General features: G+C 69.1%; 57 protein-coding genes and 7 pseudogenes (2 of these 64 running past the window's edge). 40 read left to right on the top strand and 24 right to left on the bottom strand.

Annotation, left to right across the window (positions count from 1 at the left end; all coding sequences use genetic code 11):
* Positions 1–195, top strand: partial view of an FAD-dependent monooxygenase gene (locus tag C4J65_RS34625; protein ID WP_115746016.1) — the 3' portion only. 948 nt of this gene lie to the left of the window's left edge; the window shows 195 of its 1,143 coding nt (coding positions 949–1,143); the start codon falls outside the window, past its left edge; its stop codon occupies positions 193–195.
* A gap of 93 nt (positions 196–288) precedes the next feature.
* Positions 289–518: pseudogene (locus tag C4J65_RS34630) on the top strand (Atu4866 domain-containing protein).
* Positions 519–551: 33 nt separating this feature from the next.
* Here the strand turns inward: C4J65_RS34630 and C4J65_RS34635 are convergent.
* The gene (locus C4J65_RS34635; RefSeq protein WP_115746017.1) at positions 552–1,202 is read right to left on the bottom strand and encodes an MBL fold metallo-hydrolase; all 651 of its coding nucleotides are present in this window, start codon (positions 1,200–1,202) and stop codon (positions 552–554) included.
* Positions 1,203–1,281: 79 nt separating this feature from the next.
* Here C4J65_RS34635 and C4J65_RS34640 point away from each other — a divergent pair, with 79 nt between their 5' ends.
* The 3 genes from C4J65_RS34640 to C4J65_RS37140 all read left to right on the top strand — a co-directional run bounded on the left by C4J65_RS34640 (position 1,282) and on the right by C4J65_RS37140 (position 2,892).
* Positions 1,282–1,749 (top strand): MarR family transcriptional regulator, encoded by a 468-nt coding sequence (locus tag C4J65_RS34640; RefSeq protein ID WP_115746018.1) that lies wholly within the window; start codon positions 1,282–1,284, stop codon positions 1,747–1,749.
* Between the two features lie 35 nt (positions 1,750–1,784).
* Positions 1,785–2,660 (top strand): glycosyltransferase, encoded by an 876-nt coding sequence (locus tag C4J65_RS34645; RefSeq protein ID WP_115746019.1) that lies wholly within the window; start codon positions 1,785–1,787, stop codon positions 2,658–2,660.
* A gap of 103 nt (positions 2,661–2,763) precedes the next feature.
* A complete protein-coding gene (locus C4J65_RS37140) occupies positions 2,764–2,892 on the top strand; it encodes a hypothetical protein (protein WP_275898180.1) in 129 nt (42 codons plus the stop codon).
* A gap of 94 nt (positions 2,893–2,986) precedes the next feature.
* Here the strand turns inward: C4J65_RS37140 and C4J65_RS34655 are convergent, their stop codons facing one another.
* Positions 2,987–3,571, bottom strand: a complete 585-nt coding sequence (locus C4J65_RS34655; protein WP_115746780.1) for a YrhB domain-containing protein — start codon at positions 3,569–3,571, stop codon at positions 2,987–2,989.
* A gap of 107 nt (positions 3,572–3,678) precedes the next feature.
* On the opposite strand from C4J65_RS34655, the gene C4J65_RS34660 reads away from it, so the two are divergent.
* The gene (locus tag C4J65_RS34660) at positions 3,679–5,175 is read left to right on the top strand and encodes a sensor histidine kinase (RefSeq protein WP_240330582.1); all 1,497 of its coding nucleotides are present in this window, start codon (positions 3,679–3,681) and stop codon (positions 5,173–5,175) included.
* Positions 5,176–5,182: 7 nt separating this feature from the next.
* Positions 5,183–5,863: a response regulator transcription factor gene (locus tag C4J65_RS34665; RefSeq protein ID WP_115746021.1), complete on the top strand. Its 681-nt coding sequence runs from the start codon at positions 5,183–5,185 to the stop codon at positions 5,861–5,863.
* Between the two features lie 33 nt (positions 5,864–5,896).
* Here C4J65_RS34665 and C4J65_RS34670 read toward each other — a convergent pair.
* Positions 5,897–6,544: pseudogene (locus C4J65_RS34670) on the bottom strand (phosphatase PAP2 family protein); the annotation flags it as partial.
* A gap of 96 nt (positions 6,545–6,640) precedes the next feature.
* The gene (locus C4J65_RS34675; RefSeq protein WP_115746022.1) at positions 6,641–7,303 is read right to left on the bottom strand and encodes a maleylpyruvate isomerase family mycothiol-dependent enzyme; all 663 of its coding nucleotides are present in this window, start codon (positions 7,301–7,303) and stop codon (positions 6,641–6,643) included.
* A 155-nt stretch (positions 7,304–7,458) separates the two neighbouring features.
* On the opposite strand from C4J65_RS34675, the gene C4J65_RS34680 reads away from it, so the two are divergent.
* The 3 genes from C4J65_RS34680 to C4J65_RS34690 all read left to right on the top strand — a co-directional run bounded on the left by C4J65_RS34680 (position 7,459) and on the right by C4J65_RS34690 (position 9,680).
* Complete coding sequence (locus C4J65_RS34680; RefSeq protein WP_162833494.1) at positions 7,459–7,998, top strand: GNAT family N-acetyltransferase; 540 nt, start codon at positions 7,459–7,461, stop codon at positions 7,996–7,998.
* 67 nt (positions 7,999–8,065) lie between these two features.
* A complete protein-coding gene (locus tag C4J65_RS34685) occupies positions 8,066–8,869 on the top strand; it encodes an SAM-dependent methyltransferase (protein WP_115746024.1) in 804 nt (267 codons plus the stop codon).
* A gap of 355 nt (positions 8,870–9,224) precedes the next feature.
* Positions 9,225–9,680, top strand: coding sequence for an SRPBCC family protein (locus tag C4J65_RS34690; RefSeq protein ID WP_115746781.1), 456 nt, complete (start codon positions 9,225–9,227; stop codon positions 9,678–9,680).
* Positions 9,681–9,799: 119 nt separating this feature from the next.
* On the opposite strand, the gene C4J65_RS34695 is transcribed toward C4J65_RS34690, so the two are convergent.
* The 4 genes and pseudogenes from C4J65_RS34695 to C4J65_RS34710 form a co-directional block, all read right to left on the bottom strand.
* Entirely contained in the window at positions 9,800–10,240 is a 441-nt protein-coding gene (locus C4J65_RS34695; RefSeq protein ID WP_115746025.1) for a VOC family protein, read from the bottom strand.
* A gap of 191 nt (positions 10,241–10,431) precedes the next feature.
* The gene (locus C4J65_RS34700; RefSeq protein WP_240330583.1) at positions 10,432–10,848 is read right to left on the bottom strand and encodes a hypothetical protein; all 417 of its coding nucleotides are present in this window, start codon (positions 10,846–10,848) and stop codon (positions 10,432–10,434) included.
* A 52-nt stretch (positions 10,849–10,900) separates the two neighbouring features.
* A pseudogene (locus C4J65_RS36940) lies at positions 10,901–11,263 on the bottom strand (hypothetical protein); the annotation flags it as partial.
* Positions 11,264–11,437: 174 nt separating this feature from the next.
* Positions 11,438–12,094 (bottom strand): TetR/AcrR family transcriptional regulator, encoded by a 657-nt coding sequence (locus C4J65_RS34710; protein ID WP_162833495.1) that lies wholly within the window; start codon positions 12,092–12,094, stop codon positions 11,438–11,440.
* 133 nt (positions 12,095–12,227) lie between these two features.
* Here C4J65_RS34710 and C4J65_RS34715 point away from each other — a divergent pair, with 133 nt between their 5' ends.
* From C4J65_RS34715 to C4J65_RS34725, 3 genes and pseudogenes are all read left to right on the top strand, one after another.
* Positions 12,228–13,238 (top strand): hypothetical protein, encoded by a 1,011-nt coding sequence (locus C4J65_RS34715; protein ID WP_115746028.1) that lies wholly within the window; start codon positions 12,228–12,230, stop codon positions 13,236–13,238.
* A gap of 91 nt (positions 13,239–13,329) precedes the next feature.
* Positions 13,330–13,851 carry a GNAT family N-acetyltransferase gene (locus tag C4J65_RS34720; protein ID WP_115746029.1) on the top strand — a complete coding sequence of 174 codons (522 nt, stop codon included), beginning with the start codon at positions 13,330–13,332 and terminating at the stop codon, positions 13,849–13,851.
* Between the two features lie 63 nt (positions 13,852–13,914).
* Positions 13,915–14,067: pseudogene (locus C4J65_RS34725) on the top strand (recombinase family protein); the annotation flags it as partial.
* A gap of 147 nt (positions 14,068–14,214) precedes the next feature.
* Here C4J65_RS34725 and C4J65_RS34730 read toward each other — a convergent pair.
* From C4J65_RS34730 to C4J65_RS36945, 4 genes and pseudogenes are all read right to left on the bottom strand, one after another.
* A complete protein-coding gene (locus C4J65_RS34730; protein WP_240330584.1) occupies positions 14,215–15,129 on the bottom strand; it encodes an NADP-dependent oxidoreductase in 915 nt (304 codons plus the stop codon).
* On the bottom strand, positions 15,126–15,587 hold the full coding sequence (locus tag C4J65_RS34735) for a cupin domain-containing protein (protein WP_024494953.1): 462 nt from the start codon (positions 15,585–15,587) through the stop codon (positions 15,126–15,128). Before C4J65_RS34735 ends, C4J65_RS34730 begins: the two co-directional genes overlap by 4 nt.
* Positions 15,588–15,598: 11 nt before the next feature.
* Positions 15,599–16,552, bottom strand: a complete 954-nt coding sequence (locus C4J65_RS34740) for a helix-turn-helix domain-containing protein (RefSeq protein ID WP_115746031.1) — start codon at positions 16,550–16,552, stop codon at positions 15,599–15,601.
* Positions 16,553–16,729: 177 nt separating this feature from the next.
* A pseudogene (locus C4J65_RS36945) lies at positions 16,730–16,932 on the bottom strand (putative RNA methyltransferase); the annotation flags it as partial.
* A gap of 25 nt (positions 16,933–16,957) precedes the next feature.
* Here C4J65_RS36945 and C4J65_RS34750 point away from each other — a divergent pair.
* Positions 16,958–17,251 (top strand): annotated as a pseudogene (locus C4J65_RS34750) (hypothetical protein); the annotation flags it as partial.
* A 188-nt stretch (positions 17,252–17,439) separates the two neighbouring features.
* On the top strand, positions 17,440–18,045 hold the full coding sequence (locus C4J65_RS34755) for a DinB family protein (RefSeq protein ID WP_115746032.1): 606 nt from the start codon (positions 17,440–17,442) through the stop codon (positions 18,043–18,045).
* A 241-nt stretch (positions 18,046–18,286) separates the two neighbouring features.
* On the opposite strand, the pseudogene C4J65_RS34760 reads toward C4J65_RS34755, so the two are convergent.
* From C4J65_RS34760 to C4J65_RS34770, 3 genes and pseudogenes are all read right to left on the bottom strand, one after another.
* Positions 18,287–20,061: pseudogene (locus C4J65_RS34760) on the bottom strand (biotin carboxylase N-terminal domain-containing protein).
* Between the two features lie 63 nt (positions 20,062–20,124).
* On the bottom strand, positions 20,125–20,334 hold the full coding sequence (locus C4J65_RS34765; protein WP_115746033.1) for an acyl-CoA carboxylase subunit epsilon: 210 nt from the start codon (positions 20,332–20,334) through the stop codon (positions 20,125–20,127).
* A gap of 9 nt (positions 20,335–20,343) precedes the next feature.
* Positions 20,344–21,921 (bottom strand): acyl-CoA carboxylase subunit beta, encoded by a 1,578-nt coding sequence (locus C4J65_RS34770; RefSeq protein ID WP_240330586.1) that lies wholly within the window; start codon positions 21,919–21,921, stop codon positions 20,344–20,346.
* A 138-nt stretch (positions 21,922–22,059) separates the two neighbouring features.
* On the opposite strand from C4J65_RS34770, the gene C4J65_RS34775 reads away from it, so the two are divergent.
* Positions 22,060–22,764: a TetR/AcrR family transcriptional regulator gene (locus tag C4J65_RS34775; RefSeq protein ID WP_115746782.1), complete on the top strand. Its 705-nt coding sequence runs from the start codon at positions 22,060–22,062 to the stop codon at positions 22,762–22,764.
* Between the two features lie 23 nt (positions 22,765–22,787).
* Here the strand turns inward: C4J65_RS34775 and C4J65_RS34780 are convergent, their stop codons facing one another.
* Entirely contained in the window at positions 22,788–23,696 is a 909-nt protein-coding gene (locus C4J65_RS34780) for a LysR family transcriptional regulator (RefSeq protein WP_115746035.1), read from the bottom strand.
* 299 nt (positions 23,697–23,995) lie between these two features.
* Here C4J65_RS34780 and C4J65_RS34785 point away from each other — a divergent pair, with 299 nt between their 5' ends.
* From C4J65_RS34785 to pntB, 6 genes are all read left to right on the top strand, one after another.
* The gene (locus tag C4J65_RS34785) at positions 23,996–24,625 is read left to right on the top strand and encodes an NAD(P)-binding domain-containing protein (RefSeq protein WP_115746036.1); all 630 of its coding nucleotides are present in this window, start codon (positions 23,996–23,998) and stop codon (positions 24,623–24,625) included.
* Positions 24,626–24,721: 96 nt separating this feature from the next.
* Positions 24,722–25,660: an SDR family oxidoreductase gene (locus tag C4J65_RS34790; protein WP_115746037.1), complete on the top strand. Its 939-nt coding sequence runs from the start codon at positions 24,722–24,724 to the stop codon at positions 25,658–25,660.
* Positions 25,661–25,705: 45 nt separating this feature from the next.
* The gene (locus tag C4J65_RS34795; protein WP_115746038.1) at positions 25,706–26,131 is read left to right on the top strand and encodes a hypothetical protein; all 426 of its coding nucleotides are present in this window, start codon (positions 25,706–25,708) and stop codon (positions 26,129–26,131) included.
* Between the two features lie 427 nt (positions 26,132–26,558).
* Positions 26,559–27,293, top strand: a complete 735-nt coding sequence (locus C4J65_RS34800; protein ID WP_115746039.1) for an SDR family oxidoreductase — start codon at positions 26,559–26,561, stop codon at positions 27,291–27,293.
* Positions 27,294–27,472: 179 nt separating this feature from the next.
* Positions 27,473–29,008 (top strand): Re/Si-specific NAD(P)(+) transhydrogenase subunit alpha, encoded by a 1,536-nt coding sequence (locus tag C4J65_RS34805; RefSeq protein WP_115746040.1) that lies wholly within the window; start codon positions 27,473–27,475, stop codon positions 29,006–29,008.
* A gap of 1 nt (position 29,009) precedes the next feature.
* Positions 29,010–30,491: a Re/Si-specific NAD(P)(+) transhydrogenase subunit beta gene (pntB, locus tag C4J65_RS34810; protein WP_115746041.1), complete on the top strand. Its 1,482-nt coding sequence runs from the start codon at positions 29,010–29,012 to the stop codon at positions 30,489–30,491.
* A 190-nt stretch (positions 30,492–30,681) separates the two neighbouring features.
* On the opposite strand, the gene C4J65_RS34815 is transcribed toward pntB, so the two are convergent.
* On the bottom strand, positions 30,682–31,251 hold the full coding sequence (locus C4J65_RS34815; protein ID WP_115746042.1) for a VOC family protein: 570 nt from the start codon (positions 31,249–31,251) through the stop codon (positions 30,682–30,684).
* Between the two features lie 424 nt (positions 31,252–31,675).
* Here C4J65_RS34815 and C4J65_RS34820 point away from each other — a divergent pair, with 424 nt between their 5' ends.
* The 9 genes from C4J65_RS34820 to C4J65_RS34860 all read left to right on the top strand — a co-directional run bounded on the left by C4J65_RS34820 (position 31,676) and on the right by C4J65_RS34860 (position 39,915).
* Positions 31,676–33,004 carry an alpha/beta hydrolase gene (locus tag C4J65_RS34820; protein WP_115746043.1) on the top strand — a complete coding sequence of 443 codons (1,329 nt, stop codon included), beginning with the start codon at positions 31,676–31,678 and terminating at the stop codon, positions 33,002–33,004.
* A 226-nt stretch (positions 33,005–33,230) separates the two neighbouring features.
* Positions 33,231–33,515, top strand: a complete 285-nt coding sequence (locus tag C4J65_RS37265) for a hypothetical protein (RefSeq protein ID WP_162833496.1) — start codon at positions 33,231–33,233, stop codon at positions 33,513–33,515.
* Positions 33,516–33,819: 304 nt separating this feature from the next.
* A complete protein-coding gene (locus C4J65_RS34830; RefSeq protein WP_115746044.1) occupies positions 33,820–34,554 on the top strand; it encodes an SDR family oxidoreductase in 735 nt (244 codons plus the stop codon).
* Positions 34,555–34,721: 167 nt separating this feature from the next.
* Positions 34,722–35,117 (top strand): nuclear transport factor 2 family protein, encoded by a 396-nt coding sequence (locus tag C4J65_RS34835; protein WP_115746045.1) that lies wholly within the window; start codon positions 34,722–34,724, stop codon positions 35,115–35,117.
* Positions 35,118–35,167: 50 nt separating this feature from the next.
* Positions 35,168–35,593, top strand: coding sequence for a hypothetical protein (locus C4J65_RS34840; RefSeq protein ID WP_115746046.1), 426 nt, complete (start codon positions 35,168–35,170; stop codon positions 35,591–35,593).
* A 167-nt stretch (positions 35,594–35,760) separates the two neighbouring features.
* Complete coding sequence (locus C4J65_RS34845; RefSeq protein WP_115746047.1) at positions 35,761–36,660, top strand: SMP-30/gluconolactonase/LRE family protein; 900 nt, start codon at positions 35,761–35,763, stop codon at positions 36,658–36,660.
* A gap of 53 nt (positions 36,661–36,713) precedes the next feature.
* On the top strand, positions 36,714–37,487 hold the full coding sequence (locus C4J65_RS34850) for an SDR family NAD(P)-dependent oxidoreductase (RefSeq protein WP_115746048.1): 774 nt from the start codon (positions 36,714–36,716) through the stop codon (positions 37,485–37,487).
* A gap of 110 nt (positions 37,488–37,597) precedes the next feature.
* Positions 37,598–38,233, top strand: coding sequence for an NAD(P)-binding domain-containing protein (locus C4J65_RS34855; RefSeq protein WP_115746049.1), 636 nt, complete (start codon positions 37,598–37,600; stop codon positions 38,231–38,233).
* 548 nt (positions 38,234–38,781) lie between these two features.
* Positions 38,782–39,915 (top strand): epoxide hydrolase family protein, encoded by a 1,134-nt coding sequence (locus tag C4J65_RS34860; protein ID WP_205351115.1) that lies wholly within the window; start codon positions 38,782–38,784, stop codon positions 39,913–39,915.
* An 84-nt stretch (positions 39,916–39,999) separates the two neighbouring features.
* On the opposite strand, the gene C4J65_RS34865 is transcribed toward C4J65_RS34860, so the two are convergent.
* On the bottom strand, positions 40,000–41,802 hold the full coding sequence (locus C4J65_RS34865; protein WP_115746050.1) for a thiamine pyrophosphate-binding protein: 1,803 nt from the start codon (positions 41,800–41,802) through the stop codon (positions 40,000–40,002).
* A gap of 61 nt (positions 41,803–41,863) precedes the next feature.
* On the opposite strand from C4J65_RS34865, the gene C4J65_RS34870 reads away from it, so the two are divergent.
* Positions 41,864–42,649, top strand: a complete 786-nt coding sequence (locus C4J65_RS34870) for an IclR family transcriptional regulator (RefSeq protein WP_115746051.1) — start codon at positions 41,864–41,866, stop codon at positions 42,647–42,649.
* 26 nt (positions 42,650–42,675) lie between these two features.
* Here the strand turns inward: C4J65_RS34870 and C4J65_RS34875 are convergent, their stop codons facing one another.
* Positions 42,676–43,704, bottom strand: coding sequence for an alcohol dehydrogenase catalytic domain-containing protein (locus C4J65_RS34875; RefSeq protein WP_115746052.1), 1,029 nt, complete (start codon positions 43,702–43,704; stop codon positions 42,676–42,678).
* Positions 43,705–43,838: 134 nt separating this feature from the next.
* Here C4J65_RS34875 and C4J65_RS34880 point away from each other — a divergent pair, with 134 nt between their 5' ends.
* Positions 43,839–44,390 carry a cupin domain-containing protein gene (locus C4J65_RS34880; RefSeq protein WP_115746053.1) on the top strand — a complete coding sequence of 184 codons (552 nt, stop codon included), beginning with the start codon at positions 43,839–43,841 and terminating at the stop codon, positions 44,388–44,390.
* 10 nt (positions 44,391–44,400) lie between these two features.
* Entirely contained in the window at positions 44,401–44,799 is a 399-nt protein-coding gene (locus C4J65_RS34885) for a YciI family protein (RefSeq protein ID WP_115746054.1), read from the top strand.
* Between the two features lie 66 nt (positions 44,800–44,865).
* Here C4J65_RS34885 and C4J65_RS34890 read toward each other — a convergent pair whose 3' ends face one another.
* The 5 genes from C4J65_RS34890 to C4J65_RS34910 all read right to left on the bottom strand — a co-directional run bounded on the left by C4J65_RS34890 (position 44,866) and on the right by C4J65_RS34910 (position 49,828).
* Entirely contained in the window at positions 44,866–45,528 is a 663-nt protein-coding gene (locus tag C4J65_RS34890; RefSeq protein ID WP_115746055.1) for a TetR/AcrR family transcriptional regulator, read from the bottom strand.
* Between the two features lie 72 nt (positions 45,529–45,600).
* On the bottom strand, positions 45,601–46,188 hold the full coding sequence (gene leuD, locus C4J65_RS34895; protein ID WP_115746056.1) for a 3-isopropylmalate dehydratase small subunit: 588 nt from the start codon (positions 46,186–46,188) through the stop codon (positions 45,601–45,603).
* Between the two features lie 6 nt (positions 46,189–46,194).
* A complete protein-coding gene (gene leuC / locus C4J65_RS34900) occupies positions 46,195–47,613 on the bottom strand; it encodes a 3-isopropylmalate dehydratase large subunit (RefSeq protein WP_240330587.1) in 1,419 nt (472 codons plus the stop codon).
* A 254-nt stretch (positions 47,614–47,867) separates the two neighbouring features.
* On the bottom strand, positions 47,868–48,908 hold the full coding sequence (locus C4J65_RS34905; protein ID WP_115746058.1) for a 3-isopropylmalate dehydrogenase: 1,041 nt from the start codon (positions 48,906–48,908) through the stop codon (positions 47,868–47,870).
* A 143-nt stretch (positions 48,909–49,051) separates the two neighbouring features.
* Positions 49,052–49,828, bottom strand: a complete 777-nt coding sequence (locus tag C4J65_RS34910; protein WP_115746059.1) for an IclR family transcriptional regulator — start codon at positions 49,826–49,828, stop codon at positions 49,052–49,054.
* Between the two features lie 39 nt (positions 49,829–49,867).
* Between C4J65_RS34910 and C4J65_RS34915 the strand changes: the two genes are divergently transcribed.
* From C4J65_RS34915 to C4J65_RS34940, 6 genes are all read left to right on the top strand, one after another.
* Positions 49,868–50,782 (top strand): acetaldehyde dehydrogenase (acetylating), encoded by a 915-nt coding sequence (locus C4J65_RS34915; protein ID WP_115746060.1) that lies wholly within the window; start codon positions 49,868–49,870, stop codon positions 50,780–50,782.
* Complete coding sequence (gene dmpG / locus C4J65_RS34920; RefSeq protein WP_115746061.1) at positions 50,782–51,840, top strand: 4-hydroxy-2-oxovalerate aldolase; 1,059 nt, start codon at positions 50,782–50,784, stop codon at positions 51,838–51,840. Before C4J65_RS34915 ends, dmpG begins: the two co-directional genes overlap by 1 nt.
* 3 nt (positions 51,841–51,843) lie before the next feature.
* On the top strand, positions 51,844–52,668 hold the full coding sequence (locus tag C4J65_RS34925; protein WP_115746062.1) for a 2-keto-4-pentenoate hydratase: 825 nt from the start codon (positions 51,844–51,846) through the stop codon (positions 52,666–52,668).
* Positions 52,661–53,302 (top strand): 4-oxalocrotonate decarboxylase, encoded by a 642-nt coding sequence (locus C4J65_RS34930; RefSeq protein ID WP_115746063.1) that lies wholly within the window; start codon positions 52,661–52,663, stop codon positions 53,300–53,302. Before C4J65_RS34925 ends, C4J65_RS34930 begins: the two co-directional genes overlap by 8 nt.
* A gap of 12 nt (positions 53,303–53,314) precedes the next feature.
* Positions 53,315–53,974: an NAD(P)-binding domain-containing protein gene (locus C4J65_RS34935; protein ID WP_115746784.1), complete on the top strand. Its 660-nt coding sequence runs from the start codon at positions 53,315–53,317 to the stop codon at positions 53,972–53,974.
* Positions 53,975–54,119: 145 nt separating this feature from the next.
* Positions 54,120–55,250, top strand: partial view of a SpoIIE family protein phosphatase gene (locus tag C4J65_RS34940; RefSeq protein ID WP_240330669.1) — the beginning only. The gene runs 1,236 nt beyond the window's last position; only the first 1,131 of its 2,367 coding nucleotides appear in the window; it begins with the start codon at positions 54,120–54,122; its stop codon lies beyond the right edge, outside the window.

The raw sequence follows: 55,250 nt of genomic DNA on the forward strand, positions 1-55,250 counted from the left end.
GGTGCCGAACTCGCCCTGGCCCTCGCCGCTCACCCCGGCGACACCGAGGCCGCGCTCACGGAGTACGAGGAAGCCCTCTTTCCCCGCAGCGAGGCGTCCGCCATCGAGTCCGCCGACAGCCTGGACACCATGTTCGGCACCGACGGCCTGGAGCGGATGATCGCGTTCTTCGGCTCCGGCCGACCAGGAGCCTGAGCCGGGGTGCAGTAGTCGGCGTTGACCCCGGCGAGGACGGCGACAGCGGACGCGCGGGAGCTGCGAAACCGTGGGAGCGCCGACGTCGTCGGCATGTGGGTGACCGCGGAGGGCCACATCCGTCAGCAACTGCTGCCGGACGGGCGCTACGACGAGGCCCGGGGGATCGGCGCAGCGCGTACACCGGCCGCTACACGGTGACCGGCGACCACCTCGACCACGTCGACGACACCGGCTTCACCGCCACCGGCGACCTGCGGGACGGCGTGCTCCACCACGAGCACCTCGTGCTGTACCGCGAGGAGAAGTCCTCGACGTCGTAGTCGTCGGCACGTCGTGACCGGCGCCGCCGGACCTCAACCGATCCGGACACTCGCGCCCGGGGCCAGCCGGTGGTAGAGCGCCGGGACCCCGGGGCCCCGCTCACCGAGGAAGCCCCCGACCATTGCGGTGCCGACGTCGTTGAGGGCGCCGTCATGGACGGCGTAGGCATCGTGGGGAGCGACCTCGCGCACGTAGTCGATCAGGTCGCCGACCGTGGACCAGGGAGCGTGCACGGGCAGCAGCAGCGTGCCGACCGGGGTGCCGGGGACGGTCAGGGCGTCGCCGGGGTGGAACACGGACTCGTCCACCAGGAATCCGATGTTGGACATGCGCGGGACGTCCGGGTGGATGACCGCGTGCCAGGTTCCGTGCACCGTGAGGTCGAAGCCCGCGGCGCCGAAGGCGTCCCCGTCGCCGGTGGTGACGACCTGCGTGCCGAGACCGTCCAGTCGTTTCGCGACGGAGGAGTTGGTCCAGATGCGCAGGCCCGGACGCGCCGCGGCCGCCCGGCGCAGCGCCTCCTCCGAAAAGTGGTCGAAGTGCTCGTGCGTCACGAGCACCGCGTCGGCGCCGTCCAAGGCCTCGGGGGCGGTCAGGCCGCCCGGATCGATGACCAGGCGGCGCCCGTCCTTCTCGAGCCGCACACACGCATGACCGAACTTGGTGAGCTCCACGACCGCCATGTCCTTCCTCCTGCACCGACAACCATTTGTACAATCTTACTGTACAATAAAGTGTGAGACCTCCGGCTAGGATGGCTCCATGGACGAAGACGCGCTGGCCGAGGAGCTGCGGCGGTCGATCGGTGAGCTGGTCCGGGCGGTGAGAGCCGTGGACACCATGCCCGCCGGCGAAGCCGCCATCCTCGGATTCCTCGACCGTGACGGCCCCCTGACCACGGCCGACCTCGCCCGACTGCGTGGCGTCACCCACCAGTCGGCCGCCAAGTCGGTCAAGGACCTCGCCGTCGCCGGCCTGGTCCGCAGCGAGCCGCACCCCGACGACGGACGCAAGCTCCTGCTGCGCCTCACCGACGCCGGCCTCTCCCGCCTCCGGCGAGAGCGCACCCTCCGCGCGGGCGCCCTCGGCGCCGCCATCCGGGAGACCTTCGACCCCGACGAAAGACGGCGGCTGAGCGAGTCGGTAGCCCTGCTGTCCCGTCTCACGGCCCGCCTCACCGGCCTCGGAGGCGACGCCCGTACCGCGCGAAGCGGAGGAGCGAGCCGATAGGCTGCGGCCTTCGAGAAGCCGATCGGAGTTCACCTGTGAGTCGCACTCGTCTGGGGATCGCGATCCTGACCATGGGCAATCGCCCCGCCGAATTGCAGGCGTTGTTGGCCTCGGTGGCCGGTCAGACATGGCCGGCAGCCCGCATCGTGGTGGTCGGCAACGGCTGTGCGCTGCCGGAGCTGCCCCCGGGCGTGGACGGAGTGGAGTCGGAGGAGAACCTGGGGGTCTCCGGCGGCCGCAATGTGGCCATCGAGCACCTGCGGGCGTGCGGAGACGTGGATGTCGTGGTCGATCTGGACGACGACGGGCTGCTCGTGGACAGCGGCGTGTTCGCCAGGCTCGCCTCGATGTACGAGGCCGATGAGCGGCTGGGGATCGTGTCGTTCCGGATCGCCGACGAGCACGGCCGCACACAGCGCCGGCACGTACCGCGGCTGCGGTCGAAGAACCCGATGCGCGGTGGTCGGGTGACCACGTTCCTGGGCGGCGGGCACGCGCTGTCGATGCGGATGCTGGACCGGATCGGCGGCTGGCCGGACGCGTTCTTCTTCACGCACGAGGAGACCGACCTGGCATGGCGGGCCCTGGACGACGGGTGGCGGGTGGTGTACGAGCCGTCGCTGCTGCTCCAGCACCCCTGGACGTCACCGGCCCGGCACGCCGTCTACTACCGGATGACGGCCCGCAACCGGGTGTGGCTGGCCAAACGGCGCCTGCCCGCACCCCTGGTCCCGGTCTACCTCGGGGTGTGGACCGCGCTGACGCTGGTGCGGACCCGCTCGTGGAGCGGGTTGCGGGCCTGGGCGGGCGGTTTCGCCGAAGGGGTGCGCGCGTCGGGCGGCGCGCGTCGACCGATGCGGTGGGCGACCGTGGCACGGATGACGCGACTTGGCCGACCACCGGTCATCTAGCGGTGCGTCGGGGGGCAGTCGGCAGGAGAGACGCGGTCCGTGGCGCAACCGCACGTGACAAACCGGGCGACGTCGGCGCTCACCCCCGGGATACTGGTCGCCCATGGATGAGGTCGAAGTCGTCGTCGCCCATTCCGTTGCGAAGCCTGCCGGCGGTTCGCTGGCTGATCGAGCACGGCTTCGACCGTTCGCGCCGGGCTGTGAGGTCGACGTGCTGAGAGCCCGGATGTGAGCCCCCGGCACCGATCAGGCCCCCGTCGCCGAGATCCTGTCGGCGGTCCGAGCACGTCAGCCCCCCCCAGCACCGCGGGCGACGGGCGCTCCCGTCAGGCCTCGGGTCCGTGACCGGCCCTGGTCTCCGCCCCGTTGAGAATCGTCTTCACCGCGAGCACCGGGTCCACAGGCACCACGAGCGCCTTGTCGGCGACGGCCACGAGGCGCGCGGGTGCTTCACCCTCCAGCAACGCGCTCACGTACTCGATGGCCTCCGCAGGCGAGAGCGCGGGCAGTCTCCGGCGGAGCGTCCGCGCCGCTCGCAAACGTCCCCGGGCCGAGGCGACTTCGCCGAGCACATCGTGCAGATCGTCCACCGCGGTACGCACGGGAAGCCCACGTATACGGCCCCGATAGTCGTCCTGCCACGCCCCGGTCACCGCGGACACGACGCCGACCTGGTGCAGCCCCCCGTCGACACGGTCGACCAGGTACGGCCCGTTGCCCACCAGCATGAACTCCGGGTCCCCGGTGCGCACGAACTCCTCGGACGTCCAGTACACGATCCACACCAGTTCATGTTCCTCGACGTCCACCACGGCCATGCGTAGTGCCTCCGCGCCCGAGGCGTGCCGCCGTTGACGGTCGCGCTCCAGCTCTTCCTCGACGGTCCGGACCGCCGCTGCTCTCTCGATCACACCCAGCAGCATCCCCCGTGCGCCCAGGACCGGCCGGCCCCGTGGGGCAGACCAATGGGACTTTCGACAGTGGTCGGCCGCCGCACGAGGTCCGTACCGTCGCCTGCGTGGACAGCACACTGACCGACAGCGGGACGGCAACGGCGCCCGAGAACGCGCTTCTGCGGCGGGTACGTGATTGCGGGACCCTTCTCACCGCGGCCACCGCCGTGGCCGCCGGCCTGAGCGTGACGAACCCGTGGTGGGCGGTCCCGACCGCCGTCACCGCGTTCCTCGCGGGACGGCGGCCCGGGCGGACGGCTCCGACGGCGCTCGCCCTGGTCGCGGTTCTCGCGGCCGGTGTGACGGCCCTCTCCGTCGTTCCCGCCTGGCTCCCGCTGGCCGGCCGGTTCGTGGCCGTGGTGGTCGCCGCCATGATGCTGCCCTGGTTCGCGGGCCGGTTCTGGTGCCAGTACCGCCAACTCGTCCGGGCCGGGTGGGAGCGTGCCGCTCAACTGCAACGCGAACAGCAACTGATCGCCGACCAGGCGAGGTTGCGGGAGCGGACGCGCATCGCGCAGGACATGCACGACGTGATCGGCCACGACCTCAGCCTGATCGCCCTGTCGGCCGGCGCGCTCAAACTCGCGCCGGACCTCGCGGAACACCACCAGAGGGCGGCGGCCGACATCCGCGCCAGGGCCGCGGCCGCGGTGGAACGCCTCGGCGAGGTGATCGGCGTCCTCCGGGAGGAGACCGGCACGAGGGCGATCGAGCCCGACGACCCCGGCCTCATGCGGTTGACGTCCGAGGCGTCCGAGGCCGGCCTCCCGGTGGAGCTGCGCGTCGACGGCGAGGCGGACGAACTGCCGCCCGTGGTGGCGCGGGCGGCACACCGGGTGGTGCAGGAGGCCCTGACCAACGTGGCCAAACACGCGTCGGGCGCGAGGACGACCGTTCACGTGACGCATACGGCAACCCGGACGGACGTTGTCGTGGAGAACGGCCCACCGCCCTCCGCCGACCCCCTACGGACCCGGCCCGGCATCGGAGGGCGCGGCCTGATCGGCCTCCGGGAACGTGTACGGCTGACCGGCGGCTCGTTCGACCACGGACCCCGTGACGGAGGCTACGCCGTCGTCGCGCGCATCCCGCACCATCCCTCGCCGCCCCTGTTCCCGCCCGCGCCCGCGCCCGCGCCCGCGCCCCCGCCTTCGCCGCGCGCGCTCCCGGCCTCCCGCGACGACGCCCTGCCGCGGGAACACCGGCGTGCCCGGCGCAGGGCCGGCCGGACCCTGGTCGCCGCGGCCATGGTGCCCCTGGTGACGGCAGCGCTGCTGAGCGGGGTGCTCATGGTCTGGGAGACCCGGTCGGCGGCACGGTCGGTGCTGGACCCGCGTGACTACGCCCGCCTGCACGTGGGGCAAGATCGTTCCGAGGTGCGGCGCCTCCTGCCGGAACGGCAGACCGACTACCGGCCGCCGACCGACGAGCCGACGGGAGAGGGCACGACGTGCGAGTACTACGCGATGACGGCCGACCGGTTCGACGACCGGTCCGGCGACGCCTACCGGCTCTGCTTCCGGAACGACACCCTGGTCTCCCTGGGGACGGTCGCCCCGTGAGCGCGCGATGATCCGGGTGCTGATCGCCGACGACGAGCCGATGATCCGTGCCGGGGTACGCGCCGTCCTCGCCACCGCCACGGACATCGACGTCGTCGCCGAGGCCGCCGACGGCCACGACGCCGTGGAACTGGTGCGACGGCATCGTCCCGCGGTGGCCGTACTCGACATCCGCATGCCGGGCCTCAACGGCATCGACGCCGCCGCGGAGATCCGCACCGTCGTGCCGGGCACCGGCGTCATCATGCTCACGACCTTCGGTGAGGACGACTACATCCTCCAGGCCCTGGGCGGGGGTGCGGCCGGTTTCCTGATCAAGTCGGGCGAGCCCGAGGAACTGATCACCGGAGTCCGTGCGGTGGCCGGGGGCGCCGCCTACCTGTCACCGCGGGTCGCGGCCCGGGTCGTCGCGCACCTCGCCGCCACGGGCGCCGGCACCCTGGCCGGTCGGCGTTCCGCTGCCCGTGACCGGATCGCCGCCCTCACCGCCCGGGAACGAGACGTACTGGCCCTTCTCGGCGGCGGTCTGTCCAACGGTCAGATCGCCCGGCGGCTGCATGTGGTGGAGGGAACGGTCAAGGCCCACGTGAGTTCCCTCCTGGCGAGGCTGAGCGTAGACAACCGGGCCGCCGCCGCGGTCGTCGCCCACGAGGCCGGGATCATCGCGCCGCAGCCTCCCCACTCGTGAGGCCGCACCTTGGGCCGCGGGCCAGAACACGAGGAGCACCGCCGCCACGACGGCGCCGCCGAGCGTCGCACCGGCGAGCACGTCGTGCGGGTAGTGCACCCCCACCAGCACGCGCAGCAGCGCGGCAGCCACGGCCAAGGGCAAGGTGACCACGGCGAGCCGGGGCCGCAGGACGGCGAGACCGACGGCCAGCCCGGCGGCCAGGGTGGCGTGGTTGCTCGGGAACGACCAGTCCCCGGGGTCCGGGCACTCCGCGACCGCCGCGGCCCCCGCACCGAGCACACGGCAGGGACGCTCCTCGTCCACCACGAGTTTCAGCGCTTCACTGGCCGCGTAGGCCGCGACGGTGCCGAGGCCGATCAGCACGGCCCCGGCGACCCCGCGCACGTCCTTGCTGCGCACTGCCGTCCACCCCGCCCACAGCAGCAGCACTCCGAGGACCACGAGCGTGCCCTCGGTGACCGCCTCCAGAGCGGACCCCGCCCACGACGGCGCGTCCGCCAACGCTTCCGCAACCGACCGGTACGCCGACGCCGAAGCCCCGCCGGTGACCTCGACGGGACCGGCCCGGCCCAGCCCGCCCGGCGACAGCCACGCGATCACTCCTGCTCCCGTACCCAGGACGGCCGACGCACCGAGCAGCCGGCCGGCCAGGGCCCTCTTCCGCGGTTCTCGTTTCATGAGCCGAAACGTAGAAGCGCGCACACCTGGACACCCGGGCCGAACGACAACCCCGGGCCTTGACGATCGTCGGGGTTGACAGCACGTGTCCCCGGGTCAGAGACCCATACGGCTCCGGAGGAGTTCCACGCCGTCGCCTTCGAGATCGTCGCAGTAGGCCGCGCGCCCAGTCATGGCCATGACCAGTGCCAGGGTGCGACCGGACACGAGAGGTCCGGAACCGGTCGCGAACGGGCCGTCGTCCGCTACGAGTCGCAGGCCACCGATGCGTCCCCTGGCAACGACGACGAGGTCCGAGCCCCGGTAGTACTCGGCCGCCGCCGTGACGACAGCGATCGGGTGGTCGCGGCGGATGCCCAGCGGGCGCCGGATGTCTTCTCCGTGCACGATGGTCTCGCCCAGCATGGCGATGGCGGGAAGCGGAGGCTTGGTCGTGCTCGGGACGACGCGCCGGAAACGTTCCAGGGTCTCGCCCGGGGTCGCGCCGAGCTGCTCGGCCAGCCGCATGGCCACCTGCTTGTCGAAGTCGAAGCGACAGCGGATCACCCCGGCCAGCCAGCGCACGGAGTTGAGGCTCGCTCCCGCCGTGAGGTGTGCCAGCACCTCACGCGCCGACAGGCCGGCGCAGAGCGACGGCGTTGCCCACTGGCCGTCCGTCAGGTCGGTGAGATCGGCCGCCAGCGCCGCTCGCTCGGTGCGGATCGAGGGCCAGACCCCGGTCTCGCGACCGGGGTCCGCTGTCAGTGCCGGATCGGTCATGTGGCCTCGACTCCTGTCCAGGGTGGTCATTTGCATGCCCCCGGCCCGAACGGGCGGCGTCCGGCAGAGGCGTTCCGAAGGAGACTCCCGCTCCCGGGGAAAATCATCGCCCGTGAGCGATGTCCGGTGTCTGCCGGGCTTGTTAGCCTGCGCCCATGTCAGACCTGGGACCCGTCGCGTGGCCGCCCGTACCGATCAGAACCGCGAGACTCGTGCTCCGGGAGCCCGGGGCCGGGGACCGTGCGGCGTTCGTCGAGCTGCTGGCGTCGCCCGAGGTGCACACCTACCTCGGCGGGCCCCGCCCCCGTGCCGAACTGGAGCGTGAGCTGCCCGGGACACCCGAGCGGTGGCCCGGGAGTTTCGTCGTCGACCTCGACGGGGAGATGATCGGCCAGATCCTGCTCAGGCGAACACGGGAGCACTGCTGCCCGGTCGCGGTGGGGAAGGTCGATCTGGGCTACCTGTTCCTGCCGCGGGCGTGGGGACTCGGGTACGCGGCCGAGGCGTGCGCGGCGGCACTCGACTGGTTCGACGGCGTTCTTCCGGGCGAGCCGGTGGTGCTCAACACGCAGACCGCCAACACCGGCTCGATGCGCCTGGCGGCGAAGCTGGGGTTCACCGAGGTGGAGCGGTTCCGGGCGTGGGACGCCGAGCAGTGGCTGGGCCTGCGGCCCCCGCCCACGCCGTCCGTCTGAGCCGCGCGGCGCCGGGGAAGTTCCGTACTTCGCTCCCGGCCGTGCAGCCTTGTGTGAAGCTTTGCCTATGACTGATCCGCGTGACGAAGTCAGGGCGCGACTGCAGACCGACCGGCCGCACTCCGCCCGGGTCTGGAACTACCTGCTGGGAGGCAAGGACAACTATCCCGTCGACAGCGAGGCCGGCGACGTCATCCTGACGACGTTTCCGGAGTTCGCCGCCGTCGCCCGCCTGCAACGGCGGTTCCTGGCACGCGCGGTACGCTTCCTGGCCGGCGAGGTCGGCATCCGCCAGTTCCTCGACATCGGCACCGGACTGCCCACCGCGGACAACACGCACGAGCTGGCCCAGCGCATCGCGCCCGAGAGCCGCATCGTGTACGTGGACAACGACCCCCTCGTCCTCACACATGCCCAGGCACTCCTCACCAGCAGCCCGGAGGGCGCCTGCGCCTACGTCGACGCCGATGTCAAGGACCCGGAGCGGATCCTGACCGCGGCCGCCAGAACCCTGGATCTCAGCCGCCCGGTCGCGCTGACCACCCTCGGGATCATGGGACAGATCTCCGACGCCGAGCGTCCCGCGGAGCTGCTGGACACGCTGATGGCGGCGCTGCCCCCGGGCAGCTATCTGGCTCTGAGTGACGGCACCGACAACAACGAGGCGCTCAACAGGGCGGTCGAGGCCTACAACGCGCAGTCGGCCAACACCTACCACCTGCGCTCCCCGCAGGAGATCGCCTCCTTCTTCACCGGACTGGACCTGGTGGACCCGGGAGTCGTCGCCACGGCTTCCTGGCGCCCGGACGCAGGCCGTCCCGAAGAGCCCACGGCCGACGTGTCCGTCTGCGGGGTAGCGGTCAAGAACTGACGAGGTCGAACGCCTGAGCCGCATGCCGGGATCGGTGATCGGCCCCGAGCGGGGGAGGCTCGCCGCGGACCGGCGGCGGGGCCTCGCCCAGCGGTTCTCCCGGATCTCGAACTCCATCGCACCCCCTGAGCTGGGGTATTGCGACGACCACTAGAACTTACGGCCCCGCGGGGGCTGCCTCGCCCGGACGGCCCCATGCCTCGGCGCGTTCCCCTGGGCCGTCGAAGCACCGGGCTAGTGTCGACGGGCACGCCGCAGACCGCGGACCATTCTGTTCTCCTGTCCCACTCCACCCCGCCCCACCCCGCCCCGCACGGCCCCGTCGTCGCCGTCGTCCCGAGGGAGCGTGTTCAGCTTGGCCCGGAACCGTCGTCTGATCCTGAGTACTCCGGCCGAGGTCTGGAGCCTGCTGTCCGACGGACACCGCTACGGGGAATGGGTGACCGGCACCCAGCGGGTCCTCGCCGCGGACGCGCACTGGCCCCAGGTGGGCGCCCGGCTGCGCGTCCGGGTCGGAGCCGGCCCGCTGGTCCTCGACGACACCTGCGTCGTCCGTATCTGCGAACCCGAGCGCCGCCTGGAACTGGAGGCGAAGGCCGAACCGTTCGGCGCGGCCCGCATCGCCATGAAGCTGGTGCCCTGGGGCGACGCCACGCTCTTCGTGCTCGACTGGCACGCCTTGCGGGGCCCCGGCATCCGGATGCACGGACTGCCCGTGGACTACCTCGTCGAGGTCCGCAACGGCATGATGCTGACCAAGCTGGCCCGGATCGCGGTCCGGGAGCACGACCGCACGCTTCAGCCGGGCTGAGGGCAGAGCGGCTCGACCCGGTCCTCCAGAAGGCGTGCGGTTCTGACAGAAGGCGTGCCGTTCTGACCTCGCCGAGGTCCATCGGCCTGCCTCGCCTCGCGCGCCATCCCGCAGCGCTCTCAGCCCAGTTGTTCGGCCAGCCCGACGATGATGCCGTCCGGTCCGCGGAGGTAGCACAGCAGGTAGCTGTCGCCGAACCGGGCGATCTCGCCGACGAGTTCGGCGCCGTGAGGGCGCAGGCGGGCGATGGTGTCCTCAAGATCGTCGACGGCGAACATGACACGGTGAGTGCCGAGGATGTTGTGTGGCCGGTTGCGCGGCCCGGCGCTGATCACCGCGGGGTTGTGGTACTTCGCCAGCTCGAGTCGGCTGTGACCGTCCGGCGTCCGGACCATCGCGATGTCGCAGCGGACCCCGTCGAGTCCGGTGCACTGGTCGGCGAACGGGCCCTCGATCTCCGCTCTGCCCTCCAGCTCCATACCGAGTTCCACGAAGAACGCGACGGCGGCATCCAGGTCCTCGACGACGATGCCGACGTTGTCCATCCGCTGAATCCCCATGCTGGTCTCCTTCTGCCTCGAGCGGCCGGAAATGGCCGCCCATGTGCCTGGGACGGAGCCGACGGCACGATCTCGACATCGCGACGGCGGCACCACTTGTCCCCGGGCCGCGACAATAGGACATGGGGCAGGACAATCGGGCCGATGAGGGCCCCTGACCCGGCATGGGTCTTTGGTGTCGTGCGCCGGGGTCACATGTAGATCGTGGACAGGTAGATCTCGTCCACTCCGGTGATCCCCTTGATCCCGTCCGTGCCGGCCGAGGGGTCGACGTCGAACTCGATGTGGTTGTCGCCCCAGCCGGCCGTCGCGACGGTCGAGATCTTGACACCGGAGGCCGTCTTCCAGCCGATGTCCCACATCACGAGGACGGCGCCGAACGCGGTGCAGTGGAGGTCGCCGTAGGCCCGGGCGGAGCCGTCCTCGTTGACGCACACGGTGATCGTTCCGTAGCCCTTGCTCACCTCCTTGGTCTCGGTGACGCAGCCCGGCGTCGCCGACGCGGTGGCGGCCGGCGCGGTGACGGCCGAGGCGGCGGGTGCGGCGGCGACGGACGCGCTGCCGAGGAGAACTGCGGAGAGCAGGGCAGGGGCGAGCTTCTTCTTCACGGGATGCCTTCCACCGAACATGACAGGGTCACCGTGAAGCTAGCCGCAGTCGTTATCGTCGGAATATCCGGACCTTTCGGACCGGACTCCGTGTCGCCGCGCGGGCTTCGGTGAGGGCTCGCTGCCTGAGGTTGCCGCCGAACAACCGCATCATGGCGGCGGCCAAGACGTCATTCCTGCCGATGGTCCGTCCATCCGATGGCCCGTCCGCCCCCGCCGCGGGTGGCCACGGCCCCGGGGGAATCCTTGTGCAAGGGGGCGGGGGCCGGTTCGCCCGACATCACTCGGCCGACCGTACCGAAACGTTTGACCCGCCCTCGCGGACGACCGTGGCCGCGTCCCGGGCGAGGTCCGTCAGGAACACGCTCGCGATTCCGTCCAGGTCGCGGACCATCGCCGGGACGGCCGACGTTCCGGGCGTACATCGGAAGAAGCGCGCCCTGCCGGCGAAGTTGTCAGAGGCTCACACTTCACCAGCGGACCCGCTCTCTGCCCCGTCCTCCGCCGAAGCGGCACCCGGTGAAGCGCGCCGCTACCTGGTCCCGTCAACGGCTTCGGCACGTCGCCGATGCCCGGACCTGCCTCGGTGTCACGGTCGCGTGCCTTGCTCCGCGGCGTCGAACGCGGGCGCGAGCGGGGCCAGTGTCGTGCGGAGCTGGTCGGGCAGCGAACCGGAGGGCACGACCAGTCCTCCGGCGGCGAAACGCCCGGCGGACGACGCGATTCCGGCAGGCCGCAGCCAGGCCTCCAGCGCGATGCGCACCGCCGCGGTCACGCTTGCCGCGAGGACGCGGGCCGTGTGGGTTTCGGTGTCTCCCAGGCGTTCGGCGATCACCGCTGCGAGAGGAAGCTCGATGCCGGCGGTGCTGTCGAGGAACGCGTGGCGCAGCGCGGTCCAGGTGGTGATCAGCAGCAGCGCCCGGTGGTCGCGCTCGCCGGTGTTCGTGTACTGCTCGACCACCGCCTCGGTGACCGCGTCGACCAGGCGAACTCCTGCGGACCGGGCCGCGACCGCCGCCGCGATGCGCGCCTCCCGGTCCGCGGTCACCGCGGAGACGATCGCCTGCTCGCGGCTGGCGAAGTAGTTGTTGTAGGTGCGGGGCGAGACCCCGGCCGCCTCGGCGATGTCCTCGACCCGTACCTGGTCCGGTCCGCGCTCCACGGCCAGGCGGAGAGCTGCTTCGCGCAGCGCCTCGCGCGTGGCCTGCTTCTTCCGCTCCCGCAACCCTGGTGGTGGTGTCGTCACCGGGTCAGCGTCCCACGCGTGACTGCGTGCACGCAAACTTGCGTACCCGTAAATTTGCGTACACGCATGTTTTCTGTCAGCCTCGACCCGCCGGGGCGACAGAGAGGACAGCGGCAGCATGCGAGCAAGAGGAATGACCTACGACACCGGATTCGTCGTGCACGGCCGGACATCCCGCGAGCACTTCGACCCCGCGGTGGTCCGGCGCGAGCTCGCCATCATCCGCGACGACCTGAACTGCAACGCGGTCCAGATCATCGGCGGCGACCCGGACCGCCTGGAGCTGGCCGCCGGTGCCGCCGCCGAGCTCGGCCTGGAGATCTGGTTCTCGCCCTACCCGCTGGAACTGGATCCTGAGCCGATCCTCACGCTCTTCCGTGACTGCGCGGAGCGAGCCGAACGGCTCCGGCAGCGGGGAGCCACCGTCGTGTTCGTCGCGGGGGTCGAGCTGAGCGTGATGAACCGCGGGTTCCTGTCCGGGGACAGCCCCGAGGAGCGGGTCGGGCTGCTGATGCGCCGACCCGAGCGGCGGGCCGAAGCGATGCGCGAACTCGGCGTGCGCATCAACGCGTTCCTCCGCGAGGCCGCGGCCACGGTCCGCGAGCGCTTCCAGGGCAGGCTCACCTACGCATCCATCCAGTTCGAGCAGATCGACTGGGCCCCGTTCGACATGGTGACGTACGAACTGATCCGTTCCGCCGAAGTCGCCGACCGTTTCCGAGACGCGGTGCGCACCCTGGCCCAAGGTCCGAAGCCGCTCGCCATCACCGGGTTCGGCACCGCGGCCTACCGCGGTGCGGGAGACCGTGGCGGGCGGGTGCTGGAAGTGGTTGAGCACGATCCGGAGACCAGGGTCCCGGTACGGCTGAACGGCGTGTACGAGCGGGACGAGGCCGGCCAGGCCGCATACCTGAGCGAACTGCTGGAGATCTTCGAGACCGAGGGCGTGGACAGCGCGTTCGTGTTCCTGTTCGCCCTGCCCGGCTACCCGCACCGTCCGGACGGTGACCCAAGGGACGACTTGGACCGGGCCGGCCTGGGCATCGTGAAACTCCTCGAAGGGCACCGGGGACAGACCTACCCCGACATGGAATGGGAACCCAAGGCCGCCTTCACTGCCGTGGCGCAGCGGTATCGGCGGTGACGGGCCCCGCGTACGGCAGCGAGCACGGCCGACGCTGTGCGCACGGCGTCAAGCCGGAAGAAATCCGTTGTCGCACCGTCGCCGAAGTCGCATGCTTCGGGGTGTGACCACTGCAGACGACTTCCCCTGTACCACCGTCACCACGCGTGTGACCGTACGCGATTTGCTGCCCGAGGACGTGCCGGCGTGCACGTGGTCCGGCTCGGTCACCCACCTGCGCCACGTAGAGCGAGAGCTGACACGCGCTGCGGCGGGAGAGGTGGACTACCTGGCCGTCTGCACCCCCGTAGACCTGCCGGTGGCGATCGGCGGCATCGACTATCAGGTCTCCAAGGGAGCCGGAACCTTGTGGCAGCTCGCCGTCCTGCCGGCGCTGCAGTCCTGCGGTTTGGGAACGCTGCTCGTCCGCGCTGCCGAAGAACGAATCCGGTACCGCGGGCTCCGTAGGGCCGAACTCGCTGTGGAGGAGGACAACCCCCGGGCCCGAGCCCTGTACGAGCGCCTGGGCTACGTCGCGTACGGCCGCGAACCGGACGCTTGGGACGAGGAAGGACCCGACGGATCGATCCGTCGCCATGAGACCATGTGCACCCTCATGGGAAAGAGCCTCTGAGGGCTTTGGAGGAGATGTCCGCGAAGGAGCCCCCGCCTCCAAAGCCCAGGGACGGCCCTCGACTACCTGCGCGAGAGCGACACCCTCGTCGTCCCGTCGCTGGACCGGCTCGGCCGCTCCATCCAGGACCTCATCGCGATCGTGTCCGGCCTGCGCAAGCGTGGCGTCGGCTTCACCTCGCTGCACGAGGCGCTCGACACGACCACGCCTGGCGGACCTGGTCGCGGCCCAGGTCGCCGCGCACGCACCGGTCCTATCGAAGTGGCGAGTCAGCGCCCTGGGCGACAACGCGGTGGCGGACGGCTGCATGGCCGTCGGCTACGACCGCCTCACCACCTCAGCCTTGGACTGGCTCGGCCCAGCTCAGGTTCCGGCCATGGTGATGACCAGTTTGCCGCCCTTCGGGCGCTGCTCGCGCTCCAGCTCCGTCAGGGCCTGAATCGCCTCGGCCAACGGGACCGTACGGGCGATGGGTAGGCGCAGGGTCCGGGCCACCTCCTCCAGGTCGGAGGTGACCAGCCGACCCATCATCGCCCGGAACGGTCCGGGCAGGGCGCTCCTGATCATTTTGGCCGGGGTCGGGACGATGTCGACGATGGTTCCGCGGGGCTTCAGCAGCGTTCGGGCCGCGGCGAAGGGTAGCATGCCGGGCGTGTCGAAGACGAGATCGAACCGTCCCGCGAGGGCGGCCGGGTCGAAGCCGAAACCCACGACCGGTTCGACGCCGAGCTCGCGGGCCCCGTCAGCCGCGGTGTCGCGGCAGCTGCCGGCAACCGAGGCTCCCCGCGCCTGGGCAAACTGGACGGCGGCCCGGCCCACCCCGCCCAGGCACCCGTTGACGAAGACCGCTTGCCCAGGCCGGACCTCCGCGGTGGCCTGGTAGGCGGTCACGCCCACGGTCGGCAGCGCGGCGGCCCGCTCGTACGAAAGGTCCACCGGTTTGAACACGACCGCCTTCTCTGGGGCCGTCACCATCTCGGCGAACGCCCCCGCCTGCCGGAACCGAGCCACGCCGAGTACCGCGTCGCTGGCCTTCAGGCGGGTGACGCCGGCGCCGACCGCCTCGACGACTCCGGCGAAGTCGTGCCCCATCGCCCGGGGAAAGGAGCGACCGGTCATCAGCTTCATCTCGCCGTTGCGCATCTTCCAGTCCAGCGCGTTGGAAGCCGCCGCCCGGACGCGGACGAGAACCTCATCCGGACCCGGTCGTGGTGGCTCGAAATCTGCCAGCCGCATCACCTCTGGGCCGCCGTAGCGGTCGTACTGAAGGCGCTTCACGAGGCGTATTCGTTCGAGATCTCGGTGGCGTAGTTCTTCCAGAGCGGTTGCATGGTCTCGGCGTTGACTGGCTGCCCGGAATCGATCATGGCCTTGAAGTCGCGGAAGTACTGCACGTACAGGTCCGGCGTGAACGTGTTCAGCATGACTGCGTTCTCGTCGCCGACGTTGGCGAACGTGTGCGGCGCCCCGGTCGGCACGATGACCCAGGTGCCCGGCCCGGCGTCGTATTGGTCCTCGCCGACGGTGAACCGGAACGTTCCCGCCAGCACGTAGAAGCCCTCGTCGTGCTGGGCGTGGCGGTGCTGCAACGGGCTCGGGGTGCCCGGTGGAATAGTGACCTCGGCGAACCCCAGCCGGTGGTCGGTGTGCTCGCCGTTCTCCAGGATCCGGATCTGCTGCGCCCCGCTGCCGAGGATCTCGCCCTCACCGGGGCGGACGATGTTTACCTTCGCCACGACTTTCCTGTCTATTGCCGGCCTTGGTGACCACCATCCTGTTCCGGGCCGGCTGTGCGCGTCTTGGTCGCCCGTGCACGGTTACTGGTTACCAGTGCACGGGCGTTGTAGCCGTACGTCGTCTTGAAGAGCTTGCTGAAATGGGCGGGATCGGAGAATCCCCACCGGGCGGCCACGGCGGTGACCGTACGTCCGCTTCCGGTCAGCTCAGCCCGGCAACGCTCAAGGCGGCGACGGCGGATCAGGGCCGCGACGGTAAGCGGCTGATCCTCGAACAGCTTGTGCAGCCGGCGTACGGAAATGTGGTGGGCGGCGGCGATGCTGGGCGGGGACAGATCGGGATCAGTCAGCCGGGCCTCGATGTAGCCGGAGATCCGGTCCCGCAGCCGCTCGTCCGGGGCCGGTTGTCCGTCGCCCAACCGGGCCTCCAGCGCGACCGCGATCAGCTCGACGACGGCCGCCGCCGACCTCAGCGCCTCCGCCTCGCGGAACTCGGTCGCCGACCGCGCCGACTCCCGAGCCAGCACGGAGACGAGAGCGCCCGGGCCGTGACTGCCGTCGATGCGTACGCCGATGAGCCGGTCGATCTGCGCGGGCCGGATCCGAAGCTCCCGGCGCGGAACCAGGATGGTGACGTGCGCCGCGGCGGTGCTCTCGAACCGGATCGTACGCGTGGGATCGAGCAGCACCAGGTCGGCCGGCCCGAGTTCGGCGTCGCCGCGCCCCTGCTTGATCCGCGTCTGGCCCCGGGTCATAACCTTGATCGCCAGGTTCTCGCCGTCGGAGGCGGCACGCTCCCGCCCGATGCAGGAGCTCTCGGGAGTGGCGAGGGAGACCAGCCGCAGCGGCCCGAGGTCACGGGTGGCGATCCGGCCCTGGAAGCCGGCCCCGGCCAGCTTGTTGACCAGCGGCGGAAACCCGCTGGCGGCCAGCTCGTCCTGGAACGTCTCAAGGTTGCCGATCACCGGTCAACGATAACGCCGACACTCCGGTGGGGCACGGTGTTCGGCTGGGGTTACAGCGGCGCAGGCCCGCGTCTGTTCTCCCCCGGGCCTGATGTGATGGGTGAATGCCTCGGCCGGTGAGTACGCAGAGTTGATGACTGGCTCCCAGGCCGCCGTCGCACTGTCCTGCGTGTCTCGGCGGATGGGCGCGTACCTGCCGGTGGGCAGGAACCGGTCGCGCGCCCGAACCATGGCCGCGTCGTCTCCGCTGATGGCGCGGGTGCCGGTCAGGAGGCTGACATAGCCATGGCGGGCGATATCGAAGGTGTGGCCCGCGCCGGGCAGCGCAGTGCGCCATGGCCGAAGTGGACGCGGTCGCGGCACGTCGGGCAGCGCAGCAGGCCGAGGAAGTGGGCGAGGGCAGGCGGCCTGCAACGGCCCTTCCTGGCCGCCCTGCCACAGGGCGGCCAGGGCCAGGCCTTCGGTCTGCTCGGCTCCGGCAGCATGACGCTGCAGGGCGTCGGGCCGGTCTGCTTCGGCTCGGTGGTCGCAGGCCTCGGAACGGGCGGCGCGATGGCCCTGGCGGGCGGTGCGGCCGTGCTTACCGCCGGCTGGATGCACACCTGGCATCCGCACACCTTCCCGGTCCCCGGTCTCCACTGCTCGACGGGATCGGAGGACGGCACCGAACAGCATGCCTGTTGTTCTCCTGCGCAATAACGCGCGGAGAGCAGTTGGGCTCGGCATCCCGTCCCTGCGCGTGACGAGGGGCGGCCCCCGCTGACGGGCGGAGGGTGCCGGACGCAAGCCGGGCCCGGTCTCCGACCGCGCGGCCCGTCACCGGTCGGGTCGGCGGACCACGTACGGAATCTTGAGAATACGAACAGACCATGGAAGGTTCATGCCGCATGATCGACGAATTCGCGAAGGACAACCTGCACGGGAGACTGCGGCGGGACCGCGAGGCGCTGCTGTGGAAACTCGACGGCCTGTCCGAGTACGACGTCCGCAGACCCTTGACGGTGACCGGGACCAACCTCCTCGGCCTGGTCAAACACGTGGCGACCGTCGAGGCCAGGTACTTCGGCGAGGTCTTCGACCGCCCGTCCCCGGAATCGCTGTCCCGGTGGCAGGACTCCGACGGCAGCGATCAGTGGGCGTCCGCGGACGAGACCCGCGAACAGATCATCCGGTTCTACCGGCGCACGTGGGAACACTCGGACGCGACGATCAACGCGCTTCCCCTCGATGCCCCCGGCCACGTGCCGTGGTGGCCGGAGTCTCATTCCCACACGAACCTGTTCGCCGTCCTGGTCCACGTCCTCGGCGAGTCCATCCGGCACACCGGGCACGCCGACATCCTGCGCGAGGGCCTCGACGGCCGGACCGGGCTGCGCGCCGAACACGAGCAGCGGACCGACGAGGAAGCCCGTGCCGCCTACCGCGCGAGGATCGAGCAGGCCGCCAGGTCGGCCGCCCCACGGGAACGGCCGACCGCGGTCGACGCGTCGTGAACACCGTGCCCTGGATGACAGTCGCGGATGCGGCGAGCCGGTCGCGCCGGTGAGGCCGACGCCGTCACCTTCTCCGCCGCGGACGTCTCACAACGGGCGTCACAGCTCCGGGAGCCGCCCAAAGTCGGTCAGCGGGAAGCTACCGAGAAGGCCTTGACCCGGTCTGCGCGACGGTGGGGTACCAAGCGGCCACGGCGGCGGGCCAACCACATGAACGATCGCGGGAGCTACTGAGGTGTCGTCAGTCCTTGATTTCGCAGATGGCGGCGCCGGAGGTGAGGGAGGCGCCGACTTCGGCGGTGAGGCCCTTGACGGTGCCGGTTTTGTGGGCGTTGAGGGGCTGTTCCATCTTCATGGCTTCGAGGACGACGATGAGGTCGCCTTCCTGGACTTCCTGGCCCTCCTCGACGGCGATCTTGACGATGGTGCCCTGCATGGGGGAGGCGAGGGTGTCGCCGGAGGCGGCGGGGCCGGACTTCTTGGCCGCGCGGCGTTTGGGGCGGGCGCCGGCGGCCAGGCCGGTGCGGGCCAGGGACATGCCCAGGCTGGAGGGCAGGGAGACTTCCAGGCGTTTGCCGCCGACCTCGACGACGACCGTCTCGCGGCCGCTCTCCTCGTCCGCGTCGGTGTCCGCGGGGGCGGTGAAGGGTGTGATCTCGTTGACGAAGCCGGTCTCGATCCAGCGGGTGTGGACGGTGAAGGGGTCGGTGGAGCCGGTGAGTTCGGGGGCGAAGGCGGGGTCGCGGACGACGGTGCGGTGGAAGGGGAGGGCGGTGGCCATGCCCTCGACGGTGAACTCGTCCAGGGCGCGGGCGGCGCGCTGGAGTGCCTCGGCGCGGGTGCGGCCGGTGACGATCAGTTTGGCGAGGAGGGAGTCCCAGGCGGGGCCGATGACGCTGCCGGATTCGACGCCGGCGTCGAGGCGGACGCCGGGGCCGGTGGGTGCGTCGAAGCGGGTGACGGTGCCGGGGGCGGGCAGGAAGCCGCGGCCGGGGTCCTCGCCGTTGATGCGGAACTCGAAGGAGTGGCCGCGCAGGGCGGGGTCGTCGTAGCCGAGTTCTTCGCCGTCGGCGATGCGGAACATCTCGCGGACCAGGTCGATGCCGGCGACTTCCTCGGTGACGGGGTGTTCGACCTGGAGGCGGGTGTTGACCTCCAGGAAGGAGATGGTGCCGTCTGCTCCGACGAGGAATTCGACGGTGCCGGCGCCGACGTAGCCGGCTTCCTTGAGGATGGCCTTGGAGGACGCGTACAGCTCCTCCACCTGGGTGTCGGAGAGGAAGGGCGCGGGGGCCTCCTCGACGAGTTTTTGGTGGCGGCGCTGGAGGGAGCAGTCGCGGGTGGAGACGACGACCACGTTGCCGTGGGTGTCGGCCAGGCACTGGGTCTCCACGTGGCGGGGCTGGTCGAGGTAGCGCTCGACGAAGCATTCGCCGCGGCCGAAGGCGGCCACGGCCTCGCGGACGGCGGAGTCGTAGAGTTCGGGGACTTCTTCGAGGGTGCGGGCGACTTTGAGGCCGCGGCCGCCGCCGCCGAAGGCGGCCTTGATCGCGATGGGCAGGCCGTGTTCCCTGGCGAAGGCGACGACCTCGTCCGCGCCGGAGACGGGGTCGGGGGTGCCGGCGACCAGGGGGGCGCCGGCCCGCTGGGCGATGTGGCGGGCGGCGACCTTGTCGCCCAGGTCCCGGATGGCGTGCGGGGGCGGGCCGATCCAGATCAGACCGGCGTCCCCGACCGCCTGCGCGAACTCGGCGTTCTCGGAGAGGAATCCGTAGCCGGGGTGGATGGCGTCCGCGCCCGACTCGCGGGCGGCGTTGAGGACCTTGGCGATGTCCAGATAGCTGGTCGCGGGGTGTCACCACCCAGGGCGAACGCCTCATCAGCGGCACGGACATGCAACGCGTCCCGGTCCGGATCCGCGTAGACGGCCACGCTCGCGATCCCGGCGTCCCGGCAGGCCCGGGCCACACGGACAGCGATTTCGCCACGATTGGCGATGAGCACCTTCGAAAGCACGCTTCTGACTGCCTTTCAGGTGGGTTGGGGTGGAGGCAACCTCGCACCCATGGACGGGAGCGATCAGCTCCGCCAATACGTCCGGGTCCACGCACCGGAGTCTGGTCGGAGACCCCGGCCTTGCGCGATGCGTCCCGGGTGAGACCAGGCGTTCATCGTTACGGGAGTGCTGTCGGGGACGGCCGCAAGGACCGCCGTGCGGGCTCTGACCACCGTGAGGGCGGCGGCGAGTTCTTCGGGGGTGGGGTTGCCCCGGAGGACCTTGATGGTCACAGCGGCTCCTTACAGGGGGATGTTGCCGTGCTTCTTCGGGGGGAGGTTCTCGCGCTTGGTGCGGAGCTGGCGCAGGCCGCGGACGATGTGGCGGCGGGTGTCGGAGGGCATGATCACGGCGTCGACGTAGCCGCGTTCGGCGGCGGTGTAGGGGTTGAGGAGGGCGTCCTCGTACTCCTGGATCAGGCGGGCGCGGGTGGCCTCGGCGGTGTCGCCGGCGGCGGCGATGGTGCGGCGGTGCAGGATGTTGACCGCGCCCTGGGCGCCCATGACGGCGATCTGGGCGGTGGGCCAGGCCAGGTTGAGGTCGGCGCCCAGGTGCTTGGAGCCCATGACGTCGTAGGCGCCGCCGAAGGCCTTGCGGGTGATGACGGTGATGAGGGGGACGGTGGCCTCGGCGTAGGCGAAGATCAGTTTGGCGCCGCGGCGGATGATGCCGTCGTGTTCCTGGTCGACGCCGGGCAGGAAGCCGGGGACGTCGACGAAGGTGAGGACGGGGACGTTGAAGGCGTCGCAGGTGCGCACGAACCGGGCCGCCTTCTCGGAGGCGGTGATGTCCAGGCAGCCGGCGAACTGCATGGGCTGGTTGGCGACGATGCCGACCGGGCGGCCCTCGACGCGGCCGAAGCCGGTGAGGATGTTGGGTGCGAACAGGGGCTGGGTCTCGAGGAACTCGGCGTCGTCCAGGACGTGTTCGATGACGGTGTGCATGTCGTAGGGCTGGTTCGCCGAGTCGGGGACGGTCGTGTCCAGTTCGGCGTCCTCGTCCGTGACCGCGAGGTCGGCCTCCTCGGGGAAGGCGGGGGGCTCGGAGAGGTTGTTGGAGGGCAGGTACGACAGGAGCTGTTTGACGTACTCGACGGCGTCCTTCTCGTCGCCGGCCATGTGGTGGGCGACGCCGGAGGTGGAGTTGTGGGTGCGGGCGCCGCCCAGTTCCTCGAAGCCGACGTCCTCGCCGGTGACGGTCTTGATGACGTCGGGGCCGGTGATGAACATGTGGCTGGTCTGGTCGACCATCACGGTGAAGTCGGTGATCGCGGGGGAGTAGACCGCGCCGCCCGCGCAGGGGCCGACGACCAGGCTGATCTGCGGGATGACGCCGGAGGCGTGGGTGTTGCGGCGGAAGATCTCGCCGTAGGCGCCCAGGGAGGCGACGCCCTCCTGGATGCGGGCGCCGCCGGAGTCGTTGATGCCGATGACCGGGCAGCCGGTCTTCAGCGCGAAGTCCATCACCTTGACGATCTTCTGGCCGTAGACCTCGCCCAGCGCGCCGCCGAAGACGGTGAAGTCCTGGGAGAAGACGGCGACGGGGCGGCCGTCGACGGTGCCGTAGCCGGTGACGACGCCGTCGCCGTAGGGGCGGTTGGCGTCCAGGCCGAAGTTGGTGGAGCGGTGCCGGGCGAACTCGTCCAGCTCGACGAACGAGCCCTCGTCGAGGAGGAGGTCGATGCGTTCACGAGCCGTCAGCTTGCCCTTGGCGTGCTGCTTCTCGACGGCGCGTGCGGAACCGGCGTGCGTCGCTTCCTCGATACGGCGCCTGAGATCCGCGAGCTTGCCCGCGGTCGTGCGGATGTCGATGTCGTTCACCGATTGCTCCAGGTCCGCGTCGAACCAACCATGCCACGACGCCTCTCAAGTGGTACTCGATGTCACAAAAAAGGTACGCAGTGCCAACCGGGGAGGCAAGTGGCGTCTGCACAGTGAGATTGGGAAGGATGCATGGCCATGAGCAAGCCACCTGCACGGATCCGCCTGGCTGACGCCGCCTTCGCCCTTTTCGACGAGCGCGGGTATGAGCAGACAACCGTCGAGCACATCGCTGAACGGGCGGGACTGGGGCGTACGACGTTCTTCCGAAACTACCGCTCCAAAGAGGATGTGATCTTTCCTGACCATGACCGTCTCCTGGAGCTGATCCGAGACCGGCTGGCCGGCTCCAGCCACAGCACGGCCTTGGCCGCGGTCTCGGATGCGGTGCGCCTGGTCCTGCTGCACTACATCGACGAGGGAGATCTCGCGATGCGGCGGTACGCGCTGACAAGCAAAGTGGCAGCACTTCGCGACCGGGAGATCGCTAGCGTGGCCCGCTACCAGCGGCTGTTTCGGGAGTTCATCGCGGACTGGATGGGCGACCCGACGGAAGCGGCCTCGTTGCGGGCCGAGCTCATGGCCGCAGCGGTGGTTGCTGCCCACAATCACGTGCTACGCAGATGGCTCCGCGGCGAGTCCTCCGGACCCGTGCGCGAGGTGGGGGAGGCCATGCGCGAGGTTCTGGCCCTCTTCCCGGCACCGGCGCCGGCACCAGCGCCGGGACCAGCGCCCGGACCCGGCGCCGGAACGACTGTCGTCGCGTTCAGGACCACCCAAGACCTCGAAGCTCTGCTTCCGTCGCTGCGCCGACTCATTGAGGATGGTGTCCATGATGAGTGAGAGGCTCGCCTTTTGAGCCACCCCTACTCCTTGGAAACGGCCCCGCCGCCGAGCAGCCACATTTCGTAGTTCCCGCATTCTGCCGTGATCTCGGCCGTCTCCCGAGCCGCGGAGAGGAAGTCGTCGACCACGGGCGAGGTGCGCGACGCCGGCACGGCGAGGGACACCTGGTCGGGCGTCAGATCGGGGACGGGCACATAGGCGATGTCCGGATGTGAGTAGAACACGGTCGCCGAACGGGCCAGGAACGAGATGCCCCGACCGGCCGCGACATGCTCGAGTGTCTCGTCCACCCCGCGCACCAGGTACCCGGCGTTGGGGTGCGGACGCCTGGTGGGCTGTGTGCTCGGGTCGGCATGCCAGACCAGCGGCTCGTCGGTCAGGTCGGCCTGGGTGACCGCGTCCTTGCCGGCCAGCCGGTGGCCGACGGGCAGCACCGCGACCCGCGGTTCGGTGTACAGCGGAGTGACGCGCAGGCCCGTCTCGTCGATGGGCAGCCGCACATAACCGATGTCGATCCGGCCGTCGAGCAGCATCGAGGCCTGGTCGTCCCCTTCGATCCGTTGCATGTCCACGACCACGTCCGGGTGCCGGGCGTTGAAGAGCTGTACCGCCGGGGTGACCGAGATGCCGGCCCGGAAGCCGACCATGATCCGTTGGCCGCCGCGCGCGGCCATGGACACCCGACGTCGGATTGCCTGCACTGAGGCCAGCAGTGGGCCGGCGTCGGTCAGCAACTGCCTGCCGGCGTCGGTCAGCGCCACGCCGTGGCGATCCCTTGTCAGCAGCGGAGTACCGAGATCCTGCTCCAGCGCGCGGATCTGCCGACTGAGCGCCGGCTGCGCGATGTGCAATTCATCGGCGGCACGGCCGAAGTGCAACTGGTCGGCCACGGTGACGAAGTAACGCAGTTTGCGCAGGTCCAGATCCATGGCGCCTCCTGCCTGGTGATGCCTCCAGGGTATCACCGTCGCTGAAAGAGGTATTGGACACCCGGTTCTGGTCAATGGCACCGTTAGTAGGTAACTGATGGGCTGGAGCGAATTCGGCACAAGAATTCGAAATCGGGACTTGATGGTAGGCCAAGGCCAAGGCCCAGAACCAGACTCAGAATGAGCACATCGGGAATTCAGCGCCGTACATCACGCAATTCGGTGACGTCGACGACCCGACAGTCGACAACGCCGGGGTGGGCATGGCGTCCCGTCCGCCTCCAGAAAGCAGGAGATCCATGAGCAGCATCAGCATTGTCGGCCTGGGGAACGTGGCCCGCGCCCTGGCCGGCCGGGCCCTCGCCGGCGGCAACGCCGTCGAGATCATCGGGCGCGACCCGGGTCGGACCAAGGACGTGGCCGCAGCGCTCGGCGGCGCCACCGCCGGGACGGCCGGCGCCGCCCCGACCGGGGACATCGTCATCCTTGCGGTGCCGTACGCCAGTGCCGCGGCAGTGGTCCGTGAGTACGGGGACGCGCTGCGCGGCAAGGTCATCATTGACGTCACCAACCCCGTCACCCCCGATTTCAAGGGCTTTGTCACCCCCGACGACAGTTCCGGCGCGCAGGAGATCGCCAAGGCGGCCCCCGCCGGCGCGCATGTCGTCAAGGCGTTCAACACCGTGTTCTCGCACGTTCTGGCAGCCGACCCGGCCGGGGCTCGCTCATTGGACGTTTTCATCGCCGGCGACGACGCGCAGGCGAAGGCGGATGTCTCGGCTTTCGTCGAGAGCCTGGGGTTGCGCCCGTTGGACACGGGTGAGCTCCACATGGCGCGGGCACTGGAGAACGTCGGCCTGCTGGAGCTGGGCGTCATGACCCACCTCAAGCACGCCGATTTCTCCCTCGGCATCACCATTCTCAGCTGAGCGCATCCGCACCACCACTTCCCGCGTCACACCGTTCCATTCGCTTTTCGGTGCGCGAAGAAAAGCCCCTCTACCTACCCTTACAAGGACAGTGAAATGCGCGTTCTGGTCGTTGGCGGGACCGGTCATACCGGCTCGTACGTCATCCAAGATCTTGTCGCCGCAGGGCACGAGGTCACCGGCCTGGCCCGGTCGGACACTGCCGCGGCTGCGGTGTCCGGGCTCGGCGCGAAGGTGCGTCGCGGCGATCTCGAGGATCTCGACGGGCTGAAGGCGGCGGCCGCGGACTCCGACGGCGTCATCCACGTCGCGTACAGGCGTGATGTGCTGATCGCCGGCGGGCTCGACGCCCTGGCCGCCTCGGAGCTCTCGTCCGTACTCGCGTACGGCGAGGCACTGAAGGGATCCGGGAAGCCGCTGGTCTGGGCCGGGACCATGGCCTCGCCCGGCTACAACCTGGGTCGGCCCGCCACCGAGGAAGACCCGGCTCTTCCGAGCGGAGACGAGCACAAGGGCACTCTGCGGTTTCGCAACATCGTGGAGACCACCGTCATCGGCCTCGCCGGACAGGGAGTGCGGTCTTCGGTCGTGCGCCTTCCCAACATCGCACACAGCACGACCGATCGTGAGGGCTTCCTCCCGCTGCTGATCGCGCTCTCGAAGGACAAGGGCGTCGTCGGATACCCCGGCGACGGAGAGAACCTGTGGGGCGCCGTGCACATCCGCGACGCCGCCGCCGTGTTCCGCCTGGCACTGGAGAAGGGCCCGGCCGGCAAGTACTGGCACGCCGTCGAGGACGGAACCGTCCCCTTCCGCAAGCTCGCCGAGGCCATTGGCAGCCGCCTGGGCCTGCCCGCCGTGAGCATTCCCGCCGACGTACTGATGCTCCCGGGATTCTTCGGATTCCTTGCCAACCTGGTCCCGCACAACTTCCCGGCGACCAACCTCGTCACGCGCCGGACCCTCGGCTGGGAACCGACTCAGCCCAACCTGCTCGCCGACCTGGACAACGGTCACTACTTCCCCGCGGGCTGACGCCCAGGCGCACCGCTCCAGTCCCACGCACAACGAGGAATCATCATGACCACACTCGCCTCACACCGCGACACCATGGAGTCCTTCGTCGACTGCATCCACGGCGGCGCGGACAGAGACACCCTCACGGGTCTGTTCGCCGAAGAGGTGGTGCTGTACAGCCCGCTCGGTGACGAGCCGTTCACTGGCCGCGAGGCCGTCGTGGAAGTCACGCAGATGGTCAACCGAATGGCCGTCGACGACAGTTACAAGGAGGTCCTCAGCGGCCCGACCCACCACGCTGCGCGTTTCCGGCTGCAAGTCGAAGACGCCGCGATCGACGGGATCTACCAAGTCCTGCTCGACGCGGACGGCAAGATCGCCGAAGTGACCATCTTCTGGCGTCCGCTGCCGGCGGGCGTCGAGCTGCAGCGGGTCCTGGCGCATGTCCTGGGCATGCAGCCCTGGGAACTGCGTACGGACGGGGAGTAGCGGCGAAGGCCGTGCCCCACGTGGACGACACCAAGAGCGCTCGGTAGCACCGGCGCGACCGGCCGGTTCCCGCGTGCCGCTGCCCGCGACGGACAAGGCTCCCGTACCGATGAGAGAGGCGTTCGACGCCTCAACTCCCTTGTACGGGAGCCTTATTGGCTCCCGGTCCAGCCGCCGCCCCGGACGGTGCGACTCCGATGGGTACCGAGTGGTGTACATAACTTGCGCCCCGGTTGGCCGTCCGATACGCTAAGTATGCAGATCGGTTTACATAACGCCTTCCCGGAGTGGGCGCTGTCGCCGTCCTCGGACTGGTGCCGGCGTCACGGGGGGTGTCGATCGCTTGGTTGAGGTGCGCGGCCCGGTGGACACGGCTGTGCCGAATACCTCTCAACTCGGAATATCGATCCATTCACATGGAGTAATCATGGGAAAGCTTGATGGCAAGGTTGCGGTGATCACTGGCGGTTCCAGTGGTATGGCGCTGGCGGGTGCGAAGTTGTTCGTGGAGGAGGGTGCGTATGTCTTCATCACGGGCCGGAAGCAGGACGCGCTGGACGAGGCGGTCAAGCTGATCGGCCGGAACGTGACGGGGGTGCGGGCCGATTCGGGTGACCTGGCCGATCTGGACCGGTTGTACGAGACGGTCAAGCGGGAGAAGGGCTCGATCGACGTGCTGTGGGCCAGTGCCGGGATCGGTGAGCAGCGCAAGCTCAGTGAGATCACCGAGCAGCACTTCCACGACGCGTTCTGGCTGAACGCGCGCGGCACTCTGTTCACGGTGCAGAAGGCGCTGCCCCTGTTCAACGACGGGGGTTCGATCTTCATGACGGGGTCGAACGCGTCGCTCAAGGGCTACCCGGAGTGGAGTGTGTACGCCGCGAGCAAGGCCGTGCAGCAGGCCTACGCGCGTGTGTGGGCCTCGGAGCTGAAGGACCGCGACATCCGGGTCAACGTGCTCACTCCGGGCCAGGTCGCCACGCCGATCCTGGAGAAGGTCCTCACCCCCGAGACGAAGGAGCAGTTCGAATCCCTCATTCCCCGGGGGAGGATGGGCCGCCCCGAGGAGATCGCGTCCGTCGCGCTCTTCCTCGCGTCCAACGACTCCGCCTACGTCAACGCCCTCGAACTCGTCGCCGACGGCGGCAGCTCAGCAGTCTGACGAAGAGCGTCAGCAGACCGGTGCGCGAGGAGCAGACCGTCTCCACGGCGGAACCTCGCTTGCCGGACTGAGGCCCAAGGTCGTGTAGTCGGCCCGTGAGTGCGGGCCTACCCCGCCGCGCCGGGGTAGGCCCGCACATCGAATTCTGGAACAGACATGAGATCGGTAAGGGACCGCGCATGTTGATCGGAGTGACAAGTGAGACCCGGCCCGGGGAGACCCGTGTGGCTGCGACGCCGGTGACGGTGCGGCAGCTGACCGGCCTGGGCCATGACGTAGTGGTGGAATCCGGCGCGGGATCGCTGTCCGGCTTCGCCGACCAGGCGTACGTCGAGGCCGGGGCGAACATCGGGACGGTGGTGGAGGCATGGGGTGCCGACGTAGTGCTCCGGGTGAACGGCCCCACGGTCGGCGAGACCGCGTGGCTGCGCCCGGGCACGTACATCGCGGGGCTGATGGCGCCCGCGCAGAGCCCCGAACTGCTGGAGGCGCTCGCCAAGAGGGACATAACGGCGCTGGCGATGGACGCGGTGCCACGGATCTCCCGCGCCCAGTCGCTGGACGTGCTCTCCTCGATGGCGAACATCGCGGGCTACCGCGCGGTGATCGAGGCGGCACACCGGTTCGGGCGGTTCTTCACCGGCCAGGTGACCGCGGCCGGGAAGGTGCCCCCGGCGAAGGTGCTGGTGGCCGGCGCCGGCGTGGCGGGCCTGGCCGCGATCGGCGCGGCCTCGTCTCTGGGCGCGGTCGTGCGCGCGACCGACCCGCGGCCGGAAGTCGCTGACCAGGTTGCCTCGCTCGGCGGAACCTACCTTCCCGTCGAGGCCCAGACCGAGCAGTCGACCGACGGATACGCCAAGGCCACCTCGGAGGCCTACGACGCGGCAGCGGCCAGGCTCTACTCCGACCAGGCCGCCGACGTCGACATCATCATCACCACGGCGCTGATCCCGGGCCGCCCCGCGCCCCGGCTGCTCACCGCAGCCGACGTGGCGGCCATGAAGCCGGGTTCGGTCATCGTGGACATGGCGGCGTCGAACGGCGGCAATGTCGACGGCTCGGTCGCCGGCGAGGTCGTCACCACTGCCAACGGCGTCACCATCATCGGCTATACGGACCTGGCGGGCCGGCTGCCCGCCCAGGCCAGCCAGCTGTACGGCACCAACCTGGTCAACCTGCTCAAGCTCCTCACCCCCAATAAGGATGGCAAGGTCGTCCTGGACCTGGAGGACGTGGTACAGCGGGGCCTGACCGTCACCAACGCCGGCGAGGTGCTGTGGCCGCCGCCACCGGTCAAGGTGAGTGCGGCCCCCGCCGCGCAGGCCGCGGCACCCCCGACGGAGGCCAGGGCGGAACGCGAGCCCATGTCGGCGGCCAGGAAGACCAGCCTGGTTGTGGCCGGCCTGGTGGCCTTCTACTTCGTCAACGCCTACGCTCCGGCCCCGATCCCGGATCACTTCAGCGTTCTGTCGCTGTCGGTAGTGATCGGCTACTACGTGATCGGCAAGGTGGCGCACGCCCTGCACACTCCGCTGATGTCCATGACCAACGCAATCTCGGGCGTCATCGTGGCGGGCGCCCTGATCCAGGTCGGCCTGGACAACACCGTGATCGAGATTCTGGCCGGGGTGGCGATCCTGCTCGCCTCGATCAACATCTTCGGCGGCTTCGCCGTCACCCGCCGTATGTTGTCGATGTTCAGCAAGGGAGCTTGACATGACCGCCACTGACAGCGCCAACGCTGCCTACATCGTCGGCGCGCTGCTGTTCATCTTCAGCCTGGCCGGCCTGTCCAGACACAAGACCGCCCGCCTGGGCTGGGCCTACGGCCTCATCGGTATGATTGTCGCGCTGGCCGCGACCATCGGCTTGTCGCTGTCCGACTCCAACAATCGCGGCACCGCGGTCGTCATCCTGGTCGTCGCGATGGTCATAGGCGCCGTGGTCGGCCTGTGGCGCGCCCGGATCGTGCAGATGACCGGGATGCCCGAACTGATCGCACTGCTGCACAGCTTCGTCGGCCTCGCGGCCGTCCTCGTCGGCTGGGCCTCCTACGTGGAGGTCGAGGTCGACCATGCGGGCGGTTACCACGGCGCCCTGCTGAACATCCACCACGTCGAGGTCGTCGTCGGTATCTTTGTCGGCGCGGTCACTTTCGCGGGCTCGATCGTGGCCTACCTCAAGCTGTCGGCCAAGATCAAGTCCGCGCCGCTGATGCTGCCGGGCAAGAACATCCTCAACCTGGGTGCGCTGGCCGCGTTCATCGGCCTGACCGCCTGGTTCATCAACAGCCCGAGTTGGGGCCTGATGATCGCGGTCACCGTGCTCGCGCTCGCCTTCGGCTGGCATCTGGTCGCCTCGATCGGCGGCGGCGACATGCCGGTCGTCGTCTCGATGCTGAACTCCTACTCCGGCTGGGCCGCCGCCGCGTCGGGATTCCTGCTCAACAACAACCTGCTGATCGTCACCGGTGCGCTGGTCGGCTCCTCCGGTGCGTACCTGAGCTACATCATGTGCAAGGCGATGAACCGCTCCTTCATCTCTGTCATCGCGGGCGGCTTCGGCATCGAGGCGCCGTCCGGTGACGACACGGATTACGGCGAGCACCGCGAGGTCCAGGTCGAGGCCGCGGCCGAGCTGCTGGCCGAGGCCCGCTCCGTGGTGATCACCCCGGGCTACGGCATGGCGGTCGCCCAGGCCCAGTACCCGGTCGCCGAACTCGTCCGGGCGCTGCAGGCCAACGGAACCGAAGTACGCTTCGGCGTCCACCCGGTCGCCGGCCGCCTGCCGGGCCACATGAACGTGCTGCTCGCCGAGGCGAAGGTGCCCTACGACATCGTCCTGGAGATGGACGAGATCAACGACGACCTGGCCACCACCGACGTCGTACTGGTCATCGGCGCCAACGACACGGTCAACCCGGCCGCCGCGGAAGACCCCGGTTCCCCGATCGCGGGCATGCCCGTCCTGCGGGTCTGGGAGGCCGGGGACGTGATCGTGTTCAAGCGATCGATGGCCACCGGGTACGCCGGAGTCCAGAACCCGTTGTTCTTCCGCGACAACACCCAGATGCTCTTCGGCGACGCCAAGAACAAGGTTGAGGAGATCGTCGGCGCGCTGACCCGGGCGAGTGCGGGCGGAGCCTTGTCCAAGATGCCGAAGCAGGCGGGACGACGCCACGCCGCAGCGAAGAGCTGAGGTGGCGGAGTTTCCTCCAGGCGCAGAGCGAGGTGGTGTCCGGACCGGAGGTCCGGACACCACCTCGCTCTGCGCGGGACGCGACCGAGCAGGCCGCTTGGCGCGGTACCGGATCGGTACCGCGCCAAGCGGCCTGCTCGGTCGCGCGCGGGGGAGTCGATGGACTTCCCCTGCATACGCGCCGCGTGGGTCAGAGCTTCTCGGGCAACGTGGGAGTGCGGTCGCCGGCGAGGAACCTGCGCATCATCTCGTGGGCGCGCTCGGCCTCCATCTGGTACATCTCCTTGTGGCCGTCCGGATCGACGGCGAACTCCACCAGGAGACGGTTCGGGTCGAAGACGTACAGCGACCGCAGGATCCCATGGTCGATGAAGAAGTGCTCGTACCCCTCCGCCTCGACCTGCTTGCGGATTTCCTGCTGCTGCTCGTCGTCGACCTTGAGCGCGATGTGGACGCTCGTCGGCTGCTCGCCGCTCACCATCGTGGCCTGGACAGACGACTCGGTGTACTGCATGAACGCCATGAACCCGCCGTCGGCCAGACCGAAGAAGGCGTGGCCGATCTGCTCCGTACCCTGGCCCTCGGGCACCGGCTCGATCCAGAACACCTTCAGGGGCAGGCCGGCGATGTCCTCGTAGAAGTGCCTGGTCGTCTCCAGGTCTTCGGTGTAGAAGTTGTTGTGATGCAGACGCGCAGGCGGGCGGCGAACCCCCGACCGCGTCTCCGTGGCTGTGCCTGGTTCGGTGAGCGCAGATGACATTGTCGATCTTCCCTTCCAAAAACCGGCTGCGCCCTGACGCCCGGACGGTGCAGGGACCGCAGCGCTGCGGGACAGCCGCAAGCGGCTCTGTGTTTCGAGCGTAAGGAAGGTCTGACTTGAAGTCAACAGGTCTTTGACCTCAGGTCAGACTCGGGGTTAGGTTTCTCCGCCTCGGGGGCGGCCCGGCAGTTCTCGTTCTCCGGATTTTGCGAGCAAGAGAGGCTTGACTTCAAGTCAGACTCGTTCGTACCGTCAGGCAGTGTGCCGTCCACCGCATCTCTCGCGGTCGGAGCCCCGACCCTCCTGGGCGATCAAGCCGGGGCTCCGGCAATGCGCCACACCCCCCGGCCCGGCAAGCCGCGCACCACACGACTCACCGGCCAGGTACACCCAGACCCCTCCACCAACGACGACGGAGACTCAGATGGCCGACAACGTGCCGCAGTGGTCCGGCAGCAGCGCCTTCCTTCACGGGTTTGCCCGTGACGACATCGAGGGCCCTCCCAGCGGTAACCCGACGACCTGGTGGGGGTCGGCGAAGCTGGCACTCCCCGAGGGCGTCACACAGACGATGGTGCGGCTCCAGGCCGAGGACGGTGCCCACTCGCGGGGCATTCTCTACCGCAGGGGCGACGAGAAGACCGTCCTCGTCTTCGCGCACCCGCGGGGTGACTTCAGTTCTCACTACCTCACGCCGGTCCTGCTGGACGCAGGCGTGGCCGTGTTCGGCGGCCAGGTGCGGTCGTTTGCCAATGACTCGGACTGCATTCACGAATCCCTGCTGGCCGACGTCGCGGCCGAGATCCGTTACCTGCGGTCCCTGGGGTTCGAGAAGGTCGTGCTGGTCGGCAACAGCGGCGGCGGAAGCCTCTTCAGCTTCTATCAGGCCCAGGCCGGCATCGAGCCACCCGGGCGGCTGACCGACACCCCGGCAGGCGACCCGTACGACCTGAACGCGCTGGACCTGCCGCAGGCCGACGCCCTCATCCTGCTGGCCGCGCACCTGGGCGAGGGCCTCTACGCGTTGAACAGCCTCGATCCGTCGATGGTCGACGAGAGCGACCCGCTGTCCTGGGACCCCAGTCTGGACATGTACAACCCGGACAACGGCTACCGGGAGCCGCCCGAGACGAGCCGGTACACCGCCGATTTCCTGACGCGGTACCGGGAAGCACAGCGGGCTCGCTGCGAGCGCCTGGACGCAATGGCGCGGGAGGACATTCGGCGGCGCCGCGAGGCGCGCGAGGCCATGAGCGCGCCCGGCTTCGCCGATCTGCCGCTGCGAACCCGGCTCGCCACGATTCGCAGGTCCGAGGTTTCGCGCTACCTGACCGTGGCCCGCATGGACGCGAACCCCGCCTTCACCGACATGTCGATCCACCCTTCGCCCCGGGACGTCGGATCTCTGTTCGGCGGCCGCGATCCACACGCGTACAACTACCGGCTGGGTGGTCCCGCGTCGGTGGTGACGCCGGAGGCATGGCTGTCCACCTGGTCGGGACTCGCCTCGCGCGCCAGTGTCCCGGCGAACATCCCGCACGTGCACGTGCCGATGCTCGTCATCAACTACACCAGGGACATCGTGATATTCCCCGACCAGCTTCAGGACATCGTCGACCGTGCGGGGACCGAGGACGTATCCGTCGTGGAGATCGACTCCGACCACTACGGCATGCCCGTGTCCGGCACGGGCGAAGACGTCATCGAGCAGGTCGGCGAGGCCATCTCGTCGTGGCTGGCCACGCACGACTGACGGCAGGCCGGCATCCGGGGCGGCCCGGTGACGGTCCGGTCGGTCATGGGGCCGTTGTGGCGGCTGTGGCTGAAGCGCTGCGTCGTCCCTTGCCCGGCCGGGTCCGCGCCGATGTCTTCGGGAGGGCGAGTTCGATCAGGGTGGTGGCGAGGGCCGCGGCGGTGGGAAGTGTCTCGGAGTTCAGGGGCCGGGTCCGGGCCGACGCACCATCGAGCAGCAGCGCCAGTTGTTCACCGAGTTGTTCGGGGTCGGTGGCGCCGGCTTCCCGGGCGGTTTCGGCCAGCCGGCCGGCGACGGACTGCTTGTATTCGCGGACGCGTACGCGTGCCGGGTGCTCAGGGTCCGCGATCTCGACGGCCGCCCCGATGAACGGGCACAGAGGAGCATGGATGTCGAAGACGGCGAGGAGTCGTTCGCGAGGTGTGAGATCGGTGCGGTGGAGCACCCCGAGCGTCGCGTCCGGGTCGAATCGGCACAGGTATTCGGCGATCAGCTCGTCCTGATGCCTTGATCGCGGAACAGTTGGTATGACGCGCCGAGAATGCGCTCTCGTGCGCCTCTGCCCCGGCGCAGGCCTCGCGGCCCTTTCTCTGGCTCACTCACGTGCCGAGCGCAGCTCGGAGACTCGCCCGAAAGGTGTCGGACCAATAAACAAGACTGATCTGTTTACATAGCTTGAACTCCTGGCCGAGCGTGGCGTAGGCTCGTTAAGTAGATGGATCAGTTCACATAGTGGTCGTTTCATCGGGCCGTTGCAGTCCGACGGTCAGTTCCGCGGCACAGGCATATGCCGAACATCCAGCAATGGAGTAATCGTGGGAAAGCTTGATGGCAAGGTTGCGGTGATCACTGGCGGTTCCAGTGGTATGGCGCTGGCGGGTGCGAAGTTGTTCGTGGAGGAGGGTGCGTATGTCTTCATCACGGGCCGGAAGCAGGACGCGCTGGACGAGGCGGTCAAGCTGATCGGCCGGAACGTGACGGGGGTGCGGGCCGATTCGGGTGACCTGGCCGATCTGGACCGGTTGTACGAGACGGTCAAGCGGGAGAAGGGCTCGATCGACGTGCTGTGGGCCAGTGCCGGGATCGGTGAGCAGCGCAAGCTCAGTGAGATCACCGAGCAGCACTTCCACGACGCGTTCTGGCTGAACGCGCGCGGCACTCTGTTCACGGTGCAGAAGGCGCTGCCCCTGTTCAACGACGGGGGTTCGATCTTCATGACGGGGTCGAACGCGTCGCTCAAGGGCTACCCCGAGTGGAGTGTCTACGCGGCGAGCAAGGCGGTGCAGCAGGCCTACGCCCGCGTGTGGGCCTCGGAGCTGAAGGACCGCGACATCCGGGTCAACGTGCTCACCCCGGGCCAGGTCGCCACGCCGATCCTGGAGAAGGTCCTCACCCCCGAGACGAAGAAGCAGTTCGAATCCCTCATTCCCCGGGGCAGGATGGGCCGCCCCGAGGAGATCGCGTCCGTCGCACTCTTCCTCGCGTCCAACGACTCCGCCTACGTCAACGCCCTCGAACTCGTCGCCGACGGCGGCAGCTCAGCAGTCTGACACGGACTCCCGCTGCCGATGTCGGAGTGGCTGACACGTGCCGGTTCCGCCGGCACGGTCGGTGTACGGCGCACGCGGAGGACGAACGGCTTCGCGTCGGACCGTGGCGACCAGTGCGACAGGGCGCCGGAGGACGCGTTTACATCTCGGACAGAAGGACCGAATCAATGGCTGAGCTCCCGACCCAAGTAGTGCTGGGGTTTCTAGGGGATTTGAACGACAGCAACCTGGCGGAGGCTTTTGACCGCGTCGATCCGGACGCGACCTTCTGGCTCGCCGGAAAGGAATGGTCGGTCGGCGGCACCCATGACCGGGACGGCCTCCAGAAGCTGCTCGGAGAAAAGGTTGGGCCGCTTCTCACCGAACCGCTGGAAGTCAGAATCGTCGGGATCACCGCGGAAGGTGAACGGGTCGCGGTGGAAGTGGAGGTCAGTGGCCCGACGAAGGACGGAAGCCGGTACGAGAACCAGATGCACATCCTGTACGTCGTGCGCGACGGAAAGATCGTCACGGTCAAGGAATACCACGACACGCTGCACGCGAGCCTGGTCATCGGACCCTGATCTCTCCATTTCCAGGACCGTCAAGAGATCCCACACAAGGAGGAGTACCCATGACCACGTTCGCCCCGCACCGCAGCACGGTCGAGTCCTTCGTCGACATCGTGCACGGCAGTGCAGACAAGGACGCCCTCGCCGGCGTGCTCGCCGACAACGTAGTGCTGTACAGCCCGCTCGACAACGAGCCGCTCACCGGCTTCGATGCCGTCGTGTTCGCCATCCAGACCGTCCACGGGACGTCGGCCAAGCTCATCTACTCGGAGGTATTCAGCGGCGAAACCCACCACGCCATAGCGTTCCGGCTGGATATCGGAGACACCGGGGTCGACGGAATGGACTACATTCTGCTCGACGAGGACGGCAAGATTTCCGAGATCACCATATTCTGGCGCCCGCTGCCGTCCGGTGTCGAGCTGCAGGCGAAGCTCGCCCCGGGCCTTGGCATGCAGCCCTGGGAGCTGCGCACGAACGGGGAGTAACCCGTGAATCCCGTGCCGTGCGCCGCACGGGCGCACGGCACGATTCCCAAAGGTGTACGGGTGCTCACCACGCTGGACGGGGGCCGCTGCCCCGTGGATGCCTGTGAACCGATATCGCCGCGCCGGCGTGGCGTGCTGACACTGCTGATCCAAGGTGAGGACCGTCGATGAACCTGCCCAACGACTCGCGCTCTCTGGAACTGATCGCGGACGACTGTTCCTTCTTGGAGGGTCCGCGCTGGCATCAGGGTGCTCTGTTCGTGTCCGACTTCTATACACATGAAGTGTTGCGTTTCGACGGCGAGGGCCGTCATGTGGTCTGCGAGGTGGAGGGGCAGCCGTCGGGCCTGGGCTTCACCCCGGACGGCCGGTTGTTGGTCGTGTCCATGCTCGACCGTCGCTTGCTGCGCCTGGACGGTCGCCGGCTGACCGAGGTGGCGTCGTTCGCGGAACTGGCCGCCGGACCCGCCAACGACATGGTGGTCGATGCAGCGGGGCGTGCCTATATCGGGAACTTCGGCTCGCCGGCGGGGAGCGACCTGGCGTTCGCGTCCCTGGTCCGGGTCGACCCCGACGGCACGGCGAGCATCGCGGCTTCGCAACTGGGTTTCCCCAACGGCGCTGTGCTGACTCCCGACGGGCGGCACCTGCTGATCGCCGAGACCTTCGTGGGCCGGATCTCGGCGTTCGAGGTCGACGCGGACGGTGGGCTGAGCGGTCGCCGGACGTGGGCGCAGTTCGGGGCGGCACCGGACTATTTCGACGAGGCTCGGGCCACCCGGGAACTCGAGATGCTCCCCGACGGGATGGCCCTCGACGCGGAGGGAATGCTCTGGGTGGCCGACGCCAAGGGCCATGGAGCCTCGCGCGTCCGCCAGGGAGGTGAGGTCGTGGACTTCGTCGACACCGGGGACCTGAGCGTCTACGCCGTGGCGCTCGGCGGGCCCGACCTCCGCACCCTGTACCTGTGCTGCGCGCCACCGCACCGCACCTTCGACCCGAGCGCGTCACGAAAGTCGGTGCTGCTGGCCACGCAGGTGGCGGTGCCCGGCACCGGCGCGCTGTGAGCGCAGTTCGGGCCCGCGGCCGGGGCCGCGCCGTGACTGACGAGGAGTGAGAAATGCACGGACGGTTCGAGGACAGTGTCGCCTTCGTCACGGGAGCCGCTTCCGGCATCGGGGCCGCGGTCACCGATGCCCTGTTGCGGGCGGGTGCGCGCGTGGTCGGCGCGGACCTCCACCAGGAGGGGCTGGCCCAATTCGCCGACTACGGCGACGCTTTCAGGGGGCACGTGGCGGACGTGACCCGGGAGTCGGACATCGTCGCGGGTGTCGAGGCGGCACTCGACACCTTCGGCACACTGGACATGGCGTTCAACGTCGCCGGCGTGTCCCGTGGCGCACCGATCGTCGACCTCGAGGAAGACCTGTGGGACTTCACCGTCGACCGGGTCCTCAAGGGTGTGTATCTGAGCACCAAACACGAAGCACGTGCGATGCGGGCCACCGGCCGTGGCGGTGCGATCGTGAACATGTCCTCGCTCAACGCCCACGTGCCGATGCACACCGGTGCCGCGTACTCCTCCGCGAAGGCCGGTGTCGAGATGTTCACCAAGAACGCGGCACTCGAACTGGCCCGAGACGGCATCCGGGTCAATGCCGTTCTCCCTGGGCTCATCGACACCCCACTGACCCAACGACGACTGGTCAACAAGCCCTTGATGGACACCTGGCTCGAACGCATCCCACAGGGACGCCCGGGCCGACCCGAAGAGGTCGCCGCGGCGTGCCTCTTCCTCGCCGGCCCCGAAGCCACCTACATCACCGGCACGAGCCTCGTCGTCGACGGCGGCTGGGAAATCACCGGCTACCCCGACCTGCGCCGGTTCGCGTGAAACGGACCCGCGCTCGCACATCGAGGGCGACGGGATCCCTGTCCATCCGTGATCACAGGCTCAAGCGTGTGCCGACATCGCGACCAACGCTGACGAAGGAGTACTGAGAAATGCGTATCGGATTCATCGGAGCCGGCCGGGTGACCCAGGTCATGGGCCGGCACCTGCTCAATGCGGGTCACACGATCGCCGTCTGCAACTCGAGGGGACCCGAGACACTCGCAGGGCTGGTCAAGGAGCTCGGACCGGGTGCGACCGCGGAGACCAAGGCCCAGGTCGTGGAGAGCGACGTCGTGGTCGTCTCGGTCCGCTGGGTACACGCCGAAGAAGCACTGCAGGGAGTCGACTGGACCGGCCGGATCCTGGTCGACGCGATGAACGCGCACGCCGAGCACGAGGGTGACGTCAGCCTGGCCGGAGTGACCAAGTCGCGGGCAGTGCTGGCCGAGACCGGCTCGACGTCGAGTGAGTTGGTGGCCGGATGGGCTCCCGGCGCACGACTGGTGAAGTCGATCAGCAACATCCCGATGGAGTGGATCGAGGACTTCGGCGCCGACCGGCCGCGTACGGTCCTGTTCGCGTCCGGCGACGACGCGGAGGCGAAGCACCTGGTCATGAAGATGCTCGACGGTGCGGGATTCGCCACGGTCGATCTGGGGTCGCTCGCGGTCGGCGGCGCGATGCACGAGGTCGGGGCTCCGCTGTCCGGACTCGAACTGCACCTCATCAGGAGGATGCGCCCCTAGGGCGGCTGAAGTGGTTGGCCGGCCGGGCGGGAGCGGTTCGGTCGGCTCTCCCAGATTTACACACGGCTGCGTCTCGACCCGGCATCGACGCGACTCCTGCTCCTGCTCCTCGCCGTCGCCGTCGCCGTGGTCGCCGTCGCCGTGGTCGCCGTCGGCGGCGGCGTGATCGCGTTGTCCCTGTCGGGACCTGTCCTCACACGCGTCGGCCCCCGCCGGACCGTCACCGCTGTGGCCCTGCTGATCAGCGCGGCGACGGGCTTCAGGGATGTGGCGGACCGTGCACGCCGCTCTTCCGTCGAACGGCAGCTCGGCCGTCCCGTTGTGCCACGCCTCTTTGCCGCGTTCGGCCTCGGCACGTCGCCGGTGCCACGGGGCAGCCGGCGACCGGACCACCGTCCGGCACGCCCTCCCGGCCATCGCCATTCTCCTGGCCCTGTCGGCTGGAATAGCAGGCAGCACCCGCCGGTTGCCGGACGGACGCGGGCCGAGCGACCCCGACACCCAGGCACACACCGCCGTCATGTGAGAACGAAACCCCGGAGATTCCTATGTCCCGCCGCTCGCCCGTGATCGCCGTCTCCGACTCCGAGCTGAACGAGCTGCGCTCACGACTGCTCCACACACGCTGGCCAACCACCTGGCCCGCCAGCGGACGGAACGCCGGCACCGACCCCGGAGAGCTGCGACGCCTCGTCACGTACTGGGCTTCCGGCTACGACTGGCGTGCCCACGAAGCCGCCATCAACGCCCTGCCGTCACACTTCGCGGACATCGACGGCACCCCGGTCCACTACCTGCGCTTCGACGGCGAACACCCCGGCTCCCTGCCGATCGTCCTGACCAACGGGTGGCCCAGTTCCTTCCTCGAACTGACCACCCTCGCCCGCCGGCTGGCGACGCCGTCGCGGTACGGGGGCGACGCCGCCGACGCGTTCACCGTCATCGTCCCCTCCCTGCCCGGATTCGCCTTCTCACCTCAGCGGCCCTCGCTCACCGAGCCGACGCAGACCCATGAGATCTGGCACCGGCTCATGCAGGACGAGCTCGGCTTCGAGCACTACGCCGCGCACGGGGGAGACCTGGGCGCCGGCATCACCTCCCGACTCGGCGAGGCCCACCCCGAGGCCGTGGTGGGCATCCACCTGATGGCGATCGCCGGCCCGGTCGCCTACGACCCTGCCGGTGTCACCCCCGAGGAGCAGGAGTACCTCGACTCCGTCGCGGCGTGGTCCGCGGACGAGGGCGGCTACCTGCACCAACAGAGCACCCGCCCGCTGACGCTGAGCTATGGTCTGGCCGACTCGCCGACCGGCCTGCTTGCCTGGATCGTCGAGAAGTACCGGGCGTGGAGCGACGGAGAGGGCACTCTTTCGTCCCGCTTCAGCGACGACTTCCTCCTGACGCAGGCATCCCTCTACTGGTTCACCCTCACCATCTCGACCTCCTTCCGGCCCTACTACGAATACGCCCAGGGGCTGACAAAGAGGGTCGAGCGAGTCGATGTACCCACCGCTCTGGCCCTGTTCCCGGCCGACCTCACCCAGCCGCCCCGCAGCTGGGCCGAGCGCACACACCACATCACCAGGTACACGCGCATGCCCCGTGGCGGACACTTCGCTGCCCACGAAGAACCCGAACTCCTCGCACACGACCTCACCGAGTTCTTCCGCGCCCACCGGTGAACACCGAGCTCTCGCCATACCTCGGGGCGCCGGCCGCAACCGCGTGACCGGCGCCCGCACGGCCGAGGCCGAGAGCGGCGCCGATCAATCCTCCGGCACGGCGTACACGTCGTGCGGGTTCAGCGCGGACATGATGTCCTGATAGCGGTCGTCCTTCGTCGTCTTCGCCACCACGACCGAGACACCGGACCTTCCCCGAGCCTCCCGGATCTCCTTCCGCGCCGCGTCGAGGGTATCCACCGACCGTGCGAAGGCACCGATGGCAGACGCCACCGCCGTGTAGTCGAGACTCCCGAGCTCGGACGCGATCACCCGGCCCCGCTGACCGTTGTAGACCCAGCCCAGGACGTTGTTGTCCAACACCACCACCGTGAGGCTCACCCCGAGCTCCACGGCGGACACCAGCGAATGCAGGGACATCGAGAATCCCCCGTCGCCGCACACGGCCACGGTGGGCCGGCCCGGGAAGTCGACCGCTGCCGCGATCGCGGCGGGAATCGCGTAGGCCATGCCGCCGCCGCCGTTCGGCTGAAGGACGGTACCGCCGGGCTTGGCCTGGAAGTCGCGCAGCACGAACAGCCGGTTCTCGCCGGCGTCACAGGTCACGACGGCCTCGTCGGCGAGTTCCTCGGACAGTACGCGTACGACGTCGCGCGCGCTGAGCCTGCCCGGTTCCGAAGAGAAGGGCCGGTCGAAGTAGCCGTGCTTTGCGCGAGCGGCCGCGACCCGGCGTGCGCCGTCGGTGGTCCGTCCCGCGCTGTGCCGCAGGCGAATCAGTGTGTCCGCGGCGTCACCGAGCACCATCACGTCCGCCGGGTAGGTCCAGGAGAGGTTGAGGGGCTCGACGTCGAGATGCATGATCTTCTGCCGACGGGCGTTGATGAGTGCGGGATGGGCGTTCGCCGTGTCCGTCGCACCCAGCTTCGTTCCGACGGCGATCACCAGGTCCGCGTCCCCGACGACGGTGTTGGCCGTGTCGTGTCCGAACGAGCCGATGACTCCGACCGCGAGTGCGTCGATCTCCGGGAAGGTGCCCTTGCCGGCGGGCGTCGTGGCGACCGGCGCGCCGATGGCGCGCGCGAACGCGAGCAGCTGCTCCTCCGCCTTGGCGAGCCGGACGCCGTTGCCGGACACGATCACCGGTCGCGACGAGGCGCGAAGCAGGTCGACCGCGGAGTCGATCTGGGAGTCCGGGGCAATCGGTGCGGCGGGGCTTGCGTAGGAGCGGTCGGGATACGTGGGTGGCTGCACCGCCGGGTCCAGGCGCTCGAACAGCGAACGTCCGTGGAAGATCACGGCGACCGGTCCGGGTTCACCGCTCGTCGCGTGCTTGATGGCGAGCTGCGTCATCTGCAGCGCCTGGGTCGGATCCCCGGCGACGAAGGTGCGCTTGGTGATGGCGGACATCGCGGCCGGCAGGTCGTAGGCACCGTAGCCGCCGAAGCCGGCCTGGTAGGGGCCGAGATGGGAGTAGGCGCCGCCGTCTGTCGCGTCGATGAGCAGCACCACGGGGGACGCCCCCAGATGCGCCTCCATGATGCCGATCCCGGCGTTGCCGAGGACCCAGGCACCCTGAGCGATGACGAAGGCGGGCCGACCGGTCAGCCTGCCGTGCGCCTCGGCCATCACGGTGGCGATGGACTCCTGGCGGACGAGGTGCGTGTCGACGCGGTCCCGCAGCGGAAACAGCGCGTCGTAGATGCGCATGGTGTAACCGCCCGGTATCCCGAGCACGATGGGGCGTTCCTGCCCGGCGATCACCTGGGCGACCGCTTGGGCTCCGGTCGGCGGGCGTGAAGCCCGCTCATCGGAGCCCGACGGGATCGGCTCACTGACAGTGCTCATCTTCACTCCTTCGAGGATTTCAGATAATGAAGCTGATTTCATACTCTCATATGGAGAGGGTGTCGGGAACCTCTCCCCGTCCCGGGACTAAGGTGAGCGAGTGATGGCATCGGGTTCCGAGAAGAAAACCGCAGCGACCACGCTGCAGACCGTCGAGCGGGCGCTGGCCTTCCTCGAACTGGTAGCCGTGTCCAGCAGCGAACTGACCGTCCGCGACGTCGCCGGGCGCCTGGGCGTCAACCTCACAACCTGCTACCACCTGTACAACACGCTCGTCGCGCACGGGTACGTGGAGCGCAACCCGGATCTCACGCTGAGGGTCGGCCGGAAGGCCGCGGTCCTCTATGACGGCTACCGCAGGGGCTTCTCAGGGCAGCGGCGGATGCAGGACTTCGTCGCCGAACTGGCCGCCGAGACTACCGAGACGGCCTGGCTCTCGACCCTCACCGGCGATTCGGTGGTCCTCACCGCCTACGCCGAAGGCCCTCAGCCCGTTCGGGCCACTGGTCTGTATGTCGGGCTCACCGGGCTGGAGCACGTCCGTTCGTCGGGGAAGGCGGTCCTCGCCCATCTCGACGAGGACCGGCGTGAACGCATACTGCAGAAGTCGCTGTCCGGCATCGCCCCGGCCCAGCACACCGAGATCCGGGAAGCGCTCGAGCGCGATTTCGTCGTGACTCGTGAGCGTGGCTGGGCCCTGGACGACGAGGACTACAACGCCGGAATCGTGGGTGTGGCCGCGCCGTTCTTCTCACCGGACGGTGCGGTGCTCGGTGCGGTCGGCGTCTGGTCGCCGACGGCCCGTGCGCACCAGTCGCTCGACGTGCTGGCCGAGTTGCTGGTGGCCGCGGCGCGGGAGGCCGGCTCTCTGTTCGGCCGGATGGACTGACCCGGAGGGCCCATCGGGCCGGCGGGTCAGGGCTCCACGACGACTCGCACGGGGGAGTTGCGCCGATCCGCGAACATCCGGATGCCTTCGTTGACCTCGTCCAGCGGCACGACGGCGCTGATCGAGGCGCGGAGGTCGAGCGAGCCGTCGGCCAGCTTGGCCGCCACTTCGGAGATGTCGGCCGCGGTGTATCCGTAGATGCCGGACACGCGCAGCGCCCGGCGCATGAAGTGCGCGGGAGAGGTGAGCGTGAGCGGTTCGCCGCCGATGCCGACGACGGCGCAGTGGCCGTTGACCCGCAACATCCGCAGCGCCGTGGTGAAGGTGATCCCGATCCCGACGCAGTCGACGACGCCGTCGAGTCCGTCCGGCCGTTGCGCCGCGTCGAGGACCTGTTCGACCGTGTCGGGCGAGGCGGGGTCGATCGCGGCCAGCGCACCGGCGTCCAGGCAGCGCTGACGTGCGACCGGATCGGTGTCGACCGCGACGACCTGCGCGCCGCGGGCGACCGCGAGGTGCACTGCCTGCATGCCGAGGCCGCCGGCGCCGATGACCGCGACCACATCGCCCGGAGCGGCCCGCAGGGCCCGAACGGCATGGTTGGCCGTGCCGGCGGATTCGATGAGCGCCGTTTCGGGGAACCCCACGTACTTGGGCATGACGGTCAGGTTGATCACGGGCGCGACCACGTACTCCGCCAGGGCCCCGTCGAGTTGAATGCCGAGGATCCTGCGCCGCGGGCAGAAGTTGACCTCCCCCGCCCGGCAGAAGCGGCAGACCAGACAGCCGACCATCGGGTTGACGAAGACGTGGTCGCCCGCGGCGACGCGGTGGCCGGCGCTGTCGTCGACCGCCTCGACGACGCCCGCGATCTCGTGGCCGAGGGTGATGGGCGTGAACGCGGTCGGTGTGTGTCCTGCGGTGATGTGGACGTCCGAACCGCACAGGCCGACGGCCCGCACGCGTACGAGCGCCTGGCCGGGGCCGGGCCGGGGCCGGGGGATCGAGGTGATCTCGAGGGGTGTACCGGGGGCGGTGAATCTGGCCGCCTTCATGGCGTCACTCCTATATTCGAAGTGTATTTCAAATAATGTAACACCGTGCTAGGCTGGCGAGACAGTCCAGGCGAGTGACCGCGAAGACGGGACGCGGATTCGGGTCACCCCGCAGGCACGAAGGAGTCGCCAGCATGCCCGTTCGCCCCCACCTCGTGGTCACCGGCCGGGAGGCCGACGGCACCTCGGTGTTCGTCACCGACAAGCCCGCCGACCCGATCGAGGTCGCTGCCATGCCCGGCTCGGAGATCTACCTTCTCTGGGGGACGGAGGACGGCACCCCGGCCGTCGGCACCGGGCCGCGGCAGCCGAAGCACCTGCCCTATTTCCCCGGCACCGGCGGAACCCGGATCCTGTTCCACCGTTTCGCCCCCGACTCCTCGGCGCCCGAGCCGGTCGGTGACGAGGCTGCCCGGGCCGCCGAGGTGGCTGAGAAGCTCCCCGGGCTGCTCGATGTGTTCGAGCCGGACCACCCGGGCATGCACACCACCGATTCGGTGGACTACGGCATCTGCCTGGAAGGCGAGATGTATCTGGAACTGGACAATGGCGAAGAGGTCCGGCTGACTCCCGGCGCCTGCGTCGTCCAGCAGGGGACCCGCCACGCATGGCACAACCGCAGCGACAAGCCCGCCCTGATGTGCTACGTGCTCATCGGTGCCGAACGGGACTCGTACACAGCATGAGGAGACAGACGTGACCGAAGTGGAACCGACCGGCGAGTCGGTACCGACCGGCGACGGACTGGTTGCGCTGAGCCGGCAACACCAGTTGCTGGCCCTGCCCATGTTCGTCCTGACCAGCGTCCCCACCGACGCGGGTATCGCCGCGGTGATGGAGGCAATCCCGGCACACGGGGACTACTGGGCCAAGTTGGAGGAGGAGGGCGTTCTCTTCGCCGGCGGTCCGGTGCTGTCCGGGCACGGCTCCGATCCGTGGTCGGGCCGCGCCATGTTCATCTTCCAGGCGCAGTCACTCGACGCGGCACGCGCCGTCGCCGAGGCGGATCCGATGCACACAGGCGGTGCCAGGCAGTACGAGCTGCGTCCATGGCTGCTCAATCACCTGGTCGTCCCTGACGGAGTGAAGCCCTGACGGACCCTTCCCTTTCACGGCGCGTACCCGCCACTGTCCTCCCGGCGGGCCCCGCGCCGGATCGGGTCAGCTCGAAGGGCTGGAGAAGTCCGGCACTGTCGCAACGATCGTAGATATCGTCATGTTGGTGCACAGGTCGACGACAAGATCGATCGGCACGTCTTCGTCGTGCGTCAGCCAGTCGATGATGACCCTGTCGGTGAATCCGAGACATCCGGACAGGGCGGAGCGTAGAAAGGGCGACGCCTCGCCCGGCGGAAGGTCCAGCAGCTGCATGAAGGTCGTGACTCCGCCGTGATGGACGGATTCCCGGATAGTGGCTTCCGCGGTGTCCCCGGGGCTTGCCCGAAGCAGCCCGAGCAGCACCTGCGGGTGGCTGCGGAAGTACTCGAAGTGACGACGTATGATGCCGCGAATCTGCGCCGCGGCATCTCCGTCCTCGGGCTGTGGTTTTGTGAATGCCTGAAGATCCGCGAATACCTGCTCCAGGACGGCCACGTAAAGGTTTCGTTTGCTGCCGAAGTAATACGAAACCAGACCGTGAGCGACCTCGGCCTCATCGCAGATATCGTCAATAAAGACGGAATCATAAGCCCGTACGGAAAACAGCTTCAATGCCGCGGCCACCAGGCGAGACCGTCGGTCTACGCTCTGGCTTTTGTCGGCGGACGCCTCGTTCCGAGTTTTGCGCTGCGACTTCGAAGGGCGGCGGTCAGGCATCTGGAGCATGTCTCCAAGCGTATGTGCACTGCAATGTGGCGGTAGTGGTCGATTGTAGGTGACGCCGGTGCGTCCTCGGAGTCAGAGTGTGACGGGCTTGAAGGCCGGGCGGCCCTGCTCGAAGGCGTCGATGGCCCCGACGTTGCGGAGTGTGAGTCCGATGTCGTCGAGACCTTCCATCAGGCGCCGACGAGTGTAGTCGTCGATCTCGAAGCCGGCGGTCAGGTCCCCGCACCGCACCTCACGCGCGTCGAGGTCGACGGTCACCTCGGTGGCCGGATCGGTTTCGACTGCCGTCCAGAGCTGCTCCACGGTCTCTTGCGGCAGCACAACGGTCAGCAGCCCGCCCTTGAGCGAGTTGCCGCGGAAGATGTCGGCGAAGCGGGCGGAGACGACGGCCTTGAATCCGTAGTCCTGCAGTGCCCACACCGCGTGCTCACGGGAGGATCCCGTGCCGAAGCCCGGCCCCGCCACGAGGACCGTGGCGCCCTTGTGCTCCGCCCGGTTGAGCACGAACCGGGGATCGGCCCGCCAGGCGGCGAACAGCGCGTCCTCGAAGCCGGTGCGGGTGACCCTCTTGAGGTACTCGGCCGGGATGATCTGGTCGGTGTCCACGTTGGAGCGGCGCAGCGGAACGGCCGTGCCGGTGTGGCTGACGAACTTGTCCATGACTCCTCAGACCTCCGGTGACTCGGGCAGATCGGAAGGCGCGGACAGGTGCCCGGTCACGGCAGTCGCCGCGGCCACGAGCGGCGACACCAGGTGGGTGCGCCCGCCCTTGCCCTGCCGGCCCTCGAAGTTCCGGTTCGACGTGGAAGCCGCACGCTCGCCGGGGGCGAGCTGGTCGGGGTTCATGCCCAGGCACATCGAACAGCCGGCGAAGCGCCATTCCGCGCCCGCGGCCTCGAACACCTCGTGCAGTCCCTCTGCCTCCGCCTCGATGCGCACGCGCGCGGAGCCGGGGACGACCAGCATGCGTATACCCTCGGCGACCCTGCGCCCCTTCAGAACCCCGGCTGCGGCGCGCAGGTCCTCGAGCCGGCCATTCGTGCACGAACCCAGGAAGACCGTGTCCACCGAGATCTCCCGAAGCGGCATTCCCGGCGTCAGACCCATGTACTCGAGCGCGCGCTCGACGCCGTCGCGCACGTTCGGGTCGGCGATCGCGGCCGGGTCTGGCACGGATCCGCTCAGCGGGGCGCCCTGTCCCGGGTTGGTACCCCAGGTGACGAAGGGGGTCAGTGCGTCGGCTTCGACGGTGATCTCGGCGTCGAACCGCGCGTCCTCGTCGGTGTGCAGCGTCGACCAGTGGGCCAGCGCCGCGTCCCAGTCCTCGCCCTGCGGGGCGTGGGGACGTCCTTCGAGGTAGGCGTACGTGGTGTCGTCAGGGGCGATGAGCCCGGCACGGGCCCCGGCCTCGATCGACATGTTGCACACCGTCATCCGGGCCTCCATGGAGAGGTTCCGGATGGCCTGGCCCCGGTATTCGAAGACGTAGCCCTGTCCGCCGCCGATGCCGATCTTCGCGATCACCGCGAGGATGAGGTCCTTCGCGGTCACGCCGGGCTTCAGGGAGCCCGTGACGTTGATCGCCATCGTCCTGAACGGCTTGAGCGGCAGTGTCTGGGTGGCCAGGACATGCTCGACGTCGCTGGTGCCGATGCCGAAGGCGATGGCGCCGAACGCGCCGTGGGTGGACGTGTGCGAGTCGCCGCAGACGATCGTCATGCCGGGCTGGGTGAGGCCGAGCTGCGGACCGATGACGTGCACGACACCCTGGTCGGCGTCGCCGAGGGGGTGCAGCCGGACACCGAACTCGGCGCAGTTGCGGCGCAGCGTCTCGATCTGGGTGCGCGAGACGGGGTCGGCGATCGGCTTGTCGATCTCCAGGGTGGGGGTGTTGTGGTCCTCGGTGGAGATGGTCAGATCCGGTCGGCGGACCTTGCGGCCGGCGAGCCTGAGCCCATCGAAGGCCTGAGGGCTGCTGACCTCATGGACGAAATGCATGTCGACGTAGAGGAGATCGGGTTCGCCGACGGCGCGGCGCACCACATGCGCCTCCCAGATCTTCTCGGCCAGCGTCAGCGGCTGCACTGGCGCAGCGTGTGCGGCTGTCATCGGGATCTCTCCAGTTTGTGCGGTCTCGCCTGCTTGCCCCGGACGCGCCTGCCGACGGGCCGGCGCGTCCGGGCTGCTGCGGGATTCGATGGTGGCCGGGCGGCACACACCACCTGTTCGGTGTGTGCCCGGCCGCACCCTGGCACTCGCGGGCCCAGCTCGTGTTCAGCGGCTGCACCTGGGACCGGGGAGGGTAGGCGTCGTGCCGGTCCCGATGTCGGGACCGGCACTCACGCCGATGCTCGCTGGGCGATGTCCGACCCGACCTGCGTGGTCGACCGCTCACCTTGTGGGTTGAGCAGGTCCTCGGCGACGGCGGCCTCGATCCGGGCCGCTGCCTCGGCATGTCCGAGATGCGACAGGAGCATCGCCGCGGACAGGATCGCCGCGGTCGGATTGGCCTTGGACTTCCCCGCGATGTCCGGAGCCGAGCCGTGCACCGGCTCGAACATCGAGGGCGCCGCCTTCGACGGGTTGAGATTGCCGCTCGCGGCGAGTCCGATGCCGCCGACGATGGCTGCGCCGAGGTCGGTCAGGATGTCGCCGAACATGTTGTCGGTGAGGACGACGTCGAACCTCTCGGGCTGCGTCACGAAGAACATCGTCGCCGCGTCCACGTGCTGGTAGTCCACCGTGACGTCCGGGAACTCCTCGTTGAGAGCCTCGACGATCCGCTGCCAGAGTTCACCGGCGTAGGTGAGCACGTTGGTCTTGTGCACGAGCGTGAGCTTGCGACGCGGCCGGGACGCGGCCACGGAGAACGCGTACCGTGCGACCCGCTCGACGCCGAACGCCGTGTTGTAGCTCTCCTGGGTCGCGATCTCCTGCGGCGTCCCGCCGCGTATCACGCCGCCGGCGCCGGTGTAGACACCTTCCGTGCCCTCACGAATGACGACCATGTCGATGGTCTCCGGGGTGCCGCTCCTGAGCGGCGAGGTGACGCCGGGGAGAAGCTTCACGGGGCGCAGGTTCACGTAGTGGTCGAGTTCGAACCGCAGTTGCAGCAGCACTCCCCGGTCGATGATCCCGGGGGGCACCGACGGGTCCCCGATCGCGCCGAGCAGGATGGCGTCGTGCTCGTGGAGCTCCTCAACGACCCTCTTCGGCAGCGTCTCGCCGGTGCGGTGCCACAGCCGTGCGCCGAGGTCGTACTCAGTGGTGTCGAGGCTGATGTCGGGCGCCGCCGCGCGTAGTACCTTGAGGGCCTCGGCAGTGACCTCGGGGCCGATACCATCGCCGCCGATCACGGCGAGCTTGATCGATGAAGGCATGTGTGAGTCCTTACTAGGGACGCCTGGCGTCCGATGATGTTGGCGCGCTGGTCGAGTGCGGCCGCGCCAAGACGCTGCAGACGGCTTACCGTATCGATGCTAGAAGCCAGGTTGACCTCAAGTCAAGCATTTTTGACTTCAGGTCAAGCGGGGTCGCGCCGGCGCAGTGTGCGCGAGATGCCGAGGGCCGCGGTGCGTACGGCGGGAGCGTACCGTTCCGGATCGAGCCGGTTGGTCCAGCCCGTGATCGATATCGCCGCCACCGCGGTGCCCTGGGGGCCTTGAACCGGTGCCGCTACGCAGGTGATACCGACCGTGGACTCCTCGCGTTCGAGCGCGACCCCCGACTCGCGAATCCTGTCGAGCTCGGCTCTCAGCAGACCAGGGGCGACGACCGTGCGCGGCGTGCGGCGACGCAGGCCGGCCGCGAGCACCTCCGCGAATCGCTCGGGCGGCCCGAACGCCAACAGCGCCTTCCCCACCCCGGTGCAATAGGCGGGCATCCGACCGCCCACACGGGAGGACACCAGGGGGCCGCGGCGGCCGTCAAGCTTCTGCACGTAGATCACCTCGACACCGTCCGGTACCGCGAGATGGACGGTCTCGTGCGTCGCCTCGAAGAGATCGGTCAGGAACGGGGCAGCGGCCTCGCGCAGACCGCGCTGACTCGGCACCAACTGACCGAGTTCGAACAAGCGCATGCCCAGTCGAAAACCATGCTCACTTCGCTCCACGATCGCCCATTCGGCCAGCTCGCCCAGCAGGCGAAGAATCGTGGGCTTGGCGATCCCCGTGCGTCGATGCAGCTCAGCGAGGCTGAGCTGCTCGTCCCCGGACCGGAACGCACTGACCAGAGTCAACGCACGCCCCAGCACCGAATTCGGTGCCAATGGGTCGACGTTCCGCTGAGTGGAGCGCATCGCTTCATCTTCGACAGGGGCGCTTGACACTGTCAAGCAATGACCGCAACAAGACTGACCGCAGCGATCGTGGGGCCGGGCAACATCGGCACCGATCTGCTCGAAAAGCTGCTGCCGAATCCATTTCTCGATGTGCGCTACATGGTCGGCATCGCCGAATCGGACGGCCTGGCCCGCGCCCGCGCAAAGGGCCTCGACGCCAGCGCCGAGGGAGTCGACTGGCTGCTACGCCAGGACCCGCTTCCGGACATCGTGTTCGAGGCGACCTCGGCCAAGGCGCATGAGGCCAACGCGCCCCGCTACGCCGAGGCCGGGATCAAGGCCATCGACCTGACCCCGGCCCACCTCGGACCGATGGTGTGCCCGCCGGTCAACCTGCAGGCGCATCTGGACGCCCCGAACATCTCGATGATCACCTGCGGCGGCCAGGCGACGATCCCGATCGTCCACGCCGTCTCCCGGATCACGCCGGTGCCCTACGCGGAGATCGTCGCCTCGGTGTCCTCCCGGTCGGCCGGCCCCGGCACACGGGCCAACATCGACGAGTTCACCCTCACCACGAGCCAGGCGGTCGCCGAGGTGGGCGGCGCCCAGCGCGGCAAGGCCGTCATCGTCCTGAACCCGGTCGAGCCGCCCATGATCATGCGCGACACCGTCTACTGCATGATCGGCGCCGACGCCGACCGCCCGGCCGTCGCTGCCTCGATCCACGAGATGATCACCGAGGTCCAGCAGTACGTCCCCGGCTACACGCTCCGGGCGGAGCCCCAGTTCGACGACCCCGCCGAGGAGTGGGGCGGAAACGCACGCGTCGCGGTGTTCCTGGAGGTCAAGGGCAACGGCGACTATCTCCCGCCCTTTGCCGGAAACCTCGACATCATGACCGCGGCCGCCGCCCGAGTCGGCGATCTGATGGCCCGCGCCGCCCTCGGACCGGATCTGGAGGCCAAGTGATGACTCGCCCCACGCTCACCCACGACGTACGGATCATCGACACCACGCTGCGCGACGGCAGCCACGCGATGGCACACCGTTTCACCGAGACGCAGGTGCGCGACACCGTTCGCGCGCTGGACGCCGCGGGCCTCGAATGGATCGAGGTCTCGCACGGAGACGGCATCGGCGGATCCACCTTCAACTACGGATTCTCCGGCACCGACGAGATGCAGTTGATCGCCGCGGCCCGCGAGGAGACACGGAACGCGCGGATCGCCGTACTCCTCGTGCCCGGCATCGGCACCGTCGAAGACCTCAAGCGCGCCCACGACGCCGGCGCCGAGATGGTTCGGGTCGCCACCCACTGCACCGAGGCCGACGTCTCCGTACAGCACTTCGCCGCCGCGCGTGACCTGGGGATGGAGACGGCCGGCTTCTTGATGATGGCGCACCGCGCATCACCCGAGAAACTGGCCGAGCAGGCCCGCATCATGGTCGACGCCGGATGCCAGTGCCCGTATGTGACGGACTCGGCCGGCGCGCTGCTCATGCACGAGGCAAAGGCCCGCTTCGAAGCGCTCGTGGACGAGGTCGGCAACGAGGCGTGGGTCGGCTACCACGGTCACCAGAACCTCTCCCTCGGCGTGGCCAACTCGGTGCTCGCCCACGAGGCCGGGGTACGTTCGATCGACGGTTCGCTGTGTGCACTCGGCGCCGGCTCCGGCAACTCGCCGACCGAGGTGCTCGCCGCCGTGTTCGAACGACTTGACATCGACACAGGGCTCGATGTATCCAAGGTGATCGACGCGGCCGAGGACGTCGTCCGCCCCTATCTCCCTCGCTGGCCGAAGATGGACCGCAACGCGATCGTCCAGGGCTGGGCCGGGGTCTACTCCAGTTTCCTGCTGCACGCCGAACGCGCCGGAGCGCGCTACAAGGTCCCCGCCCACCACATCCTGAAGCGCTGCGGGGAACTCGGCTACGTCGGGGGCCAGGAGGACATGATCATCGACGTTGCGATCCAGCTGGCGGCCGAGCAGGAGCAGCAGGGCTCGCTCGCCGCGGCGAGAGGGTGAGACATGGACACGGTAACGAGGGCCGAGGCGGCGCAGAAGCTGTTCGACGCCCATGCCGGCCGGAAGCCGATCGAACCGCTCATCGAGTCGTATCCCGACATGACGGTGACCGACTCGTATGAGATCCAGCGGCTGCAGATCCGCCGGCGCGTCGACGCCGGCGCGAGGATCCGCGGTCACAAGGTTGGGCTGACGTCGGCTGCGATGCGACGGCAACTCGGTGTGAACCAGCCGGACTTCGGCGTGCTGCTGGACGAGATGTTCTGCGCCGAGAACACCGAGATCGACATCACGAAGTTCTTGCAGCCGCGGATCGAGCCGGAAGTCGCGTTCGTGCTCGCAAAGCCGCTGCGCGGCCCGGGGGTCACCGTCGCGGACGCGGCAGCGGCGGTGGACTTCGTGCTTCCCGCCTTCGAGATCATCGACTCCCGGATCACCGACTGGAACATCGGCTTCCTGGACACCGTGGCGGACAACGCCTCATCCGGCGCCCTGGTGCTGGGCAGCGACCCGGTCCGGCTGACGGCGACGGACCTCAGGTTGTCCGGCTGCGTACTGCACCGCAACGGCCGGGTAGTCGGCAGCGGTGCGGGCGGGGCTGTGCTGGGCTCCCCGCTGAACTCTCTGGCATGGCTCGCCAACACGGTCGGTCCGCTCGGCGTGACCCTGGAGGCCGGACACGTCGTGTTGCCCGGGTCGATCACCGCGTCGGTCCCGGTGGCCGGCGGCGACACCTTCTCCGCCGTCTTCGCAGGCATCGGCAGGGTCGCTGTGGCGTTCACGGTCGGTCAAACGCCCGAACTCGGCGAAGGAGCCCCCAATGAATGAGCGGCGGAACGAGGCAGGCGGCCATGTCATCGGCCTCTCGCTCGGCTCGTCCGGTCGAGACGAGCAACAGGCGGCCACCGCGCCGACGATCAGCTGGCTCACCGACGCCATGGTGCTCCGCACCGGCCTCCCCGTACCCGCTGACCTGGCGGACGCGCACGTCGTACCGGGGGTGGTCTTCCTGCTCGGAAGGCAGCTCACCGGCCCGGGCGCAAACGCCGCGACCGCCTTGGCCGCCGTGGACACTGTCTACGCGGGAGTCGAGATATTCGACGGACGGACCCCGGACCTCCACTCCGCGACTGCGAACGCGGCAGTCGGCAGCGCCTCGACGACGCGCTTGGTGACAGGCCCTGTCGGCCGCCGACCGGAGAACCTGGATCTCTCGCTGGAAGCCTGCCTGCTGGAGGTCGACGGCGGGGTGTTCGACTCCGCGACCGGCGTGGCGGCGTACGGCCATCCCGCCGAGGCCCTGGCGCTCGCAGCGAATGCCCTCGCCGAGCAGGACATCGCCCTGCAGCCGGGCTGGCTCGTGTTCACCGGCGGGCTGACCGGCGCCGTCCCCATCACCCGGGAGACGACGGTGGCCGCCTCGTTCACACACCTCGGCGTCATCACGTTGGAAGGACACTGAGAAATGACGACAGTGGGATTCATCGGAAGCGGACAGATCGGCAGTAGCATCGCGCGGCTCGCCGTCGAAGCCGGGCACCAGGTCGTGCTCAGCAACTCGCGCGGTCCCGAAACGCTCGCGGACACGGTCACGGAACTGGGGCCTCGGGCCTCCGCCGCGACGAGCGGGGAGGCCGCGGCGGCCGGAGACATCGTCGTGGTCACGGTGCCGGTCAAGGCCTTCCCCAGCTTGACCGCCGCGCCACTGGCAGGGAAGACCGTCATCGACACGTGCAACTACGGCCCGGCGCGTGACGGGCAGATCCCCGAGCTCGACAGCAAGTCGCTCACCTCGAGCGAGCTGCTGCTGCGGTACGCGCCGGACGCCAGGCTCGTGAAAGCGTTCAACAACATCTACTTCAAGCACCTGCTGTCCCTCGTCCGCCCGGTGGGGGCGCCCGACCGCTCGTACCTGCCGATCGCCGGGGACTCCGCCTCGGCGAAGGAGGCGGTGACCGCGTTCATCGAGTCCATCGGATACAGCGTGGTGGACGCGGGCTCGCTGGCCGACAGCTGGCGGCAGGCGACCGACACGCCGGTGTGGGGGACCCCGTACGGGCCGCCCTCGAACGAGAACGGCCGGCCGGCCGGCGATGAGGCCATCCACGCGGCCCTGGCCGCCGCAACGCGGTAGCCGCAAGGCTCCGCCATGCGTGGCCCGCGCGCCGGGGCTTTAATGGGACGTGACAGCTTTGTTGCCTGCGAAGTGAGGCAGCGTGGTGGCTCCGACCGCACCATCTCACAGGACTGACCACCGTTCTGGCGGAACGGCGGTGTTCATGCTGGACGAGCGGCGGACGGTGCTGGACCACGTGGACGCCGAGCCGGCCCTCACCGGCTGGTCCGCCGACGAAATCCGCGGGCTGCGGATGGCTGACGTCGTGGTGGCGCCGGCACGCTGGGAGGAGCACCTCGGTCATGGCGGACCGGTGACGTTCTGCGCCGTTCTGCGCTGCCGGGACGGTTCCGAGGCCGAGGTGGCCGTCGAGGCGGTACGCCTGCCTGCGGGGTCCGAAGCCCGGCTGTTGTTGTTCGCCGGCGCGATCGCCGGCAGTCATGTGGAGGACGCGGGGCTGGCGCACGCGTTGCTGGCTCAGGACCGGGTCGGGGTCGTCATGTACGACGCCGATCTGGTCATCACAAGGACGAACCTCGAACCTGTGCGTCCGGAGCGCAACCGACCGCGTGCGGAAAGTATCGGGAGAGGTGTTCGGCTGCAGGACTTCCTCGTGGCCGAGGACGCCGCGGCAATCGAGGATCAGCTGCGCAGGGTACTGGCCTCCGGCGAGGCGCTGTCCGGCCTGGAGCTACCGGCCCGGCGGCTCGGTGATGCCGCTGCGGAACGCGTGGTGTCGGTGTCGGCCTTTCGCGTCGCGGACCCGCACGGCCGGGTCATGGGAGTCACAGCTGTTCTCGCCGAAGTCGGGGAACCCGCTCCCACACGGCAAAGGCTGGCGCTGCTGCACTCGGCTGCGGGACGACTGGGCCAGTCCTTGGACGTCACGCGCAACGCCCAGGAACTGACTGCCATCCTGGTCCCGGAGCTCGCCGACCTGGCGGCCGTGGATCTCACCGACGAGGTCCTCAGCGGGGACGACTTGAGAGTGTTCTTCGTCGGCATGCAGGCGCGGCGCGTGGCCGTGTCGCCCTCGATCAGCGACTGGCCGGTGAACGCGCACAGACTGGGTGACGTCGTTCGTGGTGGGAAGGGGGAAGCTGCTGCGTTCCACGAAGGGAACACCATCCTGGTAGCTGATGTGGCCGCCTGGCGTGCGGGGCGCGTGCCCCGCGACAGCCCGTGGGACAGGGGGCAGACGTACGACGAGGACTTGCTGCGGCTGATGTTCCCGGGCGAGGCAGCCTCGGCGGTGTACGTTCCGCTGTTCGCGCGTGGCAACCTGCTGGGAGTG

The organism is Streptomyces sp. CB09001 (assembly GCF_003369795.1).
Classification (GTDB): Bacteria; Actinomycetota; Actinomycetes; order Streptomycetales; family Streptomycetaceae; genus Streptomyces.

What these genes read in the sequence shown, in the direction of transcription:
- C4J65_RS34855 (WP_115746049.1), top strand. Translation starts at nt 37,598, where the DNA reads ATGCGTATCGGATTCATCGGAGCCGGCCGGGTGACCCAGGTCATGGGC.
- C4J65_RS34715 (WP_115746028.1), top strand. Translation starts at nt 12,228, where the DNA reads ATGACCTACGACACCGGATTCGTCGTGCACGGCCGGACATCCCGCGAG.
- C4J65_RS34685 (WP_115746024.1), top strand. Translation starts at nt 8,066, where the DNA reads ATGACTGATCCGCGTGACGAAGTCAGGGCGCGACTGCAGACCGACCGG.
- dmpG (WP_115746061.1), top strand. Translation starts at nt 50,782, where the DNA reads ATGACTCGCCCCACGCTCACCCACGACGTACGGATCATCGACACCACG.
- C4J65_RS34850 (WP_115746048.1), top strand. Translation starts at nt 36,714, where the DNA reads ATGCACGGACGGTTCGAGGACAGTGTCGCCTTCGTCACGGGAGCCGCT.
- C4J65_RS34860 (WP_205351115.1), top strand. Translation starts at nt 38,782, where the DNA reads ATGTCCCGCCGCTCGCCCGTGATCGCCGTCTCCGACTCCGAGCTGAAC.
- C4J65_RS34795 (WP_115746038.1), top strand. Translation starts at nt 25,706, where the DNA reads ATGACCACACTCGCCTCACACCGCGACACCATGGAGTCCTTCGTCGAC.
- C4J65_RS34915 (WP_115746060.1), top strand. Translation starts at nt 49,868, where the DNA reads ATGACCGCAACAAGACTGACCGCAGCGATCGTGGGGCCGGGCAACATC.
- C4J65_RS34640 (WP_115746018.1), top strand. Translation starts at nt 1,282, where the DNA reads ATGGACGAAGACGCGCTGGCCGAGGAGCTGCGGCGGTCGATCGGTGAG.
- leuD (WP_115746056.1), bottom strand. Translation starts at nt 46,188, where the DNA reads ATGGACAAGTTCGTCAGCCACACCGGCACGGCCGTTCCGCTGCGCCGC.
- C4J65_RS34910 (WP_115746059.1), bottom strand. Translation starts at nt 49,828, where the DNA reads ATGCGCTCCACTCAGCGGAACGTCGACCCATTGGCACCGAATTCGGTG.
- C4J65_RS34665 (WP_115746021.1), top strand. Translation starts at nt 5,183, where the DNA reads ATGATCCGGGTGCTGATCGCCGACGACGAGCCGATGATCCGTGCCGGG.
- C4J65_RS34925 (WP_115746062.1), top strand. Translation starts at nt 51,844, where the DNA reads ATGGACACGGTAACGAGGGCCGAGGCGGCGCAGAAGCTGTTCGACGCC.
- C4J65_RS34775 (WP_115746782.1), top strand. Translation starts at nt 22,060, where the DNA reads ATGAGCAAGCCACCTGCACGGATCCGCCTGGCTGACGCCGCCTTCGCC.
- C4J65_RS34820 (WP_115746043.1), top strand. Translation starts at nt 31,676, where the DNA reads ATGGCCGACAACGTGCCGCAGTGGTCCGGCAGCAGCGCCTTCCTTCAC.
- C4J65_RS34835 (WP_115746045.1), top strand. Translation starts at nt 34,722, where the DNA reads ATGGCTGAGCTCCCGACCCAAGTAGTGCTGGGGTTTCTAGGGGATTTG.
- C4J65_RS34815 (WP_115746042.1), bottom strand. Translation starts at nt 31,251, where the DNA reads ATGTCATCTGCGCTCACCGAACCAGGCACAGCCACGGAGACGCGGTCG.
- C4J65_RS34780 (WP_115746035.1), bottom strand. Translation starts at nt 23,696, where the DNA reads ATGGATCTGGACCTGCGCAAACTGCGTTACTTCGTCACCGTGGCCGAC.
- C4J65_RS34930 (WP_115746063.1), top strand. Translation starts at nt 52,661, where the DNA reads ATGAATGAGCGGCGGAACGAGGCAGGCGGCCATGTCATCGGCCTCTCG.
- C4J65_RS34695 (WP_115746025.1), bottom strand. Translation starts at nt 10,240, where the DNA reads ATGGGGATTCAGCGGATGGACAACGTCGGCATCGTCGTCGAGGACCTG.
- C4J65_RS37140 (WP_275898180.1), top strand. Translation starts at nt 2,764, where the DNA reads ATGGATGAGGTCGAAGTCGTCGTCGCCCATTCCGTTGCGAAGCCTGCC.
- C4J65_RS34635 (WP_115746017.1), bottom strand. Translation starts at nt 1,202, where the DNA reads ATGGCGGTCGTGGAGCTCACCAAGTTCGGTCATGCGTGTGTGCGGCTC.
- C4J65_RS34800 (WP_115746039.1), top strand. Translation starts at nt 26,559, where the DNA reads ATGGGAAAGCTTGATGGCAAGGTTGCGGTGATCACTGGCGGTTCCAGT.
- C4J65_RS34890 (WP_115746055.1), bottom strand. Translation starts at nt 45,528, where the DNA reads ATGCTCCAGATGCCTGACCGCCGCCCTTCGAAGTCGCAGCGCAAAACT.
- C4J65_RS34675 (WP_115746022.1), bottom strand. Translation starts at nt 7,303, where the DNA reads ATGACCGATCCGGCACTGACAGCGGACCCCGGTCGCGAGACCGGGGTC.
- C4J65_RS34905 (WP_115746058.1), bottom strand. Translation starts at nt 48,908, where the DNA reads ATGCCTTCATCGATCAAGCTCGCCGTGATCGGCGGCGATGGTATCGGC.
- C4J65_RS34755 (WP_115746032.1), top strand. Translation starts at nt 17,440, where the DNA reads ATGATCGACGAATTCGCGAAGGACAACCTGCACGGGAGACTGCGGCGG.
- C4J65_RS34875 (WP_115746052.1), bottom strand. Translation starts at nt 43,704, where the DNA reads ATGAAGGCGGCCAGATTCACCGCCCCCGGTACACCCCTCGAGATCACC.
- C4J65_RS34790 (WP_115746037.1), top strand. Translation starts at nt 24,722, where the DNA reads ATGCGCGTTCTGGTCGTTGGCGGGACCGGTCATACCGGCTCGTACGTC.
- C4J65_RS34840 (WP_115746046.1), top strand. Translation starts at nt 35,168, where the DNA reads ATGACCACGTTCGCCCCGCACCGCAGCACGGTCGAGTCCTTCGTCGAC.
- C4J65_RS34680 (WP_162833494.1), top strand. Translation starts at nt 7,459, where the DNA reads ATGTCAGACCTGGGACCCGTCGCGTGGCCGCCCGTACCGATCAGAACC.
- pntB (WP_115746041.1), top strand. Translation starts at nt 29,010, where the DNA reads ATGACCGCCACTGACAGCGCCAACGCTGCCTACATCGTCGGCGCGCTG.
- C4J65_RS34720 (WP_115746029.1), top strand. Translation starts at nt 13,330, where the DNA reads ATGCTTCGGGGTGTGACCACTGCAGACGACTTCCCCTGTACCACCGTC.
- C4J65_RS34845 (WP_115746047.1), top strand. Translation starts at nt 35,761, where the DNA reads ATGAACCTGCCCAACGACTCGCGCTCTCTGGAACTGATCGCGGACGAC.
- C4J65_RS34870 (WP_115746051.1), top strand. Translation starts at nt 41,864, where the DNA reads ATGGCATCGGGTTCCGAGAAGAAAACCGCAGCGACCACGCTGCAGACC.
- C4J65_RS34805 (WP_115746040.1), top strand. Translation starts at nt 27,473, where the DNA reads ATGTTGATCGGAGTGACAAGTGAGACCCGGCCCGGGGAGACCCGTGTG.
- C4J65_RS34880 (WP_115746053.1), top strand. Translation starts at nt 43,839, where the DNA reads ATGCCCGTTCGCCCCCACCTCGTGGTCACCGGCCGGGAGGCCGACGGC.
- C4J65_RS34865 (WP_115746050.1), bottom strand. Translation starts at nt 41,802, where the DNA reads ATGAAATCAGCTTCATTATCTGAAATCCTCGAAGGAGTGAAGATGAGC.
- C4J65_RS34785 (WP_115746036.1), top strand. Translation starts at nt 23,996, where the DNA reads ATGAGCAGCATCAGCATTGTCGGCCTGGGGAACGTGGCCCGCGCCCTG.